Source organism: Luteibacter sp., from assembly GCF_009912395.1.
GTDB lineage: Bacteria > Pseudomonadota > Gammaproteobacteria > Xanthomonadales > Rhodanobacteraceae > Luteibacter.
Window position 1 is genome coordinate 1 of the sequence record NZ_WNDO01000024.1, and the last position, 55,999, is coordinate 55,999.

Below are 55,999 nucleotides of genomic sequence, written 5' to 3' on the forward strand. Positions count from 1 at the left end.
GCGCGAGCACCGCGCCCTGTTGGAGCAATACGCTTTGATCGCCAGCATGAGTGCCAGAGGCAACTGCTACGACAACGCAGCAATGGAGAGTTGGAACCACAGTCTGAAGGTCGAGGCCATCCATGGTGAACACCTCGCCACACGGGAGCAGGCCAAGGCTCATGTGTTTGACTACATTGAGGTTGACTACAATCGGATCCGGCTGCACTCGACCCTGGGCTACCTCAGCCCAGAGCAGTACGAGCTGGCCAATGTCGCTTAGATAGGTGTCCGTAAATCAGGGGCAAGATCATACCTCACCCCTGGCCTGTTCCAGCGCGGCCCACATGATGCTGCTCGAACTGGACATCCCTCACGAGATCCGGTTTGTCGATATCTACGCGCAGCCGCATGTCCTGCTAGATGACGTCGTGCCTTTCGTCGACGTCAATCCCAAGAATGCCGTCCCGGCACTGCGACTCGATACCGGCGAGGTGCATACGGAGATCGGCGTCATTCTCCAATACATCGTCGACCTGAAGAGCCATTCCAGTCTGTTGCCAAGACCGGGCACCCAGGAGCGTTATCGCGTCATGGAATGGTTGAGCTACGTGGGCTCCGACGTGCATAAGACGATCGGGCCGTTATTCCACCCGCACATGCCGGAGGTGGCCAAGGATATCCATCGGCAGAACCTGCATCGCAGGCTGTCGTATATCGAAGCGCAGCTTGCGGATCGCCCCTATCTGACGGGCGAGAACTTCACCGTCGCCGATGCCTATCTGTTCGTGATGATCGGATGGGCGCCGTACTTCAAGTTTGACCTGACGCCTTATCCCAACCTCTCGGCCTTCCATGCGCGGATCGCGTCCAGGCCATCGTTCGATCTTCTGATGCAGGGCATCGCGCCGGCGCTAGGGCGGATGCGGCTGCCAGTGTTTTCCGGTACGACGTCTCCCTGATCCGCCTGGCTCAGGCTGGCCCTAGTCGTTCCCGAAGCTCGTCCAGCAACGATCGCCCCGCCGGACCGAGCGTGCGGTCCCGTCGATGTGCCGCGTAGATCGTGAGGCCGTCGCGGGGCGTGGGATCGTTTTCGATCCGGAAGCGCACGAGCTGTCCCTTGGCGACGGCATCGGCGACCAGATGCTGCGGCATACGGCACCAGCCGAATCCGGCCAACAGAAAATCGAGCCGCCGACCGAGATCCACGAAACGCCATGGCTTGGCGGTCGCCACGCCGTAGTTCGCGCTGTCCGTGTCGACGGGGTCCGAAAGGACGAGTTGGACATGCGGCTCAAGGTCGCCCCGCGATGCCGGCCCCGGCAGTTTGGCAAGCGTGTGGTCGGGAACCACGTAGGGTTCCATGTCGATCCTCAGCACGGGGTAGGCGACGATGTCCTCGGGCACGGCGGGCAGCAGGAGGCAGATGGCGAGCGCCGCCGAGTCGGAACGTAGCCTTCGCAGCGAGCCGCCGAGTCCTTCCGTGGAGAAACTGACGGGCAGGTCGGGGAAGCGCTGGTTCAGTGTCCGCAGGCTCTCGATGAGCGGGGCGGTCGGCACGAGGGGATCGATGGCGATGGTCAGCTCGGCTTCGAGGCCGGCGCGCGTGTTCGCCGCCACCGCTTCGAAGCGAGCCGCGCTGCCCAGGACAAGCCGCGCCTGCTCGACCAGGACCTTGCCGGTCTCGGTCAGTTGCGGGCGATGGCCGCCACGGTCGAACAACTGGACGCCTTGCAGTTCTTCCAGGTTGGCGATGGCCTGGCTGATCGCCGACTGGACACGGCGCAGCTTGCGGGCCGCCGCCGAGAAGCTGCCTTCGTCCGCGATGCTCACCAGGACGCGCAGGTGATCGAGGCTGAGATGTCCGATCGCCATGTATCACCAGAATCGATGGAAAGTATCGATATTATATCTCTTCCAGGAATGGGTTCGCCCTCGCATCATGCGGCCACGTCTTTACCTGTTCCCGGAGAAACCCCGTGACCCAGCTCCTCGTCATTGAAACCAGCCCGCGTGGCGAGATGTCCGTCTCGCGCCATATGGCCCGCCGCTTTGTCGCGCAGTGGGAGGCCGCCCACCCGGAAGGCGCCATCGTTCGCCGCGATCTGGCACAGACCGAACTGGCCTTCGTCACCGCGCCGTGGTTGCACGCCTACTTCACGCCAGCCGACCAGCATTCATCGGAGATGCGTGAGGCGCTGCGCTTATCGGACGAACTTGTGGCCGAGCTCCTGGCCGCCGACCACATCGTCATCGCGACCCCGGTCTACAACTACAACGTCCCCGCTGCGTTGAAGGCGTGGATCGACCATATCGTCCGCAAGGGCATGACGCTGGGTTTCGACGGCAAAGGGCTCGTCACCGGAAAAAAGGCCACCGTGCTGTTCGCCTCCGGGGGCGTCTACACCGAAGGTTCGCCCATCCGCGATCGCGATATCGCTCACCAGTACCTCAAGCTGATCCTCAACGTCATCGGGATCACGGATGTGAACATCGTTGCCGGCGGCGGCGCCAAGGCGGTCGACCTGGGCGACGACACCATGGATGGCTTCGTCGGCAAGCTCGATGTCCACCTGCGGCAGGCGGCCGCCTGATCGCGGCCTGGCGAAAACCGGGTTACATCGTCAGCAACACGCTCTTTTCCCTTTCGAGCGCACGCCGGGCCGCCGGTCGTTCGATCAGCCGGTTCTTCATGGCCGCGATGTTCGCAAGATCACCGATCGGCAAGCCGAGCTCACGACCCCACGGATAGAACACCAGGGCGTACGCGTCGGCGACCGTAAAGCGATCGCCCATCATCCATGGGCGATCCGCCAGCCGGGTGTCGATGTCCTGCAGGCAGGTCCAGTACTGCGCTTTCGCCTGCGTCCGGATAGCGTCGTGCATGCTCGTATCCGGGGCGACATGTTCTGGATGGAGGAAGTGCTTGAAGGTGGTGTGGACGGTTCCTGAAAGCCACGCACAGGTGGCTAGGGTGCGCGCCTGGTCGAGCGGGTCGGCACCCAGCAGGTCGTTGTCGGGATAGGTGTGGCCGATCCAGCCGAGGATGGCCACGGTTTCCAGCAGCACGCGTCCATCGTCGAAACGCAGGGCAGGGACCTTGGCGCGGGGATTGATCGCCAGATAGGCAGGATCGAATTGCTCGCCCTTGAAGATGTTCACCTTGCTGGTATCGAAGAGGGCGCCGGCTTCTTCCAGCGCGACGTGCGATGCCATGGAGCAGGCGTAAGGGCAGTAATAAAGAGTCAACATGACGTGCGGTCCTTGGTGTTCATGCCAAGATAGACAGCTCGCGCCCGACCAACAATTGGCTGGAATCGAGGAACACCTGCGCACGAAATGAGGAAGTCGATGGACAGGCTGGAGGCGATGTCGTTGTTGCTCGATACCCTGGATGCGGGGAGCTTTTCGGCCGCCGCGCGGCGGCGCGGCATTCCGGTCGCCACGGTCACGCGAAAGATCGGGCAGTTGGAAGAACAATTGGGCACCGTGCTTCTCATCCGGTCCACCCGGCGACTGGCACTCACGGACGCGGGGCAACGCTATGTCGCGGGCGCCCGGCAGGTGCTCTCGCAGATCGACGAGATCGAGCGCGATGCGGCCGGCGAATTCGTCGAGCCGACGGGGCGCCTAGTGGTGAGCGCGCCGCGTATGTTCGGGCGATGCCATGTGCTGCCCCTCATCGGCGACTTCCTGAGGCAGCACGAAGGCATCACCGTCGATCTTCAACTCACCGACAGCAACGTCGATCTGGCCGCCGGCGCCGCCGATCTCGCCTTGCGTATCGGCGTCCTTCCGGACAGCGGCCTGATCGCCACCCAATTGGGCACCATGCGATTGTTGATCGTCGCGAGTCCGGCCTTGCTCGAACGCTATCCGGAGCCCACGGATCCCCGTGGTCTTGCCGAACTGCCGGAAGTGATGGTCGATATCCTTCCACCCGGCGTCGCGTCCCGCCTTCATGCGGCGACGACGGATCGGTCCACGCGTCATGTACGCCTCTCGGTATCCGGTGCCGAAGCCGCCGTGGATGCGGCCGAAGCGGGCATCGGCTTTGCGCGCCTGTTGCACTACCAGGTGGTCGATTCGCTACGTGCCGGCCGGTTGCGCGTATTGCTGGAAGCGCACGAAGGCGAGGCGTTCCCCGTGCATTTCATCCATGCGCCGGTCGCGCAACTTCCCCTGAAAACCCGGCGTTTTCTGGATCATGCGACCGATCGGCTGCGAGCGTCACTGCGAGTGATCGCCGCGACGGTTTCATGATTGGCTGGAGTGAATGCCGTCGTGCCCCAGGGTTTTCCGTCCGGTGCGCTTCGGTGACGGCAGGGGAAGGATCGCGCCATCCTTGATAAGCGCGGCGCAGATGTCCTTGATCGCCTCCAAGGCTTCCTGCGTCGCACGGCTGGTCCGTCGCCCGCGAGGCAGCGCGGCGACGCGATCGGCGCCCATCCATGGCAACAACGCGGCCGACAAGCGCCCCTGCCGCACCTCCTGCTGGATACCCGATGACGGCAGGATGCCGTAGCCGATGCCCAGGGCGGCGATCTGCTTCATGGGCGTGCTGCCCTCGACCAGCACCGATGCAGGCACATTCGCGGGAAACAGGCTGCGACCGAAGGGTGCTATCGCATTCGACAGGCCTTCGAAGGCCTTGCGTGTCAGCTTGCCCGATTGCAGCAGGGGATCGCCCGGCGGCCCGAAGAGGAAGACTTGTTCGGTCACCAGCTTCTCATAGGCGAGATGTCTGTTCGTTGGGGGCGAGGTGACGATGGCGATATCCACGTCGCCGCGCAGCAACCGGTCGCACATCACGTCCGTCAGTCCTTCGCTCAGTTCCAGGCGCACGCGCGGAAAGCGCGTCGCGAAGACCTGGGCGAGCGGGGCGTAGAACAGTTCCGCGAGGCTTGCCGGTGCGCCGATGCGTACGGTGCCGCTGGGTTCGCGGTTCTCGGTGCGGACTTCTTCCCGGATGTCGCCCAGTGTGCTGAGCAGCCAGCGTCCGCGTTCCAGCAGGAGCTTTCCGGATTCCGTCGGCACCACGCCGCGCGCACCGCGTTCGAGCAGGTCGCCGCCGAGTTCGTCTTCCAGGTCCTTCACGTGCCGGCTCAGCGCCGATTGGGCGATGTTGAGCGCACTTGCCGCGGCGCTGAAGCTGCCGCGTTCGGCGATGGTGACGAAGTAGCGCAGCTGGCGAAGATCCACGAAAACCTCCTATCTCGAATTGAGATACCTTGCATCTTAAATATGTATTTGAAAGATATCAGCTTCTCGTTTGGAATGATGGCGGGAGGGGCGAACGGCCCGGCGCGTGTCGCTACCGGCCACCCTGCAGCTGTCACGTACGAAGGAGAACGTCATGGATCAACTCACCGATACGGGTCGCATGGAGAACATCCTGGGCATGCGCGTCATTTGGGACGTGCCCATCCCGATGGACGATGGCATCGTGCTTCGTGCCGATATCTTCCTGCCCGAGGACGAGGGTCATTACCCGGCGATCGTCACCACCGGGCCCTACGGCAAGGGGCTGGCGTTCCAGGATGGCTACAAGAGCAGCTGGGAGCGCATGGTCGCGTCCTACCCGGACATCGAGGAAGGCTCGACCTGCGCCTTTCAGGTTTGGGAGCTGGTCGATCCGGAGAAGTGGGTGCCCGATGGCTATGCCTGCGTGCGTATCGACGGGCGTGGCTCGGGACGCAGTCCCGGCAAGATCGAGCTGATGTCGACGCGCGAGATCAAGGACTTCCACGACTGCATCGAATGGGCGGCGGCCCAGCCCTGGAGCAACGGCAAGATCGGCCTCAACGGCATCTCCTACTACGCCATCAACCAGTGGCTCGTCGCCGCAACGCAGCCGCCGCATCTTGCCGCGATCTGCGTCTGGGAAGGCGCGACCGACTGGTATCGCGACTGGTCCCGTCATGGCGGCATCCTGAGCCAGTTCGACCAGGTCTGGTACAAGGGGCAGGTGGCCTCTGTCCAGCACGGCGTCGGCGCACGCGGTGCGCGGAGCAGGGTGACGGGCGACCTCGTTTCCGGGCCGGAGACCCTGTCGCAGGAAGTCCTGGATGCCAATCGCATCAACTGCTATGACGAAGAAGTGAAGCGGCCGCTGGACGGACCCTACTACCGCGAGCGTACGGCGGACCACGCGAAGATCGCCGTACCGCTGCTGTCCGCAGCGAACTGGGGCGGGATGGGCTGCCACCTGCGCGGAAACATCGAGGGTTATCTCGCCGCCGGCTCGGCGCAGAAGTGGCTGGAGGTGCATGGCAACACGCATTTCGCGCCGTTCTACCGTACCGACGGCATCGAACTGCAGAAGCGTTTCTTCGGCCATTTCCTGAAGGGTGAAGACACGGGCTGGGATCGCCAGCCGCCGGTGCAACTTGCTGTCCGCCACCCCGGCGAACAGTTCACCACGCGCGCCGAGCAGGAGTGGCCGCTGGCGCGCACGCAATGGACGCGTTTCTATCTCGACGCGGAGTCGCGCGGGTTGTCGACAAATCCCGAGCCGGCGGCGCCAGTCGAATACGACACCATGGGCGAGGGCCTGATGTTCTCGCTGCCGGTATCGGACAAGGAGGTCGAGATCACCGGCCCGATCGCCGCGCGGTTGTTCGTGTCGTCCGATACGACGGACGTCGACGTGTTCCTGGCCTTGCGGTTGTTCGACCCGGAGGGCAAGGAGGTGTTGTTCATCGGTGCCAACGATCCGCGTATGTGTATCGCCTTGGGATGGCTGCGCGCCTCGCATCGCAAGCTCGACACCGAGCGCAGCCTGCCGTATCGCCCGTACCACACGCACGACGAGGCGTGGCCGCTGGTGCCGGGTGAGCCGGTCGAACTTATGGTCGAGATCCTTCCGACCTGCATCGTGATTCCGCCCGGTTATCGCCTGGCATTGAACATTCGCGGCAAGGACTACGCGCATGACCAGGGCGACGCCCGGGGGCCGGATGATATCTACACAATGACGGGCGTCGGCCCGTTCCTGCATGCCGAGCCGCGGGACCGTCCACTCTCGGTGTTCGGTGGGAAGAATCGCCTGCATCTGGAGGCAGGCAAGGAGCCGTACCTCCTGCTTCCCATCATCCCGCCAGCGAAGTAAACGGTTCGGGCAAGACATTTCTCAGCGACACTATGTCCATCGCCGAGGTTCCACTTTGGAAACCGTAAGTGACTAGGATGGCATGCGACATCGTCCGAAGGGGGCGGTGTCGCATGGCTTGCCCTGGCAGACGGGTTTCCCAAGGAACAAGGAACGACGCATGTACTACAGCAGCGGCAACTACGAAGCGTTTGCCCGCCCACGCAAGCCCGAAGGCGTGGACACCAAGACCGCCTGGTTCGTCGGCTCCGGCCTGGCCTCGTTGGCAGGCGCCGCCTTCCTTATCCGCGATGGGCATATGCGCGGCGAGCGCATCACCATCCTGGAGCAGCAGCACCTGCCCGGCGGTGCGCTCGACGGCCTGGACGTGCCGGAGAAGGGTTTCGTGATCCGCGGCGGCCGCGAGATGGAAGACCATTTCGAATGCCTGTGGGATCTGTACCGCTCGATCCCCTCGCTGGAGATCGAAGACGCCAGTGTGCTCGACGAGTTCTACTGGTTGAACAAGGACGACCCCAATTACTCCTTGCAGCGCGCGACCATCAACCGGAGCGAGGACGCCCACACCGATGGCCTGTTCACCCTGAGCGAGCAGGCGCAGAAGGACGTGATCAAGCTGTTCCTCGCCACTCGTGCGGAGATGGAAAACAAGCGCATCGACGAAGTGCTGGGTCGCGATTTCCTGGACAGCAACTTCTGGCTCTACTGGCGCACGATGTTCGCCTTCGAGGAGTGGCATTCGGCGCTGGAGATGAAGCTCTATCTGCATCGCTTCATCCACCACATCGGCGGCTTGCCGGACTTCTCCGCGCTGAAGTTCACGAAGTACAACCAGTACGAATCGCTGGTGTTGCCCTTGGTGAAGTACCTGCAAGGCCATGGCGTGGTCTTCCAGTACGCCACGGAGGTGACCGATGTCGACTTCGACATCCAGCCCGGCCGCAAGCAGGCCACGCGCATCCACTGGCGACGCGACGGCGTGGAGGGTGGCGTCGATCTCGGCCCGGACGACCTGGTGTTCATGACCATCGGCTCGCTCACCGAGAACTCGGACAACGGCGACCATGCCACCCCGGCTCGGCTGGACGAGGGTCCCGCGCCGGCCTGGGATCTGTGGCGACGTATCGCGGCACGCGATCCCGCGTTCGGGCGACCCGACGTATTCGGTGCCCATATTCCGCAGACCAAGTGGGAATCGGCCACCGTCACGACGCTGGACGCCCGCATTCCCGAGTACATCCGCAAGATCGCCAAGCGCGATCCCTTCAGTGGCAAGGTCGTCACCGGGGGCATCGTCAGCGTGAAGGATTCCCGTTGGCTGTTGAGCTGGACGGTCAACCGCCAGCCGCACTTCCGCAACCAGCCGAAGGACCAGATCGTGGTCTGGGTGTATTCGCTTTTCGTGGACACGCACGGCGACTACGTGAAGAAGCCCATGCAGGCATGCACCGGCGAGGAGATCACCCGCGAATGGCTCTACCACCTGGGCGTGCCGGTAGAGCAGATCGACGAGCTGGCCGCGACCGGCGCCAAGACGGTGCCGGTGATGATGCCGTACGTCACGGCCTTCTTCATGCCGCGCCAGGCCGGCGATCGCCCCGACGTGGTGCCCGAGGGCGCGGTCAACTTCGCCTTTATCGGCCAGTTCGCCGAATCGAAGCAGCGCGACTGCATCTTCACCACGGAGTATTCGGTGCGTACGCCGATGGAGGCGGTGTACACGCTCCTGAACGTGGAGCGTGGTGTGCCGGAGGTGTTCAACTCCACCTACGACGTACGCACCTTGCTTGCGGCGACAGGGCGCTTACGCGACGGCCAGGCGCTGGACATCCCGGGGCCGGCATTCCTGCGCAACCTGCTGATGAACCGACTGGACAAGACGCAAATCGGCGCCTTGCTACGTGAGTTCAGGCTGGTGACGCAGGACTGAGGGCACGCGGTTCACGGCGGCGGGTGCGATCCCGGCAGATCGGGAAGCACCCAGCCGCCGTCGCGGTCCTCTTTGGAAAAACGGGCGATCAGCTCAGGGATGCGCAGGCGTGTGGCCAGTCCAGCCAATGTGAGCAGCACGCCGACACCTGTTTTCGTCCTCGGCATGCCCAGGCGCAACAGCCCGGTTTTCACCGCCTGGATCTCGTCGACGAAGGGGCGCAACGTCGTCTCGTAACCGGCGAAGGCTTCGACGTGATTCCCGGCATGACGTGCGATCTCCGACGCCAGCACATACGCGCCGACCAGGCCGCCCGAGATGCCCATGCCGCTGAAGGGCGACGCGCAGTGGGCGGCATCGCCGACTAGCACGACCCGTCCCTTGTGCCAGTGGTTCGCACGCACCTGCACCACTTCCTGGGAATAGAAATTGGGTGTGTTCGCCATGCCGTCGATGAATCGTTCCATCTGCCAACCGGCATTGCGGAAACGGCTGGCCCAGAACGCCTGCTGGTCCTCAACCGATGCCCGATGGATGGACGAGGCCTCGTCGGAGCTTTCGCGAAGGATGAAGTAGACCTGCGTGTCGGTGGCGTTATGGCTACGCCGCATGACCATCCGTCCACCGGGTGCGATATACGTCTGCCGAAGCCTGCCGGCGTCGGCATCGGTGCGCGGTATAAACCAGTACGCCATGTGGATGCCCATGCGCAGGTACGGCTCCGGCGCATCGGGCGGCAGGATGCTTCGGCGGATACGCGAGCCCTGTCCATCGGCTCCGACCAGCAGGTCGAACGTGTCCGATGTGCCATCGGAGAAATGGGCCGTCACGCCATGTTCGTCCTGCGCGATGCGCTCGACGGATGTCCCGAAATGGTAGGCCACGTCATCCCGCGTGGCGTCGTGCAGGATGCGCACCAGGTCGCCACGCATGATCTCGTACTCGGACGTGAGCGATTGCGCGCCGTGGCCGGAGCGGTTGGCCAGGATGGTCGCTCGCGTGCGTCCCCGAGCATCGACGAACGCCACGCCGTCCTCGTCGACGAGGTGGCGCCGCACCGTATCGAGCAGCCCCATGCGTCGGATCGCCTCGATGCCTTGCCCGCGAAGGTCCACCTGGGCGCCGGTGGCTCGCAGGGCGGGAAAGCGCTCGACCACGACGACCTGATAGCCGGCCCTGGCGAGCCACCAGGCCAGGGCGGGTCCGGCGATGCCACCGCCACAGATGAGGATACGAAGGGGGCGCGGGTAGCTCGGGACCGACATGGGAACACCAATCTATCAATGATAGGGAGTCGAGAAGACTTCCCTATCATTGATAGATTGTCAAGGCAGAAGGCGTTTCGTTCGGGCTCTAGGCGGGGCCGCGCCCATCGAATTCGGCTCTCGCTGCCTCCACGCGTCGACGGTTGTCGACGGCCCACCGCGCCAGGTCGCCGACTGGTGGAAGAACGTCCTTGCCCAGGGCGGTCAGCTCGTAATCCACGCGTGGCGGAATGGTTGGCGTCACCGTGCGCAGGACATAGCCATCGCGCTCGAGCCCCCGCAGCGTGGACGTAAGCACCTTCTGGGAAATGGCGCCGAGGCTGCGCTTCAGTTCGGTGAAACGCATGCTGCCCTGGGCAAGCATGGCGATGGTCAGCAGCGACCACTTGTCGCCTACGCGCGCGAGCACGTCGCTGACGGACTGGCATATCTCCGTGGGCAACTGACCGAAGTGGGTCGCGCACTGCGGTTCGGCAGGCACCTTGGGGTGGGTCGGTTTCTTCAAAGTGCCTTCTTGTGGGGCAGTGGCGGTCACCCACAGTATCTCAGTATCCAAGGGATACCAAAGAGGCGGTGATCGATCGTGAGCGATATCGAGGGCGAGAACGTGGTGCTGGTGACGGGGGGCTCGGGTTACCTGGCGGGCTGGATGATCGTGGGCCTGCTGCGCAAGGGATTTTCCGTGCGGACCACGCTGCGCGAGCTGGGCAAGCAAGCGGTGGTGAGAGGCGCCATCGAGAAGCAGGTCGGGGGCGTGGGCGATCGCCTGTCGTTTGCCAAGGCCGATCTGCTGCGCGACGAGGGCTGGATGCAAGCGGTGCAGGGATGCCGTTACGTGGTGCATGTGGCGTCGCCGATGGGGCAGGCAGATCCCAAGGGAACGGATCTCGTCGGCCCGGCGCGCGAAGGTACGCTGCGCGTACTCAAGGCCGCCTCGGCGAGTGGGGTGGAACGCGTCGTCTGTACCTCGTCGGGCTTCGCCGCGCAGGCACGTACCGTGCGCGGTGGGATGCAGCCGGTGGCGGACGAGACGACATGGACCGATCCCGACGAAAAAGGCATCGGTGAGTACGCAAGATCGAAGATCCTGGCCGAACGTGCGGCATGGGCCTTCATCCGTGACGATACGTCGGGGATGACACTCTCCACGATCCTGCCGGGCTTGATCCTCGGCGGGGCGATGACCAAGACGGTATCGCCATCGCTGGAGATCGTGGCGAGGCTGCTTGCCGGCAAAGTCCCCGCGTTGCCGCACGTCGGCTTCTGCATGACCGATGTGCAGGATCTCGTCGAGTTGCATATCCGTGCGATGACGAGTCCCGACGCGGCCAACCAGCGCTTCATCGGTGTCGGCGATTTCCTCTGGTTCAGCGAAATCGCGGAAGCCTTGAAAAAAGCCTTTCCCGATCGTTCGGCTCGCATTCCGACGAAGCGCGTCCCCAGCTGGCTCATGCGTCTATCCGCCCTGTTCAAGGACGAAGCCCGTTTCATGCTGCCGATGCTGGGCATCCGGCGGGAGTTCGACGCGAGCAAGGCCGCGATGCTGCTGCAATGGACGCCTAGGCCCTCTCGCGACGCGGTGGTTCGATGCGCGACGAGCCTGATCGACCGCGGATTGGCTTGAGACGCGAGGTGCAGGCGTGCACCTTATCCGGCGCCCTTGGCGATGTAGCGTCCTGGCGAGGTGCCGAGTGTCTTGCGGAACATGGTCACGAAGCTTCCGGCGCTTTCGTAGCCCAGTGCGTCGGCGATGCGCTGCACCGTCATGCCGGCGCCCAGCCATTGCACCGCCAGCATGATCTGCAACTGCTGGCGCCACCGTCCGAAGCTCATGCCGGTTTCCTGCGTCAATAGACGTGCCAGTGTGCGTTCACTGGTGCCGACACGACGCGCCCAGCCCTGGATGGTGCCGCGGTCGGCCGGGTGCTCCATAAGCATGTCCGCGATACGACGTAACCGGGCATCGGTGGGCATCGTGAGGTGCAGGTTGCCGATGGGCGCGGCTGCGAGTTCTTCCAGTAGCAGGTTCACCACGTGGGATTCGAAACCGCCTTCGGGGTAGAGCAGGGGAAACGATGCCGAGCGCAGCAGCAGTTCGCGCAGCAAGGGTGACGCGGTGACCGCGCAGCACGCCTTGGGAAGCCGGGATGCCACGTCGGGATCGATGAAGGACACATAGCAGTCCATCGTTCCGGAGGCCTTGATCCGATGCAGCATGTCGCCCGGCACCCAGATCGCGCTCTGCGGAGGGACCATCCACAGTCCGCTTTCCACCTCGCAGGTGAGTACGCCGCGCAGCGTCAGCATGAGCTGGCCTTTACGGTGACGGTGGAAGTCGGTTTCCTTTTCCTCCGGCGTGAGGCTTGCCGTGTCGACATCCGTCACGCCGACGGTGACGACCGGACGCGGAATCGCGTCTAGGTCGATCCATTCGGGCGGCGGCAGGTGCTCGCTCATGATCGGCATGGGAGGCGCGTTCCAGTTTGGCAGGATTGCCACATATCTTGACCAGATAACCCGATGCTGCCAATGGCGGCGCTACCTAGCATGGGCGCCAAGGCGGTACGGAATGTCCCGAGACCGCGTCTTTTGGAGCGCAGATCATGAATTCACTCGATACGGGGCGTGTCGCCCAGACCCTGGCGCGCCTGTTCAAGGAAGCCGACAAGGCGGACGGTGCCTTGATGGCGCAGTTCGCCGAAGTCATGGCGTCGGAAGAGAACATGCAGGAGGTGCTCGCCGGGCACTTGGCGGAAGAGCGCCGCGATCTTCGGGGAGTTTATCGAGGCTACGTCGACAACTTCCTCAACGTGCAGCCGGAGTACGGCCGGTTCCTGTACCAGTGCGCCCGCACGCGCGGCGCCCGGCGGATCGTGGAGTTCGGCACGTCGATGGGCATTTCCACCATCTATCTCGCAGCGGCACTACGCGACATGGGCGGTGGCCGACTTATCGGCACCGAGCTGGAACAAAGCAAGGCCGAGCGGGCCATGGCCCATCTGGAAGAGGCCGGCCTGTCCGATCTGGTGGAGATCCGCGTGGGGGATGCGCGCGAGACGCTGCTCGGTCTCGAAGGGGATATCGACCTCGTGTTGCTGGATGGCGCCCTGAGCCTTTACCTGCCGATCCTGAAACTGCTGGAGCCTTCGCTGACCGCCGGCACCCCCATCCTTGGGGAAAACGCCGATCTCGACGGCGATTACCTGACCTATGTGCGCGAACCGACCAATGGCTACATGTCGCAGCCACTTCCTATCAGCGAGGGGCGGGTCAGCGAGTACACGATCGTTACGTGGTGAGGACAGGTCTGGATGTACATTCCGTCGTCGAGCGAAGGGAGAGACGGAATGAGCGAACTGATCCTGACCACGTTCGACTGGGTACCCGAGATGCCTCGCGGTTTCGTTCGCGACGTGCGCGTGCGCTGGGCGTTGGAAGAAGCGGGATTGCCTTATCGCGTGGAAAGCGTGCCCTTTCGGGATCGCGGTCCATCCCACTTCGCCCACCAGCCATTCGGGCAGGTACCGTGGCTGATCGACGGCGATGTTTCCTTGTTCGAAAGCGGGGCGATCCTGCTCCATCTGGGCCACCGTAGCGAGGTGCTTATGCCGGTCGAGCCACGCGCGCGTGCGGAAACCATGGAATGGATCTTCGCGGCGCTCAATTCCGTCGAGATGGCGAGCCTGCCCTGGGGGCTTCTCAAGTTTTCGGACGCGACGGGCGATGGCCCAGGGTGGGCGTTCATCGATGGATTCCTCCAGGCCCGGTTGAGGCATATGGAAACGATTCTGGCGGGCAGGGAATGGCTGACGGATCGATTTTCTGTTGCCGACATCCTCATGGCCGATGTATTGCGCCTGGTCGATCGTTTCGACGGCCTGGCGTCGTATCCCCTATGCCGCGCCTATGTCGGCAGGGCGACGAGCCGCCCGGCCTTCGAAAAGGCGCGGGCGGACCAGATAGCGCATTTCGCCGCGGCGGATCGAAAGATCAGCCGGGATTGATCGCGGCATACATCTCGTCGTAGCGACCTTCGCGCTCGGCCCGTCGCCGGGCCATGTCGCGCTCCACCAGTACTTCGCCGTTCGGATGCCTGCCCATCGCCAGCAATTGCATCACCTCGGTGACGTAGTCGGCAAGCGGCATGGCCCGAGGGTCTTTGGCCTGGTGTTCTCCGGTCAGTTCCGTCTGGACGTAGGGCGGGGACAGTTCCAGCACGGTTACCGGCACGTTCCGCAACTGATGGCGAAGCGACTGTAGCCAGGAGTGGAGGAAGGCCTTGCTGGCGCAGTAGGTCGGGTAGTCGGCGCGAGGGATGAAGGCGAGGTTGGAGCTGGTCGCCATGATCGCCGCATTGGGTCGCTTGCGAATCATGGGCAGGAAGGCGGCCGTGACGCGAAGGACACCCATGATGTTCGTGTCGACGATGGAGGCCGCGACGGAGGCGTCCCAGTCATCCGACCCCATGTCTTCCGCTTGCGAGATGCCCGCATTGGCGATGAGCATGTTCAGGTCGGGAAACTGTGAGCGAAGGGTTTCCGTGAGCCGCGCGAGCGAATCGGGGTTGCCGACATCGAGGGGAAAGCCGACCAGGCCGGGACGCTCCCGCATCATCGCGTCGAGCAGGGCTTGTCGCCGCCCCGTGACAATCACTTGGTTGCCCAGGTCGTGGAAGGCTTCGGCGAGCGCGCGGCCGATACCGCTCGTGCCGCCGGTGATGAGCAGGGTGTTATCGGAAAGGGAAATCGGGCGTACGTGTGGTGTGGTCATCCGGATGCTCCTTATGAGCCGAGACCTCCCTGCTGGGATCCCCTCGACGGAAGGATGCGTTGGATGACGGTAACGCCTACGACAGCGCGGATGCGACTGCAGGCGCAGGCTAATGTGGGGTCCGGTGGTTGTCAATCGTGAAAAGGGGGCGGCCACAACACGGTACTATGGTTGCAAAACGAAACCTCATGGAATAACGTTCGTCATCACTCCTGTTTTCCGACTGGACGCCCGCTCATGATTCCCGCCTACGCCGATTTCGCCGGTACGTTTCCGTTCGCCCCGAATTTTTCCGAAGCTCCCGGTTTCCGCATGCATTACGTAGATGAAGGGCCGCGTAACGGCGAGGTCGTGCTCTGCCTGCATGGCGAGCCCACCTGGGGCTATCTGTTCCGGCATCTGGTACCGGCGTTGGCGACGACCCACCGGGTGATCGTTCCGGACCATATGGGCTTCGGCAAGAGCGAGACGCCAGCGTCGCGGACGTATTGGCTACAGGACCATGTCGACAACCTGGAGCACTTCGTGTTGTCGCTCGGCCTGCGTGATATCACGCTGGTGATGCACGACTTTGGTGGTCCGGTGGGCATGGGTCTGGCGGCCCGTCATCCGCAGCGCATACGCCGCGTGATATCGACGAACGGACCCACGCCCTACGGACAAGCGGATCTTTTCGACCGGCTCGCGGGTAATGCGCAGGAAGCGCCCTGGTTTCGCTGGATCGCGAAGGCCGAATCGGAGGGGCGGCTGGAGCCAGTCCTTGGGGAACTGGGGTTCCATATCCTGAGTACGCTCAAGCTCAATGGTTTCGAAGATCACTCGGTGATCGACGACACATGGATCGAGGCCTACGGTATGCCCTTTGCCACGCCGTCCGAATGCCTTGGCGCAATCGGTTGGGCGAAAGGCTTCCCAGCGGGAACACATCGATTCGAGGCGCCGGGCGAAGACGAAAAAATGGCGATGGCCGGCAAGCCCTCCCTGGCCATCTGGGGCACGGCGGATCGGACATTGCGTGCGAAGTGGTTCCTTCCCCTGTTCACCACCGTGTTTCCGCGTGGGCGTATCGAGGAACTGGCCGGTGTCGGTCACTACTGCCTTGAGGACGCACCGACACGCATCGCAGAACTCATCCGCGCGTTCCTGGACGAGAAAGAGGCGGTCTTCGGTCAATGACAGTCATGGGTGAATTCGGCAAGCGTCTACAGGTGGCTGATGTCCATGGAATTTGTTTTCCTATATAGACCCTAAGACGTATGTCGTGACGTGAGGTGGCGTGGTTAGCATGCGTCCACATCATCGTCCTTCGGGGGAGGGACATCATGCGTATCGTTTCCGCTTGGCCTATGGCGATCGCGGCGGGAGTCGCGTGTTTTCTTTCCAGCGCCTGCACGACGCATCTTGTCGCGGATCGCTCGGGCGCAGGACCGTTCATGGCGCTAGGGGCGTCGGGTCCTGCGGATGTGGGAGCCGTGTATGGGCTGCCCATGCTGCAGTTCCAGATGACGGTGCAACGCAGGCTGATCCAGTGCGAGGAGGGTGGGAAGCCGCGAATCCGCTTTTTGACCAAAGTGGATGTGCTTCCAAGCTATGTGGTCGGCGAGCGTTTTGTGGTCGATTACCAGGCGATGACTGGCTTGAGCAAGACATCGTCCTTCGAAATGCAGACGTTCGATAGTGGCACGCTCAAGAGCATCAACGCCGAAGTAGCGGATCAGACCAAAGGCATTCTCGGCAACGTTGTCGCCAGCGGCATCGGGTTGCTCAGCCTGTCTACGGGAACACCATTCAAGGTTCCCGGATACCACTCGCTTCCCCCACCCGGGTCGACTTACGTGTGCGATGAGTCGACGGTCGCCTTGCTGAAGGGTATCGAGGGCGGTACCGCCGACCTGAAAAAAGCCGCTGAGACATTGGGCGTCCTGAATGCCGAAATCAGCCGGGCGGAACGCCTTGCCGGTATGGCCGCCCTCACCGATGACATGAAGAAAGCGCTATCCGACAACCAGAAAAGCGCTGCCGAACAATCCAGGCGCGTGGAAGAGCTTGACAAGAATTTGGCATCACTCATGGACAAGGCCTCTGCCAGCGAGCAAATCGTATGGCCGCGGCGGATGGACGACCGGCTTTTGGACGCCTCACCGAATGCTGCATCCGAACGCTTTTTGAAGGCATTGTTCAAGAAAGGTGATCATGGCTATTCCTCAGGCGAGTTGGCCGGGACGATGGCCCTTAAAGCGAAGCTGGTGGCGGTGACCGATCTGGTGGCTGTCCCATCGTGCAATCAAAGTGAAGACGGGTGCCGTCGTTTCCAGGTGAAAGATACTCACTCGGGTGGCCTTCTGTACCGGACGCCGGTACCCGCCCGCTTGCTGGTGTGCCAGGTGGCAAGCGATGCGGATTGCGATCTCGCAACAACGGCAGGCAAGCTGACCGGGGCATCCAACGTCCTCGTCAGCGCGAGTGTGATGGCTCCGCAACTGGGTTCATTGCACGTCCTTCCTTATCGGAATGCAGCGTTCCAGAACAATGTCCTCAAGGTGTCCTTCAGGGAAGATGGAACGATTGCGCTTCTGGATTATGCAGACAAGGTCGCACGTGGTGCAGAGTTGTCGGGTGCGGTATCCCAGGGGCTGGCACAGGTGAGCGCGTACAAGGATGCCAAGCGACAGGCCAATATGAAGCAGCTCGATGACGAGGTGGATCGACTGGAGAAGAAAAAAAAGATCGATGACCTCAATACGCAGATGAGCCAAGGGGCGTCGGTATCCGATATGCAGGTCGAGACGGCGCGCCTGGACGCGAAGCTGGCCCTGTTGGAGACGCTTCGCAAAGTGGCCGATGCACAAGCCGCGCTGGACAAGGTCGGATCGCCATGAATAACCGCGGGAAGCGCGTCGACCGCCGAACGTCAGTTTGGATGTTCCTTGTCGGCGGTATCGCCGCGGGGTTGGCATTGCCATTATCGTTAGGCGCGCAGTCACGCCCGGCAGGCTCGATGGAGCTGATGAGAGGTTGGTGGCCGGATGCGCTCCGGTCCCGAATGACGCCTCAAGGCGCCGTGAGGGTTTCAACGGTATGGAAGAAGCCTGGCTGGACCCCGGCGGGGGAAAAGCCCATCCATGTCTGCTGGGAGCGACTGCCCGATTCCACGCCGGAACAAAGAGCGTTGGTACGGGATGCCGTCGCCGGGACGTGGGCCAGTTATGGCATGGTGTCGTTCGTGGGCTGGGACGCTTGTAACGCAGGCGATCGAGGAATCCGCATCGGTATCGTGCGAAGCAATTCGCACACGATGCACCTGGGTAGTGGGCTCGACGGTGTTCCTGACGGCATGCAATTGCAGATGGATTTTTCCGGGGCAGATGAGTGCGAGCATCGCAACGATTTCTGTGTTCGCGCCACCGCGGTACATGAATTCGGTCATGCGTTGGCATTGACACACGAGCAGAATCGTCCCGATGCACCCGCCTGGTGTCGCTCCGAGTTCGCGGAGACGGAATGGTGGGCCATTCCGGATTCGAATATAACTACCTATGATCCTCAGTCGATCATGAATTACTGTAATGCTCATTGGAATAACGAAGGCCTGCTCAGCGCACGGGATATCGAAACCGTGGGCGTTCTCTACGGTGCCCGTCGCTGAGGCAGGCCTGTTGGTCTCTAATTCATCGGCATGGCAACGTCGTGCAGTGCGAGGGTCAAGGCTGCCGCTGGATCAGAGGGCATGCCAGGGCTTCGCCACGCCACGATACCGTCCGGGCGTATGAGAGTCGCCCCCGTCGCGTCGATGCCGAAACACGATGCAAGAGTGACATGCCCTGGAAAAACGATGTCCTCGCCGATCCTCACCGTAATGATGTCCGCCTCTGGCATGACGGCGCATGCAGCGGACCACCGTTCGTCCTCAAAGAGCAGAACCCATCCTTTGCCGAAAAGATCGAGTGTCGAGAGGGTCCGTTCGCCCTGTGTTATCCAGATATGCGGGGCGCGTGTTCCGGGTTGCCCTTGCCATGCATCGGGATGCGCCGCCGGTGGTAATTCCGGGCCTGCACCGATGATGGCCTCCGAGCGAAGCAGTTGGCCCAACTCCATCGCTTCGTCGCCGAGTATGGTTTCGTCCTTCAATGCATGATCGGTCCAGCGCGCGTAGTCCGGGCGGGCGAAGGTCTGCTGGTGGCGAAGCCAGCCGATGGGTTGGCGTTCCGCGCTATAGGTTTCCAGGAGTCGTGGCGATGATGCCCCCCGGAGCACGCGGTCCAGCTTCCACGCCAGGTTGTAGGCATCGTCGATGCCCGTGTTCGCGCCGAAGCCGCCCCGCGTCGGTGGCAACTGATGCGCGGCGTCGCCGGCCAGGAAGATCCGGCCCTCGCTGTAGCGTTCGGCGATCAATCCTGCCATGACCCAGCGCCCGGTGGTGATGATGCTGAAGTCGGCATCATCGCTGCCCAGGGCGCGACGCACGGATGCTTCGAGTTCGGCCGTGTCGCGCTCGCGATCGTCGTCGAACATCAGCACCCAGCGTCCATCGCCATAGGTGGTGAGGAAGGCATGGAATCCGTCCTGGTTTATCTCGAACTGCTGGATGCCGCGTTCAAGGTATCGATCGGCCTCGGCGCAGCGGAACAAGACGCTGCGCAGCGTCCGCAGGTACCCGACACCCTGGCGACGAATGCCAAGTGCTTCGCGGATGCCGCTGTCCGCGCCATCGGCCGCGATCAGGTAGGCACCGCGGAGCGTCTCTTCTTGCCCGGTGTCCCGGTCGCGCACGACGACGGTCACGCCGTCTTGGTCCTGGACGAAGGAAAGCATCTCGCAGCCGAGGCGAAACAGCGCCCCACGTTCCCGGGCGGTGTCGCGCAGGATCGGTTCGAGCTTGTCCTGTGGAATCGCAGCGCCCGTGCAAGGCGATACCTCACCGCGACGTTCGTCGGGCTGGCCGGGTGTCCATGGCGTCTCGTCGTGCCAGGTGCCGGCTAGGCTTTCCACGCGTGCGCGGCGCAGGCGGGTACCGGGGGCGACTTGCGGCACCGCGTCGCCCAGGCCGACTGCGCGGAAGTATTCGAGCGTGCGCTCGGTGAAGCCCATCGCGCGTGGATGTGGTGAGCTGCCGTGGTGCTTGTCGACGACGATGTTGGCGACGCCGCGCGAGGACAGGAACAGGGAGGCGGACAGGCCGACGAGGCTGCCGCCGATGATGATGACTTGCGTGTGCTGCATGGGATACGCCCTTGGAATGAAGCCGCATGCGCGGCAAGGGGCGTTGTCGGATTCGGACGGGCGCGGGCGAGCGGAAAGGCGTGGGTCGAAGGCGTGCCATCCGGTCGTCGCCTCCGACAGAAAACGGCATACGCCCGCCTTCTGTCGTGGTCCGCGGCCCCTGCGGGCTGGATTGTGGCTTTCCTTGAGGAGGAAAGCTGACCGGGGCTCACCACGCCGGTCCACCATTTTCGACCTGCGCAGGATAGCAGAAGGCACGGACGGCGCCAGGCCGTCCGTGCCACGGCGTTCAGCCGCGGAAGTAATGCAACGCCATGTCGTCGAGCAGTCCGGGGTGTCCCGCCTCGCTCCAGCCGAGGGCTTCCCGGGTCTTCGCCGATGCGGTGGGCACGTCCAGGCCGGTGAAGCGAGCGAACCAGCCGAAGTGCGCGGCGACATCGTCGCCATCCAGGCGCTTCACGGGCACGCCCAGCCCTTGGCCGATCGCTTCGGCGATATCGCGGAACGGCACGCCCTGTTCGGTAACGGCGTGGTACCGCGCACCACGCGTGCCGCGCTCGACGGCGAGGCGATAGACGCGGGCGGCGTCGAAACGATGCACGGCGGGCCAGTGGTTCGAACCGTCGCCGACATAGGCGGCGAGGCCTTTTTCGCGTGCCGTGTTCACGAGGATGGGCACAAAACCGTGATCGCCATCGCCGTGCACCGTGGGCGGCAGGCGCACCACCATGGCGTTGATGCCGCGTGCGGCGACTGCCTCGGCGGTGGCTTCGGACGCGCGTGGATAGGCGGCCGAGACGGGCAGGGACGGCGAGTCCTCGGTGGCCAGGCGGCCGGACTCCATGTGGCCCACGCCGGAGGTGATGACGAACGGCTTGTTCGTTCCCTGCAATGCCTCGCCGATCGCCTCGATGGCACGCCGATCCAGCTCGCAGTTGTCGAGGAAGCGGGAGAAGTCGTGATTGAAGGCGGTATGGATCACGGCATCCGCGCCGGTGGCGCCCTGGCGCAGGCTGTCGAGGTCTTCGAGCGAGCCGCGGACGACGTGGGCACCGGATTGGGCGAGGGCGGCGGCGCTGGCGTCGGAGCGCACGAGGCCGGACACCTCGTGGCCGTTGGCGAGCAATTCCTTCACGACGGCGGAGCCGACGAATCCCGTGGCACCGGTAACGAAAACATGCATGGTGGAACTCCCATCGGTGGTCGATGGCGTTACTCTTGTGCCATGGCTTATCGGGGTAAAGTAGTGACGGTATACGGGTATAAGGACTAACAGGATGGCGACGACACCCGAATCTGTCGATCTGCTCGGCGCGTTCCTTAAAGACCGTCGGGCGAAACTCGATCCGGTGGCGCTGGGTTTCCAGACCTCACGCCGCCGCACGCCCGGCCTGCGCCGCGAAGAAGTGGCGCAAAGGGCGAGCATCAGCGCGACCTGGTACACCTGGCTGGAACAGGGGCGTGGCGGTGCGCCTTCCGCCGATGTGCTCGAACGCATCGCCCAGGCCCTGATGTTGACCGACGCCGAGCGCGAACACCTTTTCCTGCTGGCCCTGGGCCGACCACCCGAAGTGCGCTACCTGCCCACCGAGGGCGTGACGCCACGCCTGCAACGCGTGCTCGACGCTTTCTCGCAAGGCCCTGCCTTCGTAAAGACCGCGATGTGGGACGTGGTGGCCTGGAACCGCGCAGCGACCGTCGTGCTCACCGACTACGGCAAATTGCCCCCGGAAAAGCGGAACATCCTTCGCCTGGTCTTCCAGGAAAACCGCGTGCGCGATGCGCAATTCGACTGGGAGGGCGTTGCGCGCTTCGTCGTGGCGGCGTTCCGTGCCGACGTCGCCCGGGTGGGCATGGCCTCGAAGGTGGAGGGTTTCATCGACGAGTTGCGCACCACCAGTCCCGAATTCGACGCGATCTGGCGCAGCAACGACGTGCGCGGCTACGGTGACGGACTCAAGCGATTGCGACACGAACTGCTTGGCCCCATGAGCTTCGAGTACTCGTCGTTCATCGTGGATGGTCGGCCGGATCTCAGCCTCGTGGTGTACAACCCGGCGACGCCGGAAGACGCGCAACGCCTCGCCTCGTTGATGAAGGATATGCCCGGCTGACGATCAAGCCGCGTCGCAAGCCTCGCGCACGCAGGCGCGTACCCAGGCGTGCACGCTGTCGCCGTCCATGCGCGGATGCCAGAGCATCGAGATGGTCATTTCGCGCAAGGCGACGGGCAGCGCGAAGGTATGCATGCCGTCGCGCAGCGCGCGGGTATGTTTCTCCGGCACGGTGGCGACCAGGTCGGAGTCGCGCGCAAGCGCGATGGCGGGGCCGAAACCGCTGACGATGGTGGCGATGTCGCGACGCATGCCATGGGCGGCCAGCGCATCGTCGATCACGCCCCGTTCCAGTTCGCGTCGCGAGACCAGCACATGCCGCGCGGCGGCGTAGCGTTCCGCACTGGGCTTGCCCCTGGCGAGGGGGTGGCCGGGGCGCACGACACCCACGAAGCGATCGTCGAAGAGCATCCGCGTGCGGATCTCCGGACTGGTGCTGGTGCCGGCGACACCGGTCTCCAGATCGACGCTGCCGTCGCGCAAGGGGGCGCTTCCCTTGCGTACCTTCTGGATGAAACGCAGGCGAAGACCTGGCGCGTCACGATTTACGCGAGCGATCAACGTGGCGCCGAAGCTTTCCACGAAGCCGTCGCTGCAAAGTATCGTGAACGTGCGAACCACGCACGAGAGATCCGGTGCATGCGCGGGGCGAAGCACGTCGTCGGCGTCGCGCACCAACTGGGCGACGCGCTCGCGGAGTTCCAGTGCGCGTGGCGAGGGAACCAGCTTGCTGCCCGCGCGCACGAGCAGGGGATCGCCCGTGGCCTCGCGCAGGCGGGCGAGGGCGCGACTCATCGCCGAGGGACTGAGCCGCAGGCGTCGCGCGGCGGCGGCCACGCTGCCCTCGGCGAGCAGGACGTCGAGGGTGAGCAGCAGGTTGAGGTCGGGCTGCGACATGCGCGGACGATAGCATGCGACATGGCGTGGGACGCACGAGGTCAATGCGGATGACGCGCCTTCCGCCATGCGCGTACCGGCACTACCTTGCGGTCATACCCCTGTAGCGAGATATCCCTTGAACATGCCTTCCGTGACCGGAGACCTCTCCGGGCAGCGAACCCGTGCGCCTTCCGCACGATGGGCGCTGGCGACGCTGTCGCTTTCCATGCTGATGTCCTCCCTGGGCACGAGCATCGCCAACGTGGCGCTGCCGACGTTCGCCGAGGTGTTCCATACGCATTTCCACGATGTCCAGGGCGTCGTGGTCACCTACCTGGTCGCAGTCACCGTGCTTGTCGTCTTCGCGGGACGGCTGGGTGATCGCATGGGACATCGCCGCCTCCTGCTGGGTGGCCTGTCGCTCTATACGGCGGCATCGCTGCTCTGTGGCATGGTGTCGTCGCTGCCGTGGCTGCTGTTGGCGAGGACGCTGCAAGGTGCCGGCGCTGCTGTGATGATGGCGCTGACAATGGCCTTCGTGGCGGGCACCGTACCGAAGGAGCGGATCGGGCGTGCCATGGGCTGGCTGGGTACGACGTCGGCCATCGGCACGGCGTTGGGGCCTTCGCTTGGCGGCTTGCTGATCGCGACGCTGGGTTGGCGGGCGATCTTCCTCGTCACTGTGCCACTGGGGCTGGTGACGCTGGTGCTGGCCTGGTGCCACCTGCCGTCGGACGATGCCCATCGACACCACGCGATGACACCGCTGCTTGACCTGTCGCTGTTGCGCGACCATCGGCTTGCCGTGGGCTGCGTGACGAACCTGTTGGTCACGACGGTGATGATCGCGACGCTCGTCGTCGGACCGTTCTACATGTCGGTCGGCCTGGGGCTCGCCACGGCAGGCGTCGGGCTGGCGATGTCCTGCGGTCCGGTGGTCTCTGCCATCACCGGCTTCCTCGCGGGGCATCTCGTGGACCGCCATGGTGCCAGCCGCGTGGGCGTTCTCGCGCTGGTACTCATGGTGATCGGGGCGGCGACCCTGGCGGCCGTTCCCTTGCGCTTGGGTATCGTCGGCTACCTGTTGCCGCTGCTGGTGATGACATTTGGCTACGCGACCTTCCAGGCGGCGAACAATACCGCCGTGATGGCCGGCGTCGCAGCGCACGGACGCGGCCTCGTGTCGGGCCTGCTCAACCTGTCGCGCAATCTCGGCCTCGTGATCGGCGCGTCCGCGCTGGGCGCCGTCTTCGCGTTCGGCGTGGGGCGCGAGGATATCGCCGCAGCGCAGCCCGGTGCCGTGGCGACCGGGATGCACCTGACCTTCGCGGTATCCGCGGTGTTGCTCAGCGTGGCGTTGGCCTGCGCGGGGCTTGCGATGCGGAAGCCTCGTTGACCGGCATGTCCCAGCCGGCGCCGAGCGCTTTGTAGAGGCCGATGCCCGCGTCGAGTTCGTCCTGGTCGTTGAGCAGGCGTGCATCGCGTACGGCGTTGAGCGAACGCTGCGCGGTGAGCACGGGTTGGTAGCCGCTCAGGCCCTGTCGGTAGAGGCGGGTGGCGCGGTCGAGCGCGGTACGGCTGTCGTCGATGGCGGCGACGAGATGGTCACGACGGCGGCATGCCGTGTCGATTCCCGTCAGGGCGTCCTCCACATCGCGCAATGCGCCGCGTACATCGCGTTCCCATGCCAGTAGTGCGGCCTGCGCTTCCGCCTCGGCGCGTTCGACGCCCGCGCGGTTACTTCCACCGTCGTACACGGTCTGGTTACCTGCGATGGCGGCGCTCCAGGAGGCGCTCGCCGCGGAGAACAGGTCATGGATCAGGTGGGCATCGGTGCCGATCGACAGCGGGATGCTGAAGCGCGGATAGCGGGCGGCCTCGGCCACGCCGATATCGGCCGTGGCGGCGGCGAGGCGTCGCTCATCGGCACGCAGGTCGGGGCGCTGGCGGATGACCTCCGAGGGCATCGCCAGGGGTAGTTCGGGTGGCAGCAGTGGCGCCGGGGCGGAGGTCAGCAGTGTTTCCTTCCAGTCGCCGGGAAAGCCGCCGGCCAGCACGCCGATGGCGTGGGTGAGGCGCGCCACGCCCGCTTCCAGTTGCGCCGGTTGGGCTTCGGCCGATTCGCGCTCCGCACGTGCCTGCCGGTAGTCCGCCTCGGTGCCTAGGCCAGCGTGCCATGCGCGTTCGGCGATGCGTTCGCTATCGCGCAGCAGCCCGATGGTGTCGCGTGACACGGCAAGGCGTGCCTGGGTCATGCGCAACTGGCCGTAGTCGGTGGCGAGCTCGGCCAGCAGGCTGACGCGCAGCGCATGGCCATCGGCTTCGACGGCCGATACGCGGGCATCGGCGGCTTCCACGCCGCGACGCAGGCCGCCAAACAGATCCAGCTCCCAGCGGGCATCGAGGCCCAAACCATAGGCTTGCGTGGTACCACCGCCGGGCGGATCGGTGCGTCGGCTGCTGCGTAGCGCCTGGAGGTTGCCGCTGGCTCCGATCGTGGGGCCGAGACCCGCCGCGGCGATCGTGCGGTCGGCACGCGCCTGGCGTAACCGGGCGAGCGCGATGCCGAGGTCCTGGTTGTTGGCGAGCGCCTGGTCCACCAGGCGATCCAGCAGGGGATCGTCGAAGCGGCGCCACCAGGTGCGCAAGGTTTCAGTGTCCGCGTGGCGCGAGCCATCGTGCGCTTCGCTCCACGTCGCCGGCAGCGAAGGGCGTGGCGCCTGATAGTCGGGACCCAGTGTGGTGCATGCAACCAGCAGGCACAGGGCGGGAGCGAGCAGGACTTTCATGGTCACATCCATTCGTGCAGCCACGTGGTCAGACGACCACGCGCGCCCTCGCCATCGGCGGGATCGCCGACATCCACGCTGCCTGTCATGCCTGCGACGAGGATGACACCGGGCGGCAGTTCGCCAAGCTCGATACGTACGGGGATGCGTTGCGCGAGGCGAATCCAGCTGAAGCTCGGCTCCACGCTGGGCAGCCCGGTGGCGTCGGCCTGTTCGTTGGTGTCGGTGATGCCGCGACCGATGCTTTCCACCCGGCCGGGGATCGTGGCGTCGTAACCCATCAGGCGGATGCGTGCCGTCGCGCCGGGCCTGACCTGGCGCAGCTTGGTTTCCTCGAAGTACCCGGTGAACCAGAAGCTGTGCGCATCGAGCAACGCGAGGGCGGGCTGTCCGGCCACGGCGTAATCGCCTTCGCGCAGGCGAAGATGCGTAACGTAGCCATCGGCGGGCGCGTGCAGTTCGGAGCGCTTCAGGTCGAGGCGGGCGAGATCCAGTGCGGCCTGTGCCCGGCGCTGCGACGCGCGTGCGAGGGCGATGGCGCGCTGCGCCTGCTGGATATCTTCGCGTGGCACCAGGTCGTCCATGCCCTTGCGACGTCCGGCGTCCTCGATCTTCTGGGCCAGGCTCTGGCTCGCGGCATCGAGCGCGGCCTCGGCATCGTCCACGGCCACGCGAAACCGTTCCGGGTCGATGCGGTAGAGCACGTCGCCGCGCTTCACGTACTGGTTGTCGGCCACCGGCACGGCGACGACGGTGCCGGACACTTCGGGTGCGATACGCAGGACCTGGGCACTGATGCGCCCGTCGCGCGTCCACGGCGCGAGCACATAGGCACGCCACAGGGCGGCGACGAGCATGACGGCGATCGCGACGGCGGCAAGGGTGAGCAAGGCGCGGGCGAGCCGCTTCAACAAGGGGATGGCGTCAGACATGGAGGATCAGCAACGAAAGCAGGATGAGGGAAAGCGCGAATTCGAACAGCGCGGGATGCCATGCCTGGCGGAGCACGCCCAGGCGGGTGAGCACGTGACGGAGCACCACGAAGGCGAGACCCGCCACGCAGGCGTAGACGAAGAAGGGCGGCAGGTAGATGCCGCCGAGATTGAATTCACTGAGCACGGGTGTGTGGCGTGGTGGCGAAGAAGTAGGTGGCGTGTCGTTCGAGCAGGCCGGCGATGTCGTCGAAGGCCTCGGCGGCTCGCGGTGCATAGGTCAGCAGTCGACCTGCGGTGCGGCGCGCATGGCGCACCGCCATGACAGGGGTATCCATGCGTGCGGCGACACGGTCGAGGCCAACACGGATGCGGCGCGCGATATCGGGCGATGCGCGTAACGAGCGCAGGCGGAACAGGTCGCGACCGAGATGCAGGCTGGCCAGGGCGTCGGCCATCGCGATGTCGTGGAGGTCGGGTCGTGCTTTCAGCATGCCGCCGAGCTGGGCGAGACGGTGCTGCTGTCGCCAGCGCCACGGGGCCTCGGCGGCTTTCGTACGACGGAGCAGGGCCACGCTGGCATCGCGGATGCGCAGGCGAAGTCGTTCCAGGTCCTGCGCGTGTCGCTTGGGCAACACAACGCGGAAGGCCAGCACCACGAAGGCCGTGGCGACCACCCAGGCCAGCGCCCAGTTGAGGAACTGCGCCAGGTCGTAGTGCATCGGGTTGCTTGCGCCCGTGAGCGTGTTGAAGCCGACGAGGTAGGCCAGCGCGGCAAGGCCGTGACGCGGCAGGGTGGTCGCGTACACGCCCGGTATCCAGAACAGGGCGAGCGACACCAGAAGTAACGGCATGCCATCGATATGCGGCAGGATGCCGAAGGTACAGATGAAAGCGGCAGGCACGGCGACGACCGTCCCCTTGAAGAAACCATACGCGCCAGCGGCGGGATCGGGAGCCAGAGCCAGCAGCGCGCAGTAGGGCGCGACGAGCAGCAGCATCATGTCGCCCGCGTTCCAGCCCGTGACGATCCACAGTGCACCCGCCAGCACCAGCGTAAGTGCCGCGCGTAGGCCGTTGCGCCAGGCGCCGCGATAATCGCGATGGAAAGCGACCGCGGCCGCGTTACGGGGCAGGGGCCGGTGCAGGCCGTCGATGCCGTCCAGTGCGGCCAGGAAGTCATCGACCTGGTCGCTGAGGCGCCAGTGGGCGATATCGCCATGGTCCAGTCGACGGCGCGCGCGATGCAGGGCCCCTCGGGCGACATCGATGCGACCGCTATCAAGGGCATCGGCGGCGTCTCGCCAGTCCTCGGCGAGACCGAGGGGCGCACGGGTCTCATCTTCGACGGACGCCGCTACCAGTGACACCATGGCGTAGCGGATCGAGGCGGCACGCCGTGCGATGTCCTCCGATTCGGCCTTGCCGAGCGAGAGCAGATCGTCCACGCCGTAGATGTCGCCGAGCGGTACAGCGTGTTTGCGCGACCGTGGTTCGTCTGCCTGGTCGAGATGTCGGGAAACGCCGCGCGCCACTTGCGCGGCAAGGCGCGACAGTAGCGCCTCCAGGCGCCCGCGCACGCTGCGGGTTCCCGTAAGCGCGAAAACCAGCGCCAGGCAGACGACGCCGACCAGCACCGTGGAACCGCGGCCGATGATGTGCTCGAAGGCATGCTCCGGATGTTGAAGCGCGCCGAAGGTGGCTAGGCCTATGGTGTAGCCGGCCACGACCGCACCCGTGCCGCGGAAGTGGCGCAGCACGCTCATGCCGGCGACACACAGGCCGAGCCACGTGCCGAAGCCGATGACGAACAACCACGGTTTCTGCGCGAACGCCGCCAGCAGCACGAAGGACGCCAGCATGCCCACCAGCGTACCGATGAAGCGCCACGCGCCCTTGCCGATGGCGGCGCCCTGCACGGGGTTCACCACGAGCAGCACGGTGGATGCCGCGGAATAGGGCGATTCCAGTTCGAGCAGGTAAGCGACGGTGATGGCCAGCCCGGCGGCCAGCACCGAGCGCATCACATAGCGGGCACGCGGGGTGCCGAGGTCGAGCCAGCTCAGCGAGTCGGCGAGGGCATGGGTGGAAGCGACGAAGGAACGCACGAGGGGGCCGGGGAAACGAGGTCCCGACCATGGTCGTCGTTGAGAATCGTTCGCAAAAGTGATGCTTCCGCACGCCACGCGTGCGTCTGGCGCAATGGTGGATTCAGTGGCCGCAGAGTTCGCGGATCGTGCGGCGCAGCCAGCGATGTGCGGGATCGTTCTGCCAGCGCGGATGCCAGGTCTGGCTGATCGGCACGGGCTCCAGGGGCACCGGCAACTCGAACAGCCGCACGGCCAGCCCGGCCTCGGCGACGCCTTCGGCGAGCTGGTTGGGCAGGGGCAGGATGAGATCGGAGTGCAGCAGGGCGAATACGCCCGCATAAGGTGTCGACACCACCATCGGCACGCGCCGGGACAGGCCCATTGCCTCCAGCGCATCGTCGATAGGGCCACGCGTACGCCCGCGTCGCGACACGCCCACGTGCTGCCACTGGACGAAGCGTTCGGCGGTGGCGGGGCCGTCGAAGAACGGATGGTCCTGGCGTGCGATGCCGATGAAGCGCGTGGTGAACAGCGGTTGCACGCGCATCTCCGGACCCACGGGCCGATAGGGATTCACCAGCAGGTCGATCCGGCCATTGCGCAGCGCTTCGCCGTCGAGGTCGTCTTCCTCCGGTGTGAAGCGCAAGGTGGCTCGCGGCATCTCGCGTGTCATGGCGTCGAGCAACTGGCCGCCATACATGCCGACGAAGATGTCGTTGGCGCGCACACTGAAACGCCGTTCGATGCCGGTCAGGTCGACATCCATGCCGGGTACCAGCAGCGACGAGGCGTCCTCGACCGCCTGGCGCACGCGTTCGCGCATCTCCAGCGCGCGGGGCGTCGGCACCATGGTACGCCCGGACTGCACGAAGACCGGATCGCCCAGCGCGTCGCGGATGCGACCGAGGGTGCGGCTCATGGCCGGGGCACTCAGGTTCATGCGACGGGCGGCGCCGGCCACGCTGCCCTCGGTGAGCAACGCGTCGAGGGCGATGAGGAGGTTGAGGTCGGGTGTTGCCATGCCTTTTATAGTGAACCACCGGAATCATCGCGTACAGGAAGACTTGTCCGTAACGGTTTTGGCGCCATAGTCGACCCATCTTTTTCCTGCTTCCCGGAGATACCCATGGCCCAACCCAGGCTGTTCACCCCGCTGCGCATCCGCGATCTCGAACTGGCCAACCGCATCGTCATCGCCCCGATGTGCCAGTACTCGGCGCAGGACGGCCAGATGAACGACTGGCACCTGATCCATCTCGGGCAACTGGCGCTTTCGGGCGCCGCGCTGCTGACCATCGAGGCGACGGCGGTGCTGCCCGAGGGGCGTATCACGCATGCGGACGTGGGCCTGTGGGACGACGCGACGGAAGCCGCCATGCGTCGCGTGCTCGACGGCGTGCGTCGCTGGTCGACCATGCCCGTCGGCGTACAGCTCGCCCATGCGGGTCGCAAGGCCTCCACGGCGGTGCCCTGGGTGGGCGGCCGGCAGATTGCGCCGAATGCCGAAAACGGCTGGCAGGCCGTATCCGCGTCGGCGGTGCCGTTCCATGAGGACGACGTGGCACCCGTGGCGCTCGACCGCGCGGGCATGGATCGTATCCGCGACGCCTTCGTCGAGGCAGCGAAGCGCGCCGACCGCCTTGGCATCGACCTGGCGCAGATCCACGCCGCCCATGGCTATCTCATGCACCAGTTCCTCTCGCCGCTGTCGAATCAGCGCCATGACGAATACGGCGGCTCGCTCGAAAACCGCATGCGCTTCCCCTTGGAAGTGTTCAAGGCGGTGCGCGAGGCGTTCCCTGCCAACAAGCCGGTGACGGTGCGCGTCTCCGCGACCGACTGGCACGACGGTGGTTGGGACGTCGAACAGACGGTCGTTTTCGCCAAGGCACTGGAAGCACTCGGCTGCGACGCGATCCATGTATCCAGTGGCGGCCTGCACCAGCATCAACAGATCGCCGTCGGTCCGAGCTACCAAGTGCCGTTCGCCCGCGCGGTGAAGCAGGCCGTGTCGATTCCCGTGGTGGCCGTGGGCCTGATTACGGAGGCCCAGCAGGCCGAGGCGATCGTTTCCACGGGCGACGCCGATGTGGTGGCGCTGGCCCGTACCGTGCTCTACGACCCGCGCTGGCCGTGGCATGCCGCGGCGGAACTGGGTGCCACGGTGCGCCCGCCGAAGCAGTACCTGCGTTCGCAGCCGTCGCGCTTCCGCCACCTGTTCGAGGCGGAGGGTCCGCTGGAGGCCGCGCCGTATTGGGCTCCCGGAAAGGACGGACGACTGGTCTGAGGCGGTCGGGGCGAGCCTCTTGAATCCAGTGTACCAATCAGTACAATGGATTCACTTCGGTACGAAAGGCTCTTCCCATGACCGCGCTCATCCCTCCGTTTACCCACGACACCGCCGTGGCCAAGGTCCGCCTGGCCGAAGATGGCTGGAACAGCCGCGACCCGAACAGGGTATCGCTGGTCTATACCCCGGACAGCCAGTGGCGGAATCGGGCCGAGTTCGTGACGGGCAGGGAGGCGATCGTCGCCTTCCTCACGCGCAAGTGGGCGAAGGAACTGGACTATCGCCTCATCAAGGAGCTGTGGGCGTTCACCGGCGAGCGCATCGCGGTGCGCTTCGCCTACGAATGGCACGACGACAGCGGCAACTGGTTCCGTTCCTTCGGTAACGAGAACTGGGAGTTCGACGACGCCGGGTTGATGCGTCGTCGTTTCGCCTGCATCAACGACCTGCCGATCCGCGAGAGTGAGCGTCGTTTTCATTGGCCGCTGGGCCGCCGTCCCGACGACCACCCGAGCTTGTCGGACCTGGGCCTGTAATGGCACGACTGGTCTACGAGCGCGCCGACGTGGTGCCGATGCTCGCGGAAGTGTTTCGCGAACTCGGCTACGATGGTGCGAGCATGGCGCGCATCCACGAGCGCACGGGCCTGGGCAAGGGCAGCCTCTACCACTTCTTTCCGGACGGCAAGGAAGACATGGCCGCCGCCGTGCTTGCCGATATCGACACATGGTTCGACCGCCAGGTATTCGCGCCGTTACGTCTGGATCCGCCGGAAAAAGCCATCGATGCGATGTGGCGCACGGTTACGGAGTACTTCCAAGGAGGTGGTCGTGTCTGTCTCGTGGGCGCCTTTGCGCTCGACGGCACGCGCGACCGTTTCGCGATCGCCGTAGCGGGTTACTTTCAGCGCTGGATCGACGCGCTGTCCGACGCGCTTGTGCGTAGCGGACGCGATAGTCGGTTGGCGCGAGACGCGGCGGAGGAAGCGGTGTCCGGCATCCAGGGCGCGCTCGTGTTGTCGCGGGCACTGGACGATCGGGAAACCTTCGCCCGCGCCATGACGCGGCTGGCGCGGCGGTTGCGCGACTGACCTCGACGCGATGCGCGTGGCGTGGAATGCTTGGCGCCGCATTCCACGCAACACCCCGAGGACACCATGGACACCGACGTACGACGCTGCGCCTGGACCGGCGCCGATCCGCTCTATCGCGATTACCACGACGAGGAGTGGGGTGTTCCGCTGCACGATTCGCGCATGCTGTGGGAACAGCTGATGCTCGAAGGGTTCCAGGCAGGGCTGTCGTGGATCACGATCCTTCGCAAGCGCGAGTCTTTCCGCAAGGCCTTCAAGGATTTCGATCCGGCGAAGGTCGCCCGCTTCGGCGAAAAGGATGTCCTGCGCCTGCTCGACGACGCAGGCATCGTGCGTTCGCGCGCAAAGATCGAAGCGACGATCAACGGCGCACGCATCTACGAAACGATGCGCAAGGCCGGTGAGGATTTCGACAGCTACTGCTGGTCGTTCACCGGCGGCAGGGTGATCCGTGGCGACGGACGCCATTTCCCGACGCAGACGCCGCTCTCCGTCACCATCTCCAAAGACATGAAGAAGCGCGGCTTCAAGTTCGTGGGACCGACGATCGTCTATGCGTGGATGCAGGCCGTTGGCATCGTCGACGACCACGCGCACGACTGCTTCCGCCGCCGCTAGGCCTTGCGCGCCAGGCGGCTCGCCGCGACGGGAACGTTGCGGAACGCCACGCCCAGGCGATTGAAGGCGCTCATCAACGCGATGGCCACGGAGAGATCGGCCAGTTCCTTGTCGTTGAACACGGCGGCCGCCGCCGCGTAATCCTCGTCGGGAACGCCTGTCTGGTCCACGCGGGCGACGGACTCGGTCCAGGCCAGGGCGGCCTGCTCGCGCGGGCTGAAGACCTCGCCGGCCTCGCGCCAAGCGGACGTCAGGATCAGCTTTTCGAAGGGCGTACCGAGCTTGTGCAGGTCCTGCGAATGCATGTCGATGCAGTACGCGCACTGGTTGATCTGCGACACGCGCAGGTAGACCAGGTCGACGAGGTCGCCCAGGCCGCTGGCCTTGAGGTAATCGTGTACGGCCACGAAGCCCTTGATGCTGTCGGGGGCCACCGCGTAGTAGTTGATGCGCTTGCTCATGAGGGGACACTCTCGGGTTGTCGGGATAAGGCCAGCATGCGCCGTGGACGGTATCCCCGAAAGGGCCAAGTCCTGCGAATCCGGATGTACCATTCGCGGCATGGACGGCTCATTCGGCATCTCGATCGATCGCGGCGGACGGCTATCGCTGTCCGAGCAGATCGCGGACGGCATCCGCGCGGCGATCCGCGAGGGGCGTTTGCCGCCCGGTGCCCGCCTGCCGTCTTGGAACGATCTGGCGACCCAGCTTGGCGTGGCTCGGGGCACTGTGCGCAGCGCCTATGAAAGCCTGGCCGATGGCCAGTTCGTGATCGCAGCCGGCGCGGCGGGTACGCGCGTGGCGAAGCGGCCGCCAACCTCGCGGATCGTGCCTGAGCCTGCAAAGGGCAAGGAATCGTTCGGCCCCTTTCCGGGCGGTGCGACCTCTCCGCTGCCGTTCCAACTCGGCGTGCCGGCGACGGACCTGTTCCCGGCAGCCCTGTGGTCGCGCAAGCTCGCCCAGGCGGCGCGCGACGCGATCGCGGTGCCCACGGGCTATCCCGACGCGGCGGGCGAACCCGGACTGCGTGCCGAGATTGCCGGCTATCTCGCGGTGGCGCGCGGGCTGGCGTGCCGGCCTGCGCAGGTCTTCGTCACCCAAGGGTACGCGGGCGCCTTCAGTCTCGTGATGCGCATGATTCGCGCCCACGGGAGCAAGGCGTGGGTCGAGGATCCGGGCTATCCCTTCGCACGCACCGCGTTGGGCTGGTCGGGCGTCGAGGCGGTGGGCGTACCGGTGGATCGAGACGGCCTCGATGTCGCAGCTGGCATCGCGAAGGCTCCCGATGTCGCTTTCGCCCTGGTGACCGCGGGCCAGCAGGCGCCGCTCGGTCACACGATGTCCCTCGAACGCCGGCATGCCTTGCTCGATTGGGCGGCGGGCAGACGCTGGATCGTCGAGGACGATTTTCTCGGTGAACTGCAACTCGTGCGGCGTGCCGCGCCGGCGCTCGCGTCGATGGACGCTCGTCGCGTGCTGCATATCGGCAGCTTCAGCAAGACCATGTCGCCGTCGCTTCGCATGGGCTTTCTCGTGGTGCCCATGGATCTCGTGGATGCGGCCACCCAGGTCGCCGGTACGCTGGAGCCGGCGCCTCCGCCCGTGGTGCAGATGGCGCTGGAATCCTTCTTGCACGAAGGGCATTACCTGCGCCACCTGCGTCGCATGAAGCGGGCCTATGCCGAGCGTCGCGAAGCGGTTATGGGAGCGCTGGCGGCGCGCTCGTTCGCTTGCGAGGCCAGTGGCCTGTCCGTGCGCCTGCCTCTTGCCGATGGCGTGGACGATGGTGCATTGGCCCGCGAGGCCATGGCGGTGGGCCTGTCGCCGGTGCCCCTGTCGCCCTGGTTCGTTTCGGATGCCATGCGGTGTTCGGGCCTGCTGCTGGGTGTCACCAACGTACCGGTTGACCGGGCCACTGCCCACGTAAACGCCTTGCTGGATGTCCTCGCGCGGAGGGGTGTGAGGCCTTGAGGGTATGATATGCGGCCGTAGCCTCGTTTCTGGTCGCTCCCTTGTCGTCGCCCCTCATCCCCTCGCCGGACCCCACGGTTCCGTTCACCGATGCCGATCGCACCTTCATGGAGCGCGCGCTGGCGCTTGCCGCGCACGCCCGTGACGCCGAGGGCGAGGTACCCGTGGGCGCCGTGCTGGTGATGGAGGGGCAGGTGGTGGGCGAAGGATGGAATCGCAACATCGGCCTCAACGATCCCACCGCCCATGCCGAGATCCAGGCCTTGCGCGCGGCGGGGCAGGCGGTGTCGAACTATCGGTTTCCTGGCTCCACGCTATACGTGACGCTGGAGCCCTGTGCGATGTGCGCGATGGCAATGGTGCACGCGCGCGTGGGCCGAGTGGTGTTCGGCGCCACCGATCCGAAGACCGGCGCCGCCGGCAGCGTGTTCGATACGCTGGTGTCGCCAAAGCACAACCATCGCGTAGAGGTGGTCGGCGGCCTGCATGCGGATATCGCGGGTGAGATGTTGCGGCAGTTCTTCCGCGCGCGGCGTTAGTCCGCGAATGGCGCCAGCGCCTCGGCGCAGCCGCGTTCGATCTTGAGCGTAATCAGGGGATCGGCACGGGTGACGCCGAAGTTCACCGAGGCGATGGGCAGGCCGCGCCGCGAGGCTTCGAGCACGAAGCGGTAACCCGAATACACCATCAGCGACGAGCCGACCACGAGCATCGCGTCGGCACGTTCCAGATGCGCCCAGGCGGTATCGACGCGCGCACGCGGCACGTTCTCGCCGAAGTACACGACATCGGGCTTGAGCACGCCGCCGCATACCTCGCACGCCGGGATGTTGAAGGTGGAGAAATCCACGCCATCGAGATCCGCGTCGCCGTCCGGGGCGATACGCGCGTTCAAGGTCATCCAGCGGGGATTGGCGGCCTGGAGGCGAGCCTGCATATCATCCCGGCGCGTGATATCGCCGCACTGCATGCAGCGCACGCGGTCGAGGCGGCCATGCAGGTCGACCACGTTGAGGCTGCCGGCGGCCTGGTGCAGACCGTCGACGTTCTGGGTGAGCAACAGTTCGATGCGGCCTTCGTGTTCGAGCTTCGCGAGGGCGCGATGCGCGACGTTGGGCTGCACGTCGGCGAAGTGTCGCCAGCCGATCATGCCGCGCGCCCAATAGCGTGCGCGGGCGGCCGGCCCACTCATGAACGATTGCAGGGTCATGGGCGGGCTGCGTTTCCATTCGCCGTTGCCGTCGCGGTAATCGGGAATGCCCGAATCCATGCTGATGCCGGCACCAGTGATGACGAACAGGCGCGGATGGGCTTCGATGAAGGCGTGAAGCGGATCGGCTGGCGTGGCGATGGCGGCTGGCGTGTTCACGGGACGGGACTATAGCCGAAGCGGGTCCACGCTCGCGCGAAGAACCGCCAGAAGGCGCGCCGCGTCGTCGCCGAACTGACGGATGGCCTCGTCCAGGCGTGCGCTTCGGCCATGCACGATGATTTCGTCCTCCAGGCGCTGGCCGATATCGGCCAACGTGGTCGCCTCGGCCAGCCCCAGCACACCGGCCACCCGGTGTAGCCATGCCTGCAACGGTGTCGCTTCGCGGGCCGCGAGCAGTGGGCCGAGGGCTTCCAGGTCGCGGGCCAGGGTTTCGTCGAGCAGGCGTACGAGGGTGCGTAGGGCTTCCTGGCTACCCAGCGAAGCGCGTAGCGCGTCGATATCGACATCGAGCGTGGCGAAGGCGATCGCCATCTCAAGGATCACGTGCCGCCGTCCGTCGTCGTCTACCTCCCGAAACAGCATGCCGCCGTGGCGTTTGGCCAGCGCGACCGAGCGTCGCCAGGTGCGCAGCGACATGGGACGCGTGCCGGCGAGGGTGATGTGGATGCGTTGGTACGCCGGATCCTCGACGACGACATCGGCGTAGAGCGCGATGTGCCGGCGGCCGTGCAGTCGTCCCTTGCTCACCAGCCGCACGACGATGGCGCGAATGCCGTCGAAGGGACCGCGCAGGGCGGGTGAGAGTGCGGGATCGGTTTCCACCAGGACGATGGCAGGATGGTCGCGGAAACGAAGGAGCAGGGCGGGGAGGTTGCCGCGATGCGCGGATGTGCCGCGATGTGATCGCCGTCGACCCAGATACCGGCACAATCGTGACAGGATCGGCATGATTGTGCTCAACTTCCGGCCCCTTTGGCCATGGCAGGCCAGCACGCACAGACGGACACGGCAATGGAGGAAGGACACTCATGGGATATCGCGTCATCGTCGCCGACGATCATCCCGTGGTGCTCAAGGGCGTGGCACTGGCCCTGGCCAGGAACGAGCTGGCCGAAGTGGTGGGCGAGGCGCTGACCCCCGAGGCCCTTCTCGACCTTCTGGCCACCGTGCCATGCGATGCCCTGATCACCGACTTCAGCATGCCCGGAGAGCAGGAGGACGGTTTCGCCTTGCTGGCGGAGATCGGCCGCCGGCACCCCGACTTGCCCGTCATGGTGATCACCACCCGCGCCAATCCGGCCTTGTATCGGGAAATTCTCGCCACGGGCGTGCGCGCCTTGATCGGCAAGGCCGGCGATACACGGGATATTCCGGAGGCGCTGTTCCGGGTCATGGCCCGGCCGACCTATACCTATGTCGGCTCGTCGGTCAGGGCGCTGCTCGAACAGCGCTATGAGCTTCCCCAGGGAAGCCCGGGTACGCTGGCGGCGCTGTCGCCGCGCGAGGTGGAGATCCTGCGGCTGTTCGCCGCGGGCAACAGCGTCACGGACATCGCCCGCGCCACCGGTCGCGGGCTGTCCACCATCAGCCAGCAGAAATCCAGCGCGATGCGCAAGCTGCGGCTGGATTCCGATGCGGAAATCTTGGAGTACATCGACCATCTGCGTTTCTGAGGCCTCCCCGTGCGTGAGGGGCGCAAGATAGCCAGCGCGCCAGGGGGCCTGACATGGAAGAAATCTCAAAAATCGGTCCTTTTTCGGACCCGTCATCCACGCCCGGTTGACCTCGGAGTCAGGTCGGCGAATTACAATGCCCCCCTTGCGTGCCATGGGGCACCGACAGGAGACGCCTTGGTGAGTGCGAAGATCAACCCGTTGGCGGGCAAACCGGCGACGGAAGGCAAGCTCGTCGACCTTGGCGCGCTGGTCGCGGCCTACGCCGACTTGAGGCCCGATCCCTCGGTTCCCGAGCAGCGCGTGGCCTTCGGTACGTCCGGCCATCGTGGCAGCTCGTTCGAGCGCTCGTTCAACGAATGGCACGTGCTTGCCGTGGTCCAGGCCATCTGCGAGTACCGGAAGCAGGCCGGCGTGGACGGTCCGATCTACGTCGGCATCGACACCCATGCGCTTTCGCAGCCCGCGTTCGAGAGCACCCTGGAGGTGCTTGCCGCCAATGGCGTCGAGACCCAGGTCTCCACCGGCGGCGAGTACACGCCCACCCCGGCCGTGTCGCACGCAATCCTGGTGCACAACCGGGGGCGCCAGAAAGGGCTGGCCGATGGCATCGTCATCACCCCGTCGCACAATCCGCCCGACAGTGGCGGCATCAAGTACAACCCCACCCACGGTGGCCCGGCCGATACGGATGCCACCTCGTGGATCGCGCGTCGCGCCAACGAATTGATCGAGGGCGGTCTGCGCGAGGTCAAGCGCATGCCGTTCGCGCAGGCCCTGAAAGCCGCGACCACGCGCGAGTTCGATTTCCTGCAGCGCTATGTGGGCGACCTTGGCGACGTGCTCGATCTGGACGTCATCCGCGCCCATGGCGTGAGGATGGGCGTCGATCCGCTCGGCGGTGCCGGCGTGCACTACTGGGCCGCCATCGGCGAGCGGTATGGCCTGAACCTGACGGTGGTGAGCGAGACGGTCGACAAGACCTTCTCCTTCATGTCGCTGGACTGGGACGGCAAGGTCCGCATGGACCCGTCGTCGTCCTATGCCATGCAGCGCCTGATCCACCTGAAGGACCGCTTCGACGTGGCCTTCGCCTGCGACACCGACCACGACCGCCATGGCGTGGTCGCGCCCAGCACAGGCCTGATGCCGGCGAACCATTACCTGGCCACGGCGGCCTGGTACCTGTTCCAGAACCGGCCGGGCTGGCGTGCCGACGCGGCGGTGGGCAAGACGGCCGTCAGCACGGGCCTGCTTGACCGCATCGCGGCCGACCTGAAGCGTCCGCTGCGCGAGGTGCCGGTGGGCTTCAAGTACTTCGTGTCCGGTCTGTTCGACGGCAGCCTCGGCTTCGGCTGCGAGGAAAGCGCCGGCGCATCCTTCTTGGCGAAGGACGCCTCGGCGTGGTCCACCGACAAGGACGGCATCGTCGCGGCGCTGCTCGCCGGCGAAATGACCGCTCGCTTGGAGCAGGATCCGGGCAAGATCTATCGCAGCATCACCGACAGGCTCGGCGATCCGGCCAACGCGCGCATCGACGCACCGGCCAGCCACGCGCAGAAGCAGAAGCTGTCGAAGCTGGCGCCGGAGCAGGTGGCCTCGACGACCCTGGCCGGCGATCCCATCGTCGGCGTGACCAACCAGGCTGGCGGCCAGTCGATCGGCGGCATCAAGGTGATGTCGGAGCACGGTTGGTTCGCGGCGCGCCCCTCCGGCACCGAAGACATCTACAAGGTGTACGGCGAAAGCTTCCGCGGCAAGGAGCACCTGGCGAAGGTGCTGGAGGAAGCGCAGGCGATGGTCGACAAGGCGCTGGGCTGAGCACGATGTCGAACCGTCCCATCAAGGTGATCGTCGGATCGCGTAACCCGGTGAAGGTCGGCGCGGTGCGTAACGCGCTGGTGCCGTTGTTTCCCGGTCGCACGGTGGATTGCGAGGGCATGCACGCGCCGTCGGGCGTGCCCGACCAGCCGATGACCCGAGCGGAGACCCGTGAGGGCGTGCTCAATCGCATGAACTACTGCCGCCAGCATGGCGGCGAGGCCGACTTCTACGTGGCGATGGAAAGCGGCGTGGACGTGACGGAGGACGGGCCAGGCAACTTCGGCTATGTCGCCATTGCCCACGCCGACCAGGTCTCCGTGGGCTGCACGGCATGGCTGCCCCTGCCGCCAGTGGTGTTCGAGGCGTTGCTCGACGGCGAGGAGCTGGGCCACGTCATGGACCGCCTGTTCGACACCGTCAACATCAAGCAGCAAGGTGGGGCGATCGGCCTGCTGACCGACGGCCATGCCACCCGTGAGGGTGCCTACACCCAGGCGATGACGCTGGCCATGTCGCCTTTCCTGCATCCGGACCTGTACGGCGCGGATTGAAAAAGGGGAGCCTGGCGATGCCCGGCTCCCCTCAAAGGCTCAGCGCACGCCGCCCGATGCCCCGATCAGCTCGCCGGTGATCCAGCGGGCGTCGTCGGAGGCCAGGAAGGTCACGATCGGCGCGATGTCGTCCACCTGACCGATGCGGCCGAGCGACGCCTGACTGGCGGCCCAGGCCTCGAAATCCGTGCCCATGAAGCCGGCGGTATGGGTGCCCTCGGTCTCCACCATGCCCGGGTTGACGCTGTTGACGCGGATGCCACGGGCGCCGAATTCGCGGGAGAAGACGCCGGTGATGGCGTCCAGCGCGCCCTTGGTGCCGGTATAGACCGCGCTGCCGGCCGGGGTGATGCGGCTGACCGCCGAGCCGATGTTGACGATGCTGGCGCCCTCCTTGAGGTGGCCGATGGCCGCCTGGGTCACGAGGATGGTACCCAACACGTTGATGTCGAACATGCGGTGGAACTGCTGCTCGGTGGTTTCTTCCACGGGCGCCATCTCATAGACACCCGAATTGTTGACGAGGACGTCCAGACGTCCGAAATGCTCGATGGCGGCCTTCACCAGGCCCTCGGCCTCGGCCTGCTTCGAGACGTCGCCGCCCACCGCCACCGCCTTGCCGCCGGCCGCCTGGATCTCGGCGACGACCTTCTCGGCGCCAGCCTTGCTCGATGCGTAATTGACGATGACGGCCGCGCCTTCGGCCGCCAGCGACCTGGCGATGGCGGCGCCGATGCCCTTGGACGCGCCGGTGACGATGGCGACCTTGCTGGAGAGCTTGCTCATGGATGCGTGTTCCTATCGAAGATGGAAAGGGGCAAGACGCCCCGTGGGACTTCGTGGTGAAGCCGCTGGACCCTGTCTTTGGGATGCATCTGCAGGCGTGTGATAGGCGGTCGCGCACAACACCTTTGAGCGTGGCTCAACAGTGCATGCAGTTTCAGAGCTTGAAACAGGCCCCGGGTACCCTATTCAATGGGACGTCCCCACGGCTTCGCGCCGTCACCTGAGCTTTTGGAACCCGAGCATGAGCACGCAGACCTCCCTCGAACCGGTCGATACCTTCGACTACGTCATCTTCGGCGCCACCGGCGACCTCACCATGCGCAAGCTGCTGCCGGCCCTGTATCGCCGGTTTGCCGAGGGGCAGGTGCCTGCGGAGTCACGCATCGTCGGTACGGCGCGGTCGGCGCTGGACGATGCGGCGTACCGCGAAAGGGCAGCGAAGGCGCTGGCCGAATTCATCGGCGACGATGAACGCGACGATGCGAAAGTGAACGCATTCCTCGGCATGGTTCACTATGTCAGCCTCAACGGCGCGGAGAGCGATGGCAACTGGGCCGGCTTGAGCGACGTGCTCGCGGGCGGCGAGGAACGGGTTCGCGTGTTCTATCTCGCCACGGCGCCCGCGCTGTATGGTGCGATCGCCGCCAACCTGGCGGAAAAGGGTTTCCGCACCGAATCGTCGCGCATCGTGCTGGAGAAGCCGATCGGCACCGACCTTGAGACCGCACGCAAGGTCAACGAGGACGTGGGCCGGCACTTCCCGGAGAACAGCATCTTCCGTATCGATCATTACCTCGGTAAGGAAGCGGTACAGAACATCATCGCGCTGCGCTTCGCTAATCCGATGCTGGAACGCATGTGGGATCGCGAGTCGATCGAGTACGTGCAGATCACGGCGGCGGAGACGGTCGGTCTGGAAGGTCGCGGCGGTTACTACGACGGATCCGGCGCCCTGCGCGACATGATCCAGAACCACCTGCTGCAGGTGTTGACCGTGGTCGCCATGGAGCGACCGTCGTCGCTGGACGCCGACGCGTTGCGCGACGAAAAGGTCCGCGTGCTGACGTCGCTGAAGCCGCTGGATCGCGACAACCTCGGTGCCAACGTGGCGCGCGGCCAGTATGTCGGTGGTACGAGTGGCGGTAAGTCCGTGCCGTCGTACCGTGACGAACTGCCGGATGGCACGCCAAGCAAGACCGAGACCTTCGTGGCGCTGAAGGCCGAGATCGATACGCCGCGCTGGAAGGGCGTGCCGTTCTACTTGCGCTCAGGCAAGCGCATGCCGCGCAAGCTCACCGAGATCGTCGTGCAATTCCGTGCCGGTGAGCCGGGCTTGTTCGGCGAGGCACGTCCGGGCAGTCGCCTGGTGATTCGCGTGCAGCCCAACGAAAGCGTCACCCTGCCGCTGTTCGTGAAGTTCCCGGGTAACGGTTTTGGGCTGGAAGAGGTCGACGCGTTGTCCAAGCTCGGCGATCCGGCGCGCATCCGTTTCCGCGACTCGTACGAAGGCCTGATGCTGGATGCGGTGAAGGGCAGTCCGGCGCTGTTCGTGCGTAAGGACGAGACCGAAGCCGCCTGGCGCTGGGTCACCCCGATCCTGGAAGGCTGGCGTGAGGATGCGCAGGGCCCTGAGGCGTATGAGGCTGGCACCTGGGGCCCGGCCTCGGCGCGTGAACTCCTGGAGCGCGAAGGTCACGCCTGGGTAGAAGACGTGGCGGCCTGAGGTACGTCCATCGCGGACACGGTCCGCTCCCACTCCTTCGGCTGTAGGAGCGCGCTTGCGCGCGATCGCGCGCAAGCGCGCTCCTACAAGGGCGTGGGCAGCACGGGTGGTTCAGACCAGCACGTCAGGCCCTTCCTGTCACTCCAGCAACTGCGCCAGCCGATCGAGACCTTGCTTCAACCGGTGACGCTCCTTCACTCCGCCCAGGGACACGCGTATGGCCTCGCCGCCGGACGGTTCGGGGCGGAACGCATCCGACGGTGTCACCGCCAGGCCTTCCCGTCGCGCTGCGGTGGTGAGCGCCGTGGCCGTCCAGTGTGAGGGCAGGTCGAGCCAGAGGTGGATGCCGCGCTGCAATGGTCCTTCCAGCGCTAGCGCGATATGTGCGACGCGCTGGCGCTCTGCCGATTCCGCCCGCACGCCTTCAAGCACCTGTTTGGCGGTGCCGTCGTGAATCCATTGCGTGGCGATCGAGGTCATCAACGGGGTGGCCATCAGGGTCACCGCACGCAGGTGGCTGAGGAAGGCCGAGCGCGCCGCACCATCGGGCACCGCGACATAGGCCGTCCGCAACCCGGGGGAAAGCGCCTTCGAAAGCGTGGCGATGTAGTGCGTATGGGCGGGTATGCGCCGGGCGAGCGGCGCGGGAGCGTCGCCTGCGAGCGCCCAATAGGGATCGTCCTCGATCAGCCGTAGTCCTGCCTTTTCAATCGCGGAGGCGATGGCATCTCGTCGCTGTTCCGGCATCGTGTCCGCCGTCGGATTGCGCAGGGTGGGATTGAGATAGACCACCGTCGCGCCCGTGCGCTGGGCCATCTCGACCAGGGCCTCCGGCAACATGCCGTCACAGTCCGATGCCACCGTCGCCAGCGTTCTGCCCAGGCGCGCCGCGACAGCGAGGGTGCCGGGGTATAGCGTCGGCTCCACCAGGATGGTGTCGCCCGGCGCGGTCAGCGCCAGGACGATGCCGGCCAGCGCGGCCTGCGCCCCGGGGCAGGTGACGATCCGCTGCGTATCCACGGGGCCCAGCATCGGGTAGAGCCACGCCGCACCGGCGGACCGGTCGGCGTCGCTGCCGCCGCCGGGCTGGTAGCTCATCAGGGCATGGATGTCGGCATGGGTCAGCACCTGGTCGATGCCATGGCGGAGCAGGGTGGCCAGGTCGATGCCGAGCGGCGGGGGTGGCAGGTTCATGCCCAGGTCCACCACCTGTCCCGTATCGAAGCGCGGTGCGGACACGAAGCTGCCGAGCGCGCCACGCGCGTGCAGCAGGTTGCGTTCGCGGGCCTCGGTGTACGCGCGGGTCACCGTGGTCAGGTCGATGCCGAGCAGGTTGGCCAGTTCGCGCTGTGGAGGCAGGCGGTCGCCCGGGCGAAGCCTGCCGTCGGCGATTGCGCGTTCGATGAACCGCATTACCCGGAGATAGCGAGGGCCTTCCTCATCGAAAGCGGCCTTCCAGTCGATATCTTGTATGGATCTTGTCCGCGCCATCGTGTGCTAATGCATGGGTATATTGGCGCATAGTATGCGCCGCATCCCGATTCGCATGCATACAAGAAGGCCCCGCCGTTCGCACGGCGGGGCCTTCGTGTTTTTCAGCTCTGGCGCTTGTCGATGATCGATTCGAGCAGTTCGACCACGCGTTCGCCCTGGCCGTCGAACACCAGTTCCAGCGCGGTACGCCCTTCGAGTTCTTCGATGGGCGTGTTGTTGATCCAATCCCACACCGCCTGGCGGCTCGGCTCGATGCCGTGCGCGAGGGTGGCGATGCGTCGCATGATGCCAACGGCCATGATGGTCAGAACGTCCTGTTGATCGCGAGGAAGAAGCTCTTGGTGTCGTCGGCGTCGACCATCGGGCTGTTCTTGATGGTGTCCGGCAGACGGGAGTAGCGCACGCCACCGATCACCATCCACTTGGTGGTGAGGCGATAGGCGGCCGACATGGCGAGGTAGGGCGAGTTACCGCCGCCGGCCTTGTAATAGGGCAGGCCGCTGCGCGCGGCTTCCCGTGCGCTGATGCCGTAGTAGTAGTTGTTGAGGTTGCTGTCGCTGCGGGTGATACCGATCTTCGGCGTCACGATGAGCTTGCCTGCCGTAATTGCGTAGCCATAGCCCAGGTCGAACTGCGTGCCGCCACCGTGGCCGGTAACCTTCTTGTTCGCCGTGGCCTCGACGAAGCCCCAGCTCGCATTGTGGCGCCAAGCTACGCCGGCCATGGCGCCGATATTGCGGTTGGAAAGCTGCTTCAGCTGCCGGTCGTTGGTGTCTTCGTGACGGAAGCGGTCGCCATTGGGCGACACGGCGATCGAGATCTCGTCCGACGGCGTGGAGAACAGGCGATAGCCGATGGTCGCGCCGCGGAAGTAGAAGGACTTGCCTTCGTAGTTCACCAGCGGCAGCGGCCACGCCTTGTTGTCATAGCGCTTGTACGGACTCGGACTCCAGGCGGCCGCGATTCCGAGCGACCAGCCCTGGGGATGGGCGGCGTCCTCGGACTGTGCGTGTACGGTGCCGGCAACGCCCAGGCTGGCGGTGGCGGCCAGCAGGCAGAGCGAGCGGATGTGGCGGGTCGTCATGTCGAAGGGGGCTCCATGGGGGGGGAATGGCGACATGGCGCAGGATCATGATTACGCCACATTGCCGCAACATTGCGTCGGCCGGAGGCCGTTTTGCACGTGTTAGCATCCCGGCCGACGACGAGGTGCACGTATGCGGATACTGTTGGTGGAAGACGAACCGGAGATGGCCGCCGCGCTGCAATCCGGACTGCACAAGCATGGCATGCTCGTAGACGTCGCACCGGATATCGCCCGGGCCACCGAAGCCCTGCAAAGCAAGGTGCACGATCTCCTGCTGCTCGATCGCCAGTTGCCCGATGGCGACGGCGTTTCGCTTGTCGCGAAGGCGCGCGCGAACCAGGCCGACCTACCCATCATCGTGCTCACGGCACGTGGTTCGTTGCCCGATCGTATCGATGGTCTCGACCAGGGCGCCGACGATTACCTGGTCAAGCCCTTCGCCCTGGAAGAACTGCTCGCGCGTATCCGCGCGATTTCGCGTCGTCCCGCGAAGGTGGTGTTGCCGACGGTGAACGCCGGTCGTCTTCGTTACGATTTCGCCGCGCGCGAGGCCTTGGTGGATGACATGCCCTTGCGCCTGCCGCGACGACAGTTGCTGTTGCTCGAAGCCCTGGCGTATCGATTGGGACGTACCGTTCAGCGTGAAGTGCTGCTCGATGCGGTCTATGGTTTCGATGATGCCATCCAGTCGAACGCGTTCGATGCGCACGTATCCAAGTTGCGTCGTGCATTGACCGAAGCGGAGGCCGGTGTCGAGATCCACGCGATTCGCGGCATCGGTTACATCCTCCGCGAGGCGCCGAATGGCCGGCCGTAGCCGCTCGCTCACCGTCCAGCTTGCATGGCGACTGGGCGTGTTGCAGGTGGTGATCCTAATCGCGACCATCGCGGCCATCGTGTGGAGTATCAGCCAGCCACGCACGTCCTATATCGACGAAGACGTGGCACGCACCGTCGCAAAATCGCTCGTGGTGGAGCAGGGCAAGATGGTCTTCCGCCCGACGCCGGCGATGCGCGACCTGCTGAACGATGCGCCCGAAATGTGGTTCCGTGCCTCGGACGAGCGCGGACATGCGTTGTCGTATGGCAACGTGCCCGAGGTGTACCGTCCCCTCGCCGCATCGCTGAACCAGCTGGAAGCGTCGGAGATCCACGCCAACAGCCGTCCCGCCGAACTGACCATGCGCATCTACGCGGAGGATTCGCCCGACGGTCGCTTGCGCGTGATCGTCGGTGGCGGACCGTTGCTGGGTGTGGGAGTGGTATTCGTCAAGATCGCCATGTGGCTGAGCTGGCGTATCGGCCTTCCCCTGGTGCTGGTGACCCTGATCGCCGTGCCCTGGATCATCCACCGCTCGATGGCCGGCGTGGGCAAGGTCGCGGAACAGGCCGAGGCGATCGATATCGACAAGCGCGGTGCCCGGCTCGAGGACGGCGCGGTGCCGGGAGAGCTGCAACCGCTGGTTCGTACCTTCAATGCCACGCTGGAGCGGCTGGGCGAAGGCTACGAGGCGCGCGATCGCTTCCTGGCCGATGCAGCGCACGAATTGCGCGCGCCGATCGCGATCCTGGAGACGCGCCTGGACAGCCTGCCGCAAGGCGAAACCCGCACACGCCTGCTCACCGACCTGGGACGTCTTTCAAACCTCGCCGAGCAGTTGCTCGATCTCCAGCGGCTGGGCAAGCAGGAAACCGAACTGGTGCCGATCGACCTGGTGAGCCTGTCGCGCGAGGTCAGCGCCGATGTCGCGCCCTTGGTGATCGACGCGGGCTACGAGCTCGCGATGGACGCGCCGGACCAGCCGGTGGTGGTGCATGGCGACCGCATGTCGCTGTCCCGCGCCCTCACCAACCTGTTCCAGAATGCCATCGTCCACGCGGGTGGCCGGGGGCTCATCCATGTCCAGGTGACCCCGGGTGGCATCTTCGAGATCAGCGACCAGGGGCCGGGTATCCCGCACGAGCAGCGGACCCATGTGTTCACGCCGTTCTATCGCCTGCGTCCCAGCAGCGTCGGTACGGGCCTGGGCCTGCACCTGGTCAGCGAGATCGTGGCCCGCCATGGCGGCGATATCCGGGTGCTGGATGCTCCGGGCGGCGGTGCGCGGTTCCGCATCCAGCTCCGGCTGGTCTAGCCAGCTGACAAGGCCATTGCATCCCGGCGGGCGACCCACATTATCTTTGGGTCCCCCTCCTACGGAGATGCACCATGTCCCGATACGCCAAGACGCCCGAAGCCCTGGCCAGGCTCACGCCGGAGCAGTTCCGCGTGACCCAGCAAAGCGGCACCGAACGGCCGTTCCATAACGAGTTCCACGACAGCAAGGCGGCCGGGTTGTATGTGGACGTGGTGTCCGGCGAGCCGTTGTTCACCTCGCTGGACAAGTTTGACAGCGGCTGCGGCTGGCCGAGCTTCACCCAACCGGTCGAGGACAGCCACGTGCAGGAGCTGCGCGACGGCAGCCACGGGATGATCCGCACCGAGGTCCGTTCGACGCATGGCGACAGCCACCTGGGTCATGTCTTCCCGGATGGCCCGCGCGATCGCGGCGGTCTGCGCTACTGCATCAACTCCGCCTCGCTGCGCTTCGTCCCCGTCGCCGACCTGGAGAAGGAAGGCTACGGCGACTACGCGAAGCTCTTCGGGGGTGCGGCATGAGCGCCCGTGCCGTCCTCGCCGGTGGTTGCTTCTGGGGCATGCAGGACCTGATCCGCAAGCAGCCGGGCGTGATCGCGACGCGCGTGGGATACACCGGTGGCGACGTGCCCAACGCGACCTACCGCAACCACGGCACCCACGCGGAGGGCATCGAGATCGAGTTCGATCCGGAGAAGGTCAGCTACCGGAAGATCCTGGAGTTCTTTTTCCAGATCCATGACCCGACCACGCGCGATCGGCAGGGCAACGACATCGGTACGAGCTATCGCAGCGCGATCTTCTACGTCAACGAGGCGCAGAAGGCCGTGGCGGAGGACACCATCGCCGATGTGGAAGCCTCCGGCCTGTGGCCGGGCACCGTGGTGACCGAGCTGGCGCCGGTCGGTCCGTTCTGGGAGGCCGAGCCGGAACACCAGGACTACCTGGAGAAGTATCCGAACGGCTACACGTGCCATTTCATCCGTCCGGACTGGGTCTTGCCGCGCCGCGGCGCCTGACCGGGAAGGCCGGCTCTGGTATAAGAGCCGGCCTCCGCTCGATGCGGCGGTGACCGGGCGGGGGCCCGGGAAGGGGAGGTCGATGCGTACAGGGGAACACCGCGCCGCGCCGGCGCGTTCGTGGATAAGGCGTTTCGCGCCCTGGCTATGGGTGGGCATCCTGCTGGCCATCGGGTTGCTGCGCGCCAGCAACCGTTACCTGGTGGGCGTGGCGAACGACCAGACGTCGCCTTTCCTGCCCAAGCTGATCGAGGAACTCACCGGGGCTTTCAGCTTCGGCGCCTTCCTGCCCGTGCTGTTCTTCGCGCTGAGGCGCATGCCGGCCACGTGGTATGCCCACCTGGGTCTGTTCGTCGGACTATCGCTGGCGCAGACCAGCCTGATGATCGGTGTCCGCTGGATCGTGTTCGGCATGCTCGACATGCCCGGCTACGCCTATCCGCCGACGGTATGGCGTTACCTGATGGAAGCGCCGACGCAGCTGTTCTTCTACGTGATGATCGCGACCGGCCTGTGGCTGGTAGACCGGTACCGTGAGGGCAAGGCGCGCGAACTGCGTTCGGCCCAGTTGGAATCGGCGTTGTCCGAGGCCCGGTTGGACGCCTTGCGCCTCCAGCTGAATCCGCATTTTCTGTTCAATACGCTCAACGCGGTGTCGGAGCTGATGTACGACCGCCCGCGCGTCGCCGACGAGATGCTTTCACGCATCGGGGAGCTGCTGCGCGCGACGCTATCGGCGACGGCGCAGGAGCATCCGCTGGCGAACGAATGGCGATTGCTTTCGCTGTATCTCGACATCCAGCGTGCGCGTTTCGGCGAGGGACTGGACGCCGTAGTGGACGGCGATGCCTCCCTCGACGACATGCGTGTGCCGTTCCTTGTGTTGCAACCGCTGGTGGAAAACGCGATTGAACATGGCGGCACGGGCGACGACCGCCGTGTGCGCATCGGGGCGAACCGGGAGGGTGGCAAGCTGATCGTGCGCATCCGTGATTTCGGCGGCGGCGAGCCACGCGCCGGACACGGCATCGGCTTGCGTAACGTGGATGCGCGACTGCGCCATCTCTATGGCGACGCGGCGGGAGTACGCCTCGATCCAGTGCCCGATGGCGGCAGCCAGGTCACGCTGTGGCTGCCGGCACACCGTTGGGAGCTGGCATGACGTTGCGCGCGCTGGTGGTCGACGACGAAGCGCCGGCTCGCGCCAAGCTGCGCCGTTATCTCGCGGAAAGCGACGGCATCGCATGGGTGGGCGAAGCAGCCGATGGCGTGGAGGCCGCAGGACTGATCCGGCGAGAGAAACCGGACGTGGTGTTCCTCGATATCAGCATGCCCGGCATGGACGGTTTCGCCTTGCTCCAGGCGCTTGGCGACCCGTTGCCCGCGGAAATCGTCTTTGTCACCGCGCACGACGATCATGCCGTACGCGCGTTCGAGGTCCACGCTTTCGATTACCTGCTCAAGCCGGTGGGACCGGAACGTTTCGAACGCCTGGTGCGACGACTCGTCGGTCGCGTGGCGCCTTCGTCCTCCGCAAGGCTGGATGGCTTGCTCGGCGGACTGCCGGCCACCACCCATTACCTCGAGCGCCTGTTGCTTCCGTCGGGCGACGCCGCCGAACTGGTGCGCGTGGAGCGGATCGATCGGATCGTGTCCGATCGCAATTACCTCCAGGTATTCGTCGAAGGCCATGCCTATCGCCTGCGGGGGACGTTGGACACGATGCTTGCCCGGCTGCACCCGTCGCATTTCGCTCGCGTGAACCGCTCGACCATCGTGCGACTGGACGCCATACGCGAGGTCCAGCCCTGGCCGGACGGCGAGCAACGCCTGTTGCTCGTCGATGGCGCCCGGGTCACCTGGACACGTCGCTACCTCGACGAGCTGCCACCCGGCATCGGCCTGCGGCCCTGAGGTATTCGTCCCACTCCGGCCGTCCTTCGTCCCCGGACAGGCCCATGGGTATCGGGCGACGGCCCAGACTGCGTCCATCCCAACGGAGGAACAGCCATGGCCCGTAGAATCCTTGTTGCGACGACTGTCGCGATCCTCGTCGGTGGCGGCGCCTGGGCGGTGTTTCGCCCGGACCAGGCCTTGCGCGTGGCCGCCGGCGTGGCGGCGCACCATGTCTGCTCGATGACCTTCGTGGGCGGCCAGGACCCGACGATGACGTTCCGCCAACTGGTCGTGCCGATGATCGGCAAGGTGGGCAGCTCGCTGCTGACGCCCAGGGTGCTTCGGGACAGGCAGCGGGTCGAGGTGGATGGTCCGTTCCGCCTGTTGGCGGCGGCCGATTTCACGCCGGGCTATGGATGTCGCCTGGACCTGCCCGGCAATCGCCCGCTGACAGCCGATGCCACCCGGCATGCGCCTCGCCATGACAGCTTCGCGCCCGACGCTGTCGTGAAGCCTGAAGGCGGCCTGGCAACGGCCATGGATCGCGTTTTCGCCGAGCGCGACGGCGAGCCGCTGAAGCAAGTGAAAGCGGTGGTCGTGGTGAAGGATGGCAAGGTGGTCGCGGAGCGTTATGCCACCGGTGTCGACGAGCGGTCTCCGCTGATCAGCTTCTCGGTCGCCAAGTCGTTCACCAATGCTTTCCTCGGCATGCTGGCGATGCGCGGGCGGTTGGACGTGACCGCGCCGCTGGACGCGCCGGAATGGCGCGGGCAGGGTGATCCGCGCGCCGTCATCACGGTCGAGAACCTCATGCGCATGAGCAGTGGGCTCGCGGCCGAAGAGGCGGAATCGGCGTTCAGCCCGGTGGCGAAGATGGAATTCCTGCACGCCGACATGGCGGGCTTCGCCGCGGCGCAACCGGCGAAAGAGGCGCCGGGTACGCGGTTCGAGTACACCTCGGCCGACACGGTGCTGCTCGACAGGATGCTGGGGGAACGTGTCGGCGGCGGGCCGGCCGGGCTGCGCGACTTCGCGCGGCACGAACTGTTCGACCGCCTTGGCATGGGCGACGTAACCATGGAAGTCGACGGGCAGGGTACGTTCGTCGGTTCGACCTACGTGTATGCGACAGCGCGCGATTATGCCCGCCTCGGGCAGTTGTACCTCGACGATGGCGTGGCGCCCGACGGCACGCGCCTGTTGCCGCAGGGCTGGGTGGCGTGGTCGCGACGCTCGACGCTCGGGGCGCCGTATGGCGCCGGATTCTGGACCAACGACGGCCCGAGCGATGTCGCGAAGGTGCGTGTCGACCGCGGCTTCCCTAAGGATGGTTTCTTCGCAAGCGGGGTTATGGGGCAGCGTATCTATGTCATCCCGTCGCAACGCCTCGTGGTGGTGCGTTTCGGCTACTCCGCACCGCCGTCCTATGGCATCGAGGACGACATCGGGCTGATTGCCGCGGCTATCGCGGCGTATCGCTGACGCATCAGGCCGTGGCGGCAGCCTCACGCAGCCCCGGCACGTCCAGCAGTTCAGGCATGCTGTCGATCACCGCCAGCGCGCCGACGCCGTGGATGTCGAGCGACTTGCGGTAGCCATAGCTCACCAGCACCACCGGCACGCCAGCATCGTTCGCGGCCAGCAGGTCGCTCTCCGAATCGCCGACCATCAGCACGCGGTCGAGCGGCACGCTAGCTTCCTGGGCCAGGTGCTTCAACGGCACGCCGCTGGGCTTGCGTTCCGGTAGGGAGTTGCCGCCGACGATCCCGTCGATGTAGGGCAGCATGCCGCGCACTTCCAGCAAGGGGCGCACGAACTCCTCGTTCTTGTTCGTGCACACGGCGAGTTTCACGCCGCGCGCGTGCAGGGTGGCCAGCGTGTCGACGACGCCGTCATAGGCGATGCCGTCCAGCGCGGTGTCACCATAGTGTTCGAGGAATCCCGGCATCACCTCGTCGATATCCACGTCGCTGCCGGCGTGGCGGAAAGCGTAGGTGATCAGCTTGCGCGAGCCCTCGCCGACCCAGCCCGTGATCTGCGCGACGTCGTAGGTGGGTAGTTTCCAGTCGTGCAGGGTGCGGTTCACGGCTTCGGCGATATCCGCCGCACTATCGACGAGCGTACCGTCGAGGTCGAAGATGACCAGGGAAAAGGGCATGGGGAAGGCTCCTTGAGGCGTATCGGTGCATTCTACCCGGCGGGCGGTGGCGCCAAGCCGTGCCGCAGCAACGCCAGCGCGTGCCGCGTGATGTCCTCGGGCGTGATGTGGCCGCGCAGCGGGTCGCCCTTCCAGCGGCGCATCGCCGTCATGGGAAACACCGTGAGGCTCAGGATGCTGGTGGTGATCAGGCAGGGATCGAGGTCGGGATTGAGTTTGCCCTCGCTTTGCCACCCACGGATCTGCTCCATCATGCGGTTGTGCTTGCTGCCGTCGATGCGGGTGCGCATGTGCTGCTTGAACAGGTCGTTCTCGCTCAGCAGGTCGCCGAAGAACACGGGGCCCACCCACGGTTGCTCGATGGACAGCTCGACGAAGCGCTCCGCCAGCATCGTGAAGGCGGCGACCGGGTCGTTCGCGTTGGCCTGGAAGATGCCTTCGATGCGCGTGCGCATCGGTCCGATGTGCTCGTCGAAGATCGCGTCGAAAAGCTGCTCTCGGGTCTTGAAGTAGTAGTGCACGGCGGCCGGCGTCATGCCGGCCTCGCGGGCGACGGCGGCCAGCGTGGTCGCGACGTAGCCTTGGCGGGCGTAGAGCTGGAGGGTGATGCCGACCAGGCGCTCGCGCTGGTCCGGGCCGTCTGGCTGGGCCGGGGGGCGGCCGGGGCGGCGCCCTCGGCGGGGAGTGGAACTGACCACGGGGTCTCCGTCGGAACGTAAACGGGGGATGGATACCACGAGAGGGCTCCCATTGACGATGCCTGGCGTTGATCCTTATATTAACTCACCACTTAATTAATTACTGGTCACCCCCCGTGTCAGCGACCTCGACGCCCTCGCTTCGCCTGCTGTTTCCCGCCCTCATGCTGCTGGCGGCGCTCGACCAGACCATCGTGTCCACGGCCTTGCCCACGATCGTGGGCGAGCTGGGCGGTTTCGACCGGCTGTCCTGGGTGGTGACGTCCTATCTGCTGACTTCCACGGTCGTCGTGCCGCTGTACGGCAAGTTCGGCGACCTTTACGGGCGCAAGGTGGTGCTCCAGTTCGCCATCGGCCTGTTCCTGCTCGGCTCCGTGCTTTGCGGCCTGGCTCAGGACATGACCCAACTGGTGCTGATGCGCGCCTTGCAGGGGCTTGGCGGCGGCGGTCTGCTAGTGATCAGCATGGCGGCGGTGGGCGACGTGATCCCTCCGGCCGATCGCGGCAAGTACCAGGGCCTGTTCGGCGCCGTTTACGGGCTGGCGACGGTGATCGGGCCGCTGATCGGCGGCTTCATGGTCGACCACCTGTCGTGGCGCTGGATCTTCTACGTGAACCTGCCGCTGGGCGTGATCTCGCTACTGGTGATTGCGGTCGCCTTCCATCCGCACGTGCGCCACGTGAAACACCGTATCGACTACTGGGGCGCAGGCTGGCTGACCCTGGCGCTGAGCTGCCTGGTGCTGTTCACCACCGAGGGCGGCAACGTGCTGCCGTGGTCGTCGGCGCAGCTGTGGTTCATCCTGGCCTTCGCCGTGGTTGGTGTTGTCGGCTTCATCTACGAGGAAGGCGTGGCGGAGGAGCCCATCATCCCGCTGCAACTGTTCCGCCATCGCACCTTCCTGCTCAGCTGCCTCATCGGCTTCTTCGTCGGTGCGGCGCTGTTCGGTTCCACGACGTTCCTGCCGCTCTACCTCCAGGTGGTGAAGGGCGTGTCGCCCACGGCCGCCGGCATGCAGCTGTTGCCGCTCATGGGCGGCGTACTGGTCAGCTCGATCACGAGCGGGCGGCTGATCAGCCGGATTGGCCGCTACCGGGTCTTTCCCATCGTCGGTACCTTCATCGCCACCGTGGCGCTGGTGCTGATGGGTACCCTGCGCGACGACATGCCCATCGCGGTGCTCTACGGCTACTCGGCCCTGTTGGGGCTTGGCCTGGGCATGGTGTTGCAGGTACTGATCCTCGCCACGCAGAACAGCGTCGAGATGAAGCTGCTTGGCGTCGCCACCTCCGGCGTGACGATGTTCCGTTCGATCGGCGGTTCGGTGGGCGTATCGGTGTTCGGGGCGATCTTCACGAACGGTCTGCAAGCGCGCACGGCGGACCTGGCCGGTTCGATGCCGATGTCGGCCCATGGTCTGGGGCCGGACGCACTGAAGAAACTGCCGCCCGCGACGCACGACGCGTACATCCATGCCTTCGGTTCGTCGCTGCATACCGTGTATCACGTCGCCGCCTGCGTCATCGCGGTCGCGTTCTGCCTTGCCTGGTGGATGCGCGACGTGCCGTTGCGCAAGGCGCCCCATGCGGCGGCGCCGGAAGCGGCGGAGGCGGGCTGAGTTTCAGGGAGGCAGCAGGCCCATGGAGCGGGCCTCGAACACGGCGGCCGTGCGAGAGCGCACGGCCAGCTTGCGATAGATCGCCTTGGTATAGCCTTCGACCGTGAAATGCGAGAGACCGGTCAGCTCGGCGATCTCGCGATTGCTGAAGCCCTGGGCGATAAGGCGTAGCACGTCGATCTCGCGGGAGGAAAGCATGCCCGCGGAGGACTCGGATTCGCGCACCGGCACCGGTTCGGTCGACAGCGTGACGGGAATGTTCATCCCCTTCAGCAGGCGGTGGGCTACGAACGGGTCGATGGGAGCGCCACCGCGACGGGCGCTGCGTAGGGCCAATGCCAGTTCGACATCGTCGCGCTCCTTCAGCAGGCATCCTCGCGCGCCGGCTCGCAGGGCCTGCACGGCTTCATCGTCACCGCCATCGACGAAGACGGCGATCACGGCGGTGTCCGGATGTCGTTGGGTGAGCCACGCCACCAACTGGCAGCCTTGCCCATGCGGCGAGCCAACTTCGACCAGGGCGAGGGAGAAGCTGCGCAGCGCAAGACAGGCCATGGCATCGCTCGCGCCATCGGCGACGTGCACCGAAGACGCCTTGTACCCGGCGTGTTGCAGCAACTGCCGCAGTCGTACCTGAGCCGATACCTGACGCTCGACGACGAGCACCTCGTCGCCTTCCGCGCATGTTTCCTGCGGCCAAATCATGATTTTCCCCCGGAACGCCCTTTCCCCAATTGTGCATTCTACGTGACGAATCTCACAGTCGCACGCGCCGGGACGGTTTTGGCATTGACATTCGTGAAAATCCTTTTGTCGACCGTGCCCAGCGACGAAGGCCTGACGCCGATCCGTTGCCCCGGATCGGACGCTTATCAAGGTGTTGCGACATGCCGTCGAAACCGGTGGCGTGGTCTTCGCGGATCGATACCGCAGTGCAGCTTGAGGGTAACGAACGCGGCGCTACACTGGGGAGATCACAGGTTCCTGGGCGTCACGGAGGCAACCTGGCGAGCTGATCCGTCATGGCTCCGGCTGTCATCGATCGCCTTGTCCGTTCCGTGCGCCCATTT

Annotated in this window: 56 protein-coding genes and 1 pseudogene; 32 read left to right on the plus strand and 25 right to left on the minus strand. The window is 65.4% G+C overall.

The features are described from left to right. Together GAK28_RS18620 and GAK28_RS18625 are read left to right on the plus strand one after the other, a co-directional pair. Positions 1-262 (plus strand): IS3 family transposase (locus tag GAK28_RS18620; RefSeq protein ID WP_291774508.1); only part of this gene is annotated, 262 nt, incomplete at its 5' end. A 4-nt stretch (positions 263-266) separates the two neighbouring features. Further along, on the plus strand, positions 267-941 hold the full coding sequence (locus GAK28_RS18625) for a glutathione binding-like protein (protein WP_291782799.1): 675 nt from the start codon (positions 267-269) through the stop codon (positions 939-941). A gap of 10 nt (positions 942-951) precedes the next feature. Here the strand turns inward: GAK28_RS18625 and GAK28_RS18630 are convergent, their stop codons facing one another. Beyond that, complete coding sequence (locus GAK28_RS18630; RefSeq protein WP_291782802.1) at positions 952-1,854, minus strand: LysR family transcriptional regulator; 903 nt, start codon at positions 1,852-1,854, stop codon at positions 952-954. A 104-nt stretch (positions 1,855-1,958) separates the two neighbouring features. On the opposite strand from GAK28_RS18630, the gene GAK28_RS18635 reads away from it, so the two are divergent. After that, positions 1,959-2,573 (plus strand): NAD(P)H-dependent oxidoreductase, encoded by a 615-nt coding sequence (locus tag GAK28_RS18635; RefSeq protein WP_291782805.1) that lies wholly within the window; start codon positions 1,959-1,961, stop codon positions 2,571-2,573. A 22-nt stretch (positions 2,574-2,595) separates the two neighbouring features. Here GAK28_RS18635 and GAK28_RS18640 read toward each other — a convergent pair whose 3' ends face one another. Beyond that, the gene (locus GAK28_RS18640; protein WP_291782808.1) at positions 2,596-3,231 is read right to left on the minus strand and encodes a glutathione S-transferase N-terminal domain-containing protein; all 636 of its coding nucleotides are present in this window, start codon (positions 3,229-3,231) and stop codon (positions 2,596-2,598) included. Between the two features lie 99 nt (positions 3,232-3,330). On the opposite strand from GAK28_RS18640, the gene GAK28_RS18645 reads away from it, so the two are divergent. After that, a complete protein-coding gene (locus GAK28_RS18645) occupies positions 3,331-4,242 on the plus strand; it encodes a LysR substrate-binding domain-containing protein (RefSeq protein ID WP_291782810.1) in 912 nt (303 codons plus the stop codon). On the opposite strand, the gene GAK28_RS18650 is transcribed toward GAK28_RS18645, so the two are convergent. Then, positions 4,237-5,181, minus strand: a complete 945-nt coding sequence (locus GAK28_RS18650; protein ID WP_291782813.1) for a LysR family transcriptional regulator — start codon at positions 5,179-5,181, stop codon at positions 4,237-4,239. The genes GAK28_RS18645 and GAK28_RS18650 overlap by 6 nt on opposite strands. Before the next feature lie 154 nt (positions 5,182-5,335). Here GAK28_RS18650 and GAK28_RS18655 point away from each other — a divergent pair, with 154 nt between their 5' ends. Next, positions 5,336-7,090: a CocE/NonD family hydrolase gene (locus GAK28_RS18655; RefSeq protein ID WP_291782816.1), complete on the plus strand. Its 1,755-nt coding sequence runs from the start codon at positions 5,336-5,338 to the stop codon at positions 7,088-7,090. A 160-nt stretch (positions 7,091-7,250) separates the two neighbouring features. Then, positions 7,251-9,020 (plus strand): oleate hydratase, encoded by a 1,770-nt coding sequence (locus tag GAK28_RS18660; RefSeq protein WP_291782819.1) that lies wholly within the window; start codon positions 7,251-7,253, stop codon positions 9,018-9,020. An 11-nt stretch (positions 9,021-9,031) separates the two neighbouring features. Here GAK28_RS18660 and GAK28_RS18665 read toward each other — a convergent pair whose 3' ends face one another. Together GAK28_RS18665 and GAK28_RS18670 are read right to left on the minus strand one after the other, a co-directional pair. After that, on the minus strand, positions 9,032-10,285 hold the full coding sequence (locus GAK28_RS18665; RefSeq protein ID WP_291782822.1) for an FAD-dependent oxidoreductase: 1,254 nt from the start codon (positions 10,283-10,285) through the stop codon (positions 9,032-9,034). An 88-nt stretch (positions 10,286-10,373) separates the two neighbouring features. Next, positions 10,374-10,790 (minus strand): helix-turn-helix domain-containing protein, encoded by a 417-nt coding sequence (locus GAK28_RS18670; RefSeq protein ID WP_291782825.1) that lies wholly within the window; start codon positions 10,788-10,790, stop codon positions 10,374-10,376. 78 nt (positions 10,791-10,868) lie between these two features. Here GAK28_RS18670 and GAK28_RS18675 point away from each other — a divergent pair, with 78 nt between their 5' ends. Then, entirely contained in the window at positions 10,869-11,909 is a 1,041-nt protein-coding gene (locus GAK28_RS18675; RefSeq protein WP_291782828.1) for an NAD-dependent epimerase/dehydratase family protein, read from the plus strand. Positions 11,910-11,932: 23 nt separating this feature from the next. Here the strand turns inward: GAK28_RS18675 and GAK28_RS18680 are convergent, their stop codons facing one another. Next, complete coding sequence (locus tag GAK28_RS18680) at positions 11,933-12,751, minus strand: helix-turn-helix transcriptional regulator (protein ID WP_291782831.1); 819 nt, start codon at positions 12,749-12,751, stop codon at positions 11,933-11,935. A gap of 137 nt (positions 12,752-12,888) precedes the next feature. Between GAK28_RS18680 and GAK28_RS18685 the strand changes: the two genes are divergently transcribed. Further along, positions 12,889-13,584 (plus strand): class I SAM-dependent methyltransferase, encoded by a 696-nt coding sequence (locus GAK28_RS18685; RefSeq protein ID WP_291782835.1) that lies wholly within the window; start codon positions 12,889-12,891, stop codon positions 13,582-13,584. A gap of 48 nt (positions 13,585-13,632) precedes the next feature. Further along, positions 13,633-14,289, plus strand: a complete 657-nt coding sequence (locus tag GAK28_RS18690) for a glutathione S-transferase family protein (protein ID WP_291782838.1) — start codon at positions 13,633-13,635, stop codon at positions 14,287-14,289. Here GAK28_RS18690 and GAK28_RS18695 read toward each other — a convergent pair. Then, positions 14,276-15,055 (minus strand): SDR family NAD(P)-dependent oxidoreductase, encoded by a 780-nt coding sequence (locus GAK28_RS18695; protein ID WP_291782840.1) that lies wholly within the window; start codon positions 15,053-15,055, stop codon positions 14,276-14,278. The genes GAK28_RS18690 and GAK28_RS18695 overlap by 14 nt on opposite strands. A 237-nt stretch (positions 15,056-15,292) precedes the next feature. Between GAK28_RS18695 and GAK28_RS18700 the strand changes: the two genes are divergently transcribed. The 3 genes from GAK28_RS18700 to GAK28_RS18710 all read left to right on the plus strand — a co-directional run bounded on the left by GAK28_RS18700 (position 15,293) and on the right by GAK28_RS18710 (position 18,701). Beyond that, positions 15,293-16,231, plus strand: coding sequence for an alpha/beta fold hydrolase (locus GAK28_RS18700; protein ID WP_291782842.1), 939 nt, complete (start codon positions 15,293-15,295; stop codon positions 16,229-16,231). A gap of 146 nt (positions 16,232-16,377) precedes the next feature. Beyond that, positions 16,378-17,934 (plus strand): hypothetical protein, encoded by a 1,557-nt coding sequence (locus GAK28_RS18705; protein ID WP_291782845.1) that lies wholly within the window; start codon positions 16,378-16,380, stop codon positions 17,932-17,934. Next, complete coding sequence (locus GAK28_RS18710) at positions 17,931-18,701, plus strand: hypothetical protein (RefSeq protein ID WP_291782848.1); 771 nt, start codon at positions 17,931-17,933, stop codon at positions 18,699-18,701. The genes GAK28_RS18705 and GAK28_RS18710 overlap by 4 nt, the downstream gene beginning before the upstream one ends. 17 nt (positions 18,702-18,718) lie before the next feature. Here the strand turns inward: GAK28_RS18710 and GAK28_RS18715 are convergent, their stop codons facing one another. Next, entirely contained in the window at positions 18,719-20,275 is a 1,557-nt protein-coding gene (locus GAK28_RS18715; protein WP_291782853.1) for an FAD-dependent monooxygenase, read from the minus strand. 289 nt (positions 20,276-20,564) lie between these two features. Continuing rightward, a complete protein-coding gene (locus GAK28_RS18720) occupies positions 20,565-21,458 on the minus strand; it encodes an SDR family oxidoreductase (protein ID WP_291782855.1) in 894 nt (297 codons plus the stop codon). A gap of 94 nt (positions 21,459-21,552) precedes the next feature. On the opposite strand from GAK28_RS18720, the gene GAK28_RS18725 reads away from it, so the two are divergent. Beyond that, positions 21,553-22,389, plus strand: a complete 837-nt coding sequence (locus GAK28_RS18725) for a helix-turn-helix transcriptional regulator (RefSeq protein ID WP_291782857.1) — start codon at positions 21,553-21,555, stop codon at positions 22,387-22,389. A 3-nt stretch (positions 22,390-22,392) separates the two neighbouring features. On the opposite strand, the gene GAK28_RS18730 is transcribed toward GAK28_RS18725, so the two are convergent. Further along, positions 22,393-23,286 carry a LysR family transcriptional regulator gene (locus tag GAK28_RS18730; RefSeq protein WP_291782861.1) on the minus strand — a complete coding sequence of 298 codons (894 nt, stop codon included), beginning with the start codon at positions 23,284-23,286 and terminating at the stop codon, positions 22,393-22,395. Between the two features lie 124 nt (positions 23,287-23,410). Here GAK28_RS18730 and GAK28_RS18735 point away from each other — a divergent pair, with 124 nt between their 5' ends. Continuing rightward, the gene (locus GAK28_RS18735) at positions 23,411-24,664 is read left to right on the plus strand and encodes an MFS transporter (RefSeq protein ID WP_291783031.1); all 1,254 of its coding nucleotides are present in this window, start codon (positions 23,411-23,413) and stop codon (positions 24,662-24,664) included. Here GAK28_RS18735 and GAK28_RS18740 read toward each other — a convergent pair. The 5 genes from GAK28_RS18740 to GAK28_RS18760 all read right to left on the minus strand — a co-directional run bounded on the left by GAK28_RS18740 (position 24,615) and on the right by GAK28_RS18760 (position 30,100). Then, a complete protein-coding gene (locus tag GAK28_RS18740; protein ID WP_291782864.1) occupies positions 24,615-26,057 on the minus strand; it encodes an efflux transporter outer membrane subunit in 1,443 nt (480 codons plus the stop codon). The two genes, GAK28_RS18735 and GAK28_RS18740, sit on opposite strands and share 50 nt — an antisense overlap. A 2-nt stretch (positions 26,058-26,059) precedes the next feature. Then, the gene (locus tag GAK28_RS18745) at positions 26,060-26,989 is read right to left on the minus strand and encodes an HlyD family secretion protein (RefSeq protein ID WP_291782867.1); all 930 of its coding nucleotides are present in this window, start codon (positions 26,987-26,989) and stop codon (positions 26,060-26,062) included. Then, complete coding sequence (locus GAK28_RS18750; RefSeq protein ID WP_291782869.1) at positions 26,982-27,176, minus strand: DUF1656 domain-containing protein; 195 nt, start codon at positions 27,174-27,176, stop codon at positions 26,982-26,984. The genes GAK28_RS18745 and GAK28_RS18750 overlap by 8 nt, the downstream gene beginning before the upstream one ends. Further along, the gene (locus tag GAK28_RS18755; RefSeq protein WP_291782879.1) at positions 27,166-29,097 is read right to left on the minus strand and encodes an FUSC family protein; all 1,932 of its coding nucleotides are present in this window, start codon (positions 29,095-29,097) and stop codon (positions 27,166-27,168) included. Before GAK28_RS18755 ends, GAK28_RS18750 begins: the two co-directional genes overlap by 11 nt. A gap of 103 nt (positions 29,098-29,200) precedes the next feature. Further along, positions 29,201-30,100 carry a LysR family transcriptional regulator gene (locus tag GAK28_RS18760; protein WP_291782886.1) on the minus strand — a complete coding sequence of 300 codons (900 nt, stop codon included), beginning with the start codon at positions 30,098-30,100 and terminating at the stop codon, positions 29,201-29,203. Positions 30,101-30,205: 105 nt separating this feature from the next. Between GAK28_RS18760 and GAK28_RS18765 the strand changes: the two are divergent. The 4 genes and pseudogenes from GAK28_RS18765 to GAK28_RS18780 all read left to right on the plus strand — a co-directional run. After that, a pseudogene (locus GAK28_RS18765) lies at positions 30,206-31,279 on the plus strand (NADH:flavin oxidoreductase/NADH oxidase); the annotation flags it as partial. Positions 31,280-31,443: 164 nt separating this feature from the next. Then, the gene (locus GAK28_RS18770) at positions 31,444-31,905 is read left to right on the plus strand and encodes a nuclear transport factor 2 family protein (RefSeq protein WP_291782889.1); all 462 of its coding nucleotides are present in this window, start codon (positions 31,444-31,446) and stop codon (positions 31,903-31,905) included. Next, on the plus strand, positions 31,905-32,459 hold the full coding sequence (locus GAK28_RS18775; RefSeq protein ID WP_291782892.1) for a TetR/AcrR family transcriptional regulator: 555 nt from the start codon (positions 31,905-31,907) through the stop codon (positions 32,457-32,459). Before GAK28_RS18770 ends, GAK28_RS18775 begins: the two co-directional genes overlap by 1 nt. A gap of 66 nt (positions 32,460-32,525) precedes the next feature. Continuing rightward, entirely contained in the window at positions 32,526-33,080 is a 555-nt protein-coding gene (locus tag GAK28_RS18780) for a DNA-3-methyladenine glycosylase I (protein ID WP_291782895.1), read from the plus strand. On the opposite strand, the gene GAK28_RS18785 is transcribed toward GAK28_RS18780, so the two are convergent. Next, positions 33,077-33,541 (minus strand): carboxymuconolactone decarboxylase family protein, encoded by a 465-nt coding sequence (locus GAK28_RS18785; RefSeq protein WP_291782897.1) that lies wholly within the window; start codon positions 33,539-33,541, stop codon positions 33,077-33,079. The two genes, GAK28_RS18780 and GAK28_RS18785, sit on opposite strands and share 4 nt — an antisense overlap. A 100-nt stretch (positions 33,542-33,641) precedes the next feature. On the opposite strand from GAK28_RS18785, the gene GAK28_RS18790 reads away from it, so the two are divergent. Together GAK28_RS18790 and tadA are read left to right on the plus strand one after the other, a co-directional pair. After that, positions 33,642-35,051: a PLP-dependent aminotransferase family protein gene (locus GAK28_RS18790; RefSeq protein WP_291782900.1), complete on the plus strand. Its 1,410-nt coding sequence runs from the start codon at positions 33,642-33,644 to the stop codon at positions 35,049-35,051. A 41-nt stretch (positions 35,052-35,092) separates the two neighbouring features. After that, the gene (gene tadA, locus GAK28_RS18795) at positions 35,093-35,590 is read left to right on the plus strand and encodes a tRNA adenosine(34) deaminase TadA (protein ID WP_343161883.1); all 498 of its coding nucleotides are present in this window, start codon (positions 35,093-35,095) and stop codon (positions 35,588-35,590) included. On the opposite strand, the gene GAK28_RS18800 is transcribed toward tadA, so the two are convergent. Beyond that, complete coding sequence (locus GAK28_RS18800; protein ID WP_291783036.1) at positions 35,587-36,402, minus strand: NAD-dependent protein deacetylase; 816 nt, start codon at positions 36,400-36,402, stop codon at positions 35,587-35,589. The two genes, tadA and GAK28_RS18800, sit on opposite strands and share 4 nt — an antisense overlap. Before the next feature lie 27 nt (positions 36,403-36,429). Next, positions 36,430-37,224 (minus strand): hypothetical protein, encoded by a 795-nt coding sequence (locus tag GAK28_RS18805; protein ID WP_291782903.1) that lies wholly within the window; start codon positions 37,222-37,224, stop codon positions 36,430-36,432. A 68-nt stretch (positions 37,225-37,292) separates the two neighbouring features. Between GAK28_RS18805 and GAK28_RS18810 the strand changes: the two genes are divergently transcribed. The 3 genes from GAK28_RS18810 to yjjX all read left to right on the plus strand — a co-directional run bounded on the left by GAK28_RS18810 (position 37,293) and on the right by yjjX (position 40,312). Then, the gene (locus GAK28_RS18810) at positions 37,293-37,937 is read left to right on the plus strand and encodes a response regulator (RefSeq protein WP_291782905.1); all 645 of its coding nucleotides are present in this window, start codon (positions 37,293-37,295) and stop codon (positions 37,935-37,937) included. 180 nt (positions 37,938-38,117) lie between these two features. Then, positions 38,118-39,758 (plus strand): phosphoglucomutase (alpha-D-glucose-1,6-bisphosphate-dependent), encoded by a 1,641-nt coding sequence (gene pgm, locus GAK28_RS18815; RefSeq protein WP_291782908.1) that lies wholly within the window; start codon positions 38,118-38,120, stop codon positions 39,756-39,758. A 5-nt stretch (positions 39,759-39,763) separates the two neighbouring features. After that, on the plus strand, positions 39,764-40,312 hold the full coding sequence (gene yjjX, locus GAK28_RS18820) for an inosine/xanthosine triphosphatase (protein ID WP_291782911.1): 549 nt from the start codon (positions 39,764-39,766) through the stop codon (positions 40,310-40,312). A 39-nt stretch (positions 40,313-40,351) separates the two neighbouring features. Here the strand turns inward: yjjX and GAK28_RS18825 are convergent, their stop codons facing one another. Then, on the minus strand, positions 40,352-41,098 hold the full coding sequence (locus GAK28_RS18825; protein WP_291782914.1) for an SDR family oxidoreductase: 747 nt from the start codon (positions 41,096-41,098) through the stop codon (positions 40,352-40,354). Between the two features lie 241 nt (positions 41,099-41,339). On the opposite strand from GAK28_RS18825, the gene zwf reads away from it, so the two are divergent. After that, positions 41,340-42,821: a glucose-6-phosphate dehydrogenase gene (gene zwf / locus GAK28_RS18830; RefSeq protein WP_291782917.1), complete on the plus strand. Its 1,482-nt coding sequence runs from the start codon at positions 41,340-41,342 to the stop codon at positions 42,819-42,821. Positions 42,822-42,959: 138 nt separating this feature from the next. Here zwf and GAK28_RS18835 read toward each other — a convergent pair whose 3' ends face one another. The 3 genes from GAK28_RS18835 to GAK28_RS18845 form a co-directional block, all read right to left on the minus strand. After that, positions 42,960-44,234 (minus strand): PLP-dependent aminotransferase family protein, encoded by a 1,275-nt coding sequence (locus tag GAK28_RS18835; RefSeq protein WP_291782920.1) that lies wholly within the window; start codon positions 44,232-44,234, stop codon positions 42,960-42,962. Positions 44,235-44,416: 182 nt separating this feature from the next. Then, positions 44,417-44,614, minus strand: a complete 198-nt coding sequence (locus GAK28_RS18840; RefSeq protein WP_291782925.1) for a hypothetical protein — start codon at positions 44,612-44,614, stop codon at positions 44,417-44,419. 5 nt (positions 44,615-44,619) lie between these two features. Further along, complete coding sequence (locus GAK28_RS18845) at positions 44,620-45,399, minus strand: MipA/OmpV family protein (RefSeq protein ID WP_291782927.1); 780 nt, start codon at positions 45,397-45,399, stop codon at positions 44,620-44,622. Between the two features lie 133 nt (positions 45,400-45,532). Here GAK28_RS18845 and GAK28_RS18850 point away from each other — a divergent pair, with 133 nt between their 5' ends. From GAK28_RS18850 to GAK28_RS18880, 7 genes are all read left to right on the plus strand, one after another. Then, positions 45,533-46,219 (plus strand): response regulator transcription factor, encoded by a 687-nt coding sequence (locus tag GAK28_RS18850; protein ID WP_291782929.1) that lies wholly within the window; start codon positions 45,533-45,535, stop codon positions 46,217-46,219. Further along, the gene (locus GAK28_RS18855; protein ID WP_291782932.1) at positions 46,206-47,537 is read left to right on the plus strand and encodes a HAMP domain-containing sensor histidine kinase; all 1,332 of its coding nucleotides are present in this window, start codon (positions 46,206-46,208) and stop codon (positions 47,535-47,537) included. The genes GAK28_RS18850 and GAK28_RS18855 overlap by 14 nt, the downstream gene beginning before the upstream one ends. Before the next feature lie 74 nt (positions 47,538-47,611). Then, the gene (gene msrB / locus GAK28_RS18860) at positions 47,612-48,061 is read left to right on the plus strand and encodes a peptide-methionine (R)-S-oxide reductase MsrB (RefSeq protein ID WP_291782935.1); all 450 of its coding nucleotides are present in this window, start codon (positions 47,612-47,614) and stop codon (positions 48,059-48,061) included. Beyond that, the gene (gene msrA / locus GAK28_RS18865) at positions 48,058-48,558 is read left to right on the plus strand and encodes a peptide-methionine (S)-S-oxide reductase MsrA (protein ID WP_291782938.1); all 501 of its coding nucleotides are present in this window, start codon (positions 48,058-48,060) and stop codon (positions 48,556-48,558) included. The genes msrB and msrA overlap by 4 nt, the downstream gene beginning before the upstream one ends. An 82-nt stretch (positions 48,559-48,640) precedes the next feature. Beyond that, a complete protein-coding gene (locus GAK28_RS18870) occupies positions 48,641-49,720 on the plus strand; it encodes a histidine kinase (protein ID WP_291782941.1) in 1,080 nt (359 codons plus the stop codon). Beyond that, on the plus strand, positions 49,717-50,472 hold the full coding sequence (locus GAK28_RS18875) for a LytTR family DNA-binding domain-containing protein (protein ID WP_291782943.1): 756 nt from the start codon (positions 49,717-49,719) through the stop codon (positions 50,470-50,472). Before GAK28_RS18870 ends, GAK28_RS18875 begins: the two co-directional genes overlap by 4 nt. A 96-nt stretch (positions 50,473-50,568) precedes the next feature. Continuing rightward, positions 50,569-51,936: a serine hydrolase gene (locus GAK28_RS18880; protein WP_291782945.1), complete on the plus strand. Its 1,368-nt coding sequence runs from the start codon at positions 50,569-50,571 to the stop codon at positions 51,934-51,936. A 4-nt stretch (positions 51,937-51,940) separates the two neighbouring features. On the opposite strand, the gene gph is transcribed toward GAK28_RS18880, so the two are convergent. Together gph and GAK28_RS18890 are read right to left on the minus strand one after the other, a co-directional pair. Further along, a complete protein-coding gene (gene gph, locus GAK28_RS18885; protein ID WP_291782949.1) occupies positions 51,941-52,612 on the minus strand; it encodes a phosphoglycolate phosphatase in 672 nt (223 codons plus the stop codon). A gap of 32 nt (positions 52,613-52,644) precedes the next feature. Then, on the minus strand, positions 52,645-53,310 hold the full coding sequence (locus GAK28_RS18890) for a TetR/AcrR family transcriptional regulator (protein ID WP_291782952.1): 666 nt from the start codon (positions 53,308-53,310) through the stop codon (positions 52,645-52,647). Between the two features lie 116 nt (positions 53,311-53,426). Between GAK28_RS18890 and GAK28_RS18895 the strand changes: the two genes are divergently transcribed. Then, entirely contained in the window at positions 53,427-54,929 is a 1,503-nt protein-coding gene (locus GAK28_RS18895; protein WP_291782955.1) for an MDR family MFS transporter, read from the plus strand. 3 nt (positions 54,930-54,932) lie between these two features. On the opposite strand, the gene GAK28_RS18900 is transcribed toward GAK28_RS18895, so the two are convergent. Further along, positions 54,933-55,634 (minus strand): response regulator transcription factor, encoded by a 702-nt coding sequence (locus GAK28_RS18900; RefSeq protein WP_291782958.1) that lies wholly within the window; start codon positions 55,632-55,634, stop codon positions 54,933-54,935. Positions 55,635-55,999 lie beyond the last annotated feature (365 nt).

Bases quoted from the DNA above. Each gene is read 5' to 3' on its own strand.
- GAK28_RS18780 (WP_291782895.1), top strand. From the start codon at position 32,526: ATGGACACCGACGTACGACGCTGCGCCTGGACCGGCGCCGATCCGCTC.
- GAK28_RS18725 (WP_291782857.1), top strand. From the start codon at position 21,553: ATGGCGACGACACCCGAATCTGTCGATCTGCTCGGCGCGTTCCTTAAA.
- GAK28_RS18870 (WP_291782941.1), top strand. From the start codon at position 48,641: ATGCGTACAGGGGAACACCGCGCCGCGCCGGCGCGTTCGTGGATAAGG.
- zwf (WP_291782917.1), top strand. From the start codon at position 41,340: ATGAGCACGCAGACCTCCCTCGAACCGGTCGATACCTTCGACTACGTC.
- GAK28_RS18745 (WP_291782867.1), bottom strand. From the start codon at position 26,989: ATGTCTGACGCCATCCCCTTGTTGAAGCGGCTCGCCCGCGCCTTGCTC.
- GAK28_RS18640 (WP_291782808.1), bottom strand. From the start codon at position 3,231: ATGTTGACTCTTTATTACTGCCCTTACGCCTGCTCCATGGCATCGCAC.
- GAK28_RS18810 (WP_291782905.1), top strand. From the start codon at position 37,293: ATGGGATATCGCGTCATCGTCGCCGACGATCATCCCGTGGTGCTCAAG.
- GAK28_RS18775 (WP_291782892.1), top strand. From the start codon at position 31,905: ATGGCACGACTGGTCTACGAGCGCGCCGACGTGGTGCCGATGCTCGCG.
- GAK28_RS18735 (WP_291783031.1), top strand. From the start codon at position 23,411: ATGCCTTCCGTGACCGGAGACCTCTCCGGGCAGCGAACCCGTGCGCCT.
- GAK28_RS18825 (WP_291782914.1), bottom strand. From the start codon at position 41,098: ATGAGCAAGCTCTCCAGCAAGGTCGCCATCGTCACCGGCGCGTCCAAG.
- GAK28_RS18760 (WP_291782886.1), bottom strand. From the start codon at position 30,100: ATGGCAACACCCGACCTCAACCTCCTCATCGCCCTCGACGCGTTGCTC.
- GAK28_RS18655 (WP_291782816.1), top strand. From the start codon at position 5,336: ATGGATCAACTCACCGATACGGGTCGCATGGAGAACATCCTGGGCATG.
- GAK28_RS18875 (WP_291782943.1), top strand. From the start codon at position 49,717: ATGACGTTGCGCGCGCTGGTGGTCGACGACGAAGCGCCGGCTCGCGCC.
- GAK28_RS18680 (WP_291782831.1), bottom strand. From the start codon at position 12,751: ATGCCGATCATGAGCGAGCACCTGCCGCCGCCCGAATGGATCGACCTA.
- GAK28_RS18790 (WP_291782900.1), top strand. From the start codon at position 33,642: ATGGACGGCTCATTCGGCATCTCGATCGATCGCGGCGGACGGCTATCG.
- GAK28_RS18850 (WP_291782929.1), top strand. From the start codon at position 45,533: ATGCGGATACTGTTGGTGGAAGACGAACCGGAGATGGCCGCCGCGCTG.
- GAK28_RS18705 (WP_291782845.1), top strand. From the start codon at position 16,378: ATGCGTATCGTTTCCGCTTGGCCTATGGCGATCGCGGCGGGAGTCGCG.
- GAK28_RS18730 (WP_291782861.1), bottom strand. From the start codon at position 23,286: ATGTCGCAGCCCGACCTCAACCTGCTGCTCACCCTCGACGTCCTGCTC.
- GAK28_RS18785 (WP_291782897.1), bottom strand. From the start codon at position 33,541: ATGAGCAAGCGCATCAACTACTACGCGGTGGCCCCCGACAGCATCAAG.
- GAK28_RS18715 (WP_291782853.1), bottom strand. From the start codon at position 20,275: ATGCAGCACACGCAAGTCATCATCATCGGCGGCAGCCTCGTCGGCCTG.
- GAK28_RS18710 (WP_291782848.1), top strand. From the start codon at position 17,931: ATGAATAACCGCGGGAAGCGCGTCGACCGCCGAACGTCAGTTTGGATG.
- GAK28_RS18695 (WP_291782840.1), bottom strand. From the start codon at position 15,055: ATGACCACACCACACGTACGCCCGATTTCCCTTTCCGATAACACCCTG.
- GAK28_RS18690 (WP_291782838.1), top strand. From the start codon at position 13,633: ATGAGCGAACTGATCCTGACCACGTTCGACTGGGTACCCGAGATGCCT.
- GAK28_RS18900 (WP_291782958.1), bottom strand. From the start codon at position 55,634: ATGATTTGGCCGCAGGAAACATGCGCGGAAGGCGACGAGGTGCTCGTC.
- GAK28_RS18660 (WP_291782819.1), top strand. From the start codon at position 7,251: ATGTACTACAGCAGCGGCAACTACGAAGCGTTTGCCCGCCCACGCAAG.
- GAK28_RS18720 (WP_291782855.1), bottom strand. From the start codon at position 21,458: ATGCATGTTTTCGTTACCGGTGCCACGGGATTCGTCGGCTCCGCCGTC.
- GAK28_RS18835 (WP_291782920.1), bottom strand. From the start codon at position 44,234: ATGCGGTTCATCGAACGCGCAATCGCCGACGGCAGGCTTCGCCCGGGC.
- GAK28_RS18740 (WP_291782864.1), bottom strand. From the start codon at position 26,057: ATGAAAGTCCTGCTCGCTCCCGCCCTGTGCCTGCTGGTTGCATGCACC.
- gph (WP_291782949.1), bottom strand. From the start codon at position 52,612: ATGCCCTTTTCCCTGGTCATCTTCGACCTCGACGGTACGCTCGTCGAT.
- msrB (WP_291782935.1), top strand. From the start codon at position 47,612: ATGTCCCGATACGCCAAGACGCCCGAAGCCCTGGCCAGGCTCACGCCG.
- GAK28_RS18685 (WP_291782835.1), top strand. From the start codon at position 12,889: ATGAATTCACTCGATACGGGGCGTGTCGCCCAGACCCTGGCGCGCCTG.
- yjjX (WP_291782911.1), top strand. From the start codon at position 39,764: ATGTCGAACCGTCCCATCAAGGTGATCGTCGGATCGCGTAACCCGGTG.
- GAK28_RS18770 (WP_291782889.1), top strand. From the start codon at position 31,444: ATGACCGCGCTCATCCCTCCGTTTACCCACGACACCGCCGTGGCCAAG.
- GAK28_RS18700 (WP_291782842.1), top strand. From the start codon at position 15,293: ATGATTCCCGCCTACGCCGATTTCGCCGGTACGTTTCCGTTCGCCCCG.
- GAK28_RS18855 (WP_291782932.1), top strand. From the start codon at position 46,206: ATGGCCGGCCGTAGCCGCTCGCTCACCGTCCAGCTTGCATGGCGACTG.
- GAK28_RS18645 (WP_291782810.1), top strand. From the start codon at position 3,331: ATGGACAGGCTGGAGGCGATGTCGTTGTTGCTCGATACCCTGGATGCG.
- msrA (WP_291782938.1), top strand. From the start codon at position 48,058: ATGAGCGCCCGTGCCGTCCTCGCCGGTGGTTGCTTCTGGGGCATGCAG.
- GAK28_RS18880 (WP_291782945.1), top strand. From the start codon at position 50,569: ATGGCCCGTAGAATCCTTGTTGCGACGACTGTCGCGATCCTCGTCGGT.
- GAK28_RS18665 (WP_291782822.1), bottom strand. From the start codon at position 10,285: ATGTCGGTCCCGAGCTACCCGCGCCCCCTTCGTATCCTCATCTGTGGC.
- GAK28_RS18840 (WP_291782925.1), bottom strand. From the start codon at position 44,614: ATGGCCGTTGGCATCATGCGACGCATCGCCACCCTCGCGCACGGCATC.
- GAK28_RS18845 (WP_291782927.1), bottom strand. From the start codon at position 45,399: ATGACGACCCGCCACATCCGCTCGCTCTGCCTGCTGGCCGCCACCGCC.
- GAK28_RS18630 (WP_291782802.1), bottom strand. From the start codon at position 1,854: ATGGCGATCGGACATCTCAGCCTCGATCACCTGCGCGTCCTGGTGAGC.